Source organism: Klebsiella sp. K-3 (assembly GCF_051207495.1).
GTDB classification, from domain to species: Bacteria; Pseudomonadota; Gammaproteobacteria; order Enterobacterales; family Enterobacteriaceae; genus Klebsiella; species Klebsiella aerogenes.
Genome location: NZ_JBPNXF010000008.1, coordinates 1 through 57,671 on the forward strand (window position 1 = coordinate 1; position 57,671 = coordinate 57,671).

General features: G+C 55.6%; 51 protein-coding genes, 1 tRNA gene and 1 rRNA gene (1 of these 53 running past the window's edge). 30 read left to right on the forward strand and 23 right to left on the reverse strand.

Annotated elements, in window-relative coordinates:
* Positions 1-8: 8 nt before the first annotated feature.
* A tRNA-Thr gene (locus ACSEMK_RS14080) sits at positions 9-84 on the forward strand.
* A gap of 37 nt (positions 85-121) precedes the next feature.
* Positions 122-237, forward strand: a 5S ribosomal RNA gene (rrf, locus tag ACSEMK_RS14085).
* A 576-nt stretch (positions 238-813) separates the two neighbouring features.
* On the opposite strand, the gene ACSEMK_RS14090 is transcribed toward rrf, so the two are convergent.
* The 3 genes from ACSEMK_RS14090 to ACSEMK_RS14100 all read right to left on the reverse strand — a co-directional run bounded on the left by ACSEMK_RS14090 (position 814) and on the right by ACSEMK_RS14100 (position 5,576).
* On the reverse strand, positions 814-1,035 hold the full coding sequence (locus ACSEMK_RS14090; RefSeq protein ID WP_015369447.1) for a hypothetical protein: 222 nt from the start codon (positions 1,033-1,035) through the stop codon (positions 814-816).
* A 277-nt stretch (positions 1,036-1,312) separates the two neighbouring features.
* Positions 1,313-4,423 carry an efflux RND transporter permease subunit gene (locus tag ACSEMK_RS14095; protein ID WP_087859146.1) on the reverse strand — a complete coding sequence of 1,037 codons (3,111 nt, stop codon included), beginning with the start codon at positions 4,421-4,423 and terminating at the stop codon, positions 1,313-1,315.
* Between the two features lie 13 nt (positions 4,424-4,436).
* Entirely contained in the window at positions 4,437-5,576 is a 1,140-nt protein-coding gene (locus ACSEMK_RS14100) for an efflux RND transporter periplasmic adaptor subunit (protein WP_113375052.1), read from the reverse strand.
* Between the two features lie 356 nt (positions 5,577-5,932).
* Between ACSEMK_RS14100 and envR the strand changes: the two genes are divergently transcribed.
* The gene (envR, locus tag ACSEMK_RS14105; RefSeq protein WP_087859148.1) at positions 5,933-6,589 is read left to right on the forward strand and encodes an acrEF/envCD operon transcriptional regulator; all 657 of its coding nucleotides are present in this window, start codon (positions 5,933-5,935) and stop codon (positions 6,587-6,589) included.
* An 85-nt stretch (positions 6,590-6,674) separates the two neighbouring features.
* Here envR and fis read toward each other — a convergent pair whose 3' ends face one another.
* From fis to acuI, 11 genes are all read right to left on the reverse strand, one after another.
* Complete coding sequence (gene fis, locus ACSEMK_RS14110) at positions 6,675-6,971, reverse strand: DNA-binding transcriptional regulator Fis (protein WP_000462905.1); 297 nt, start codon at positions 6,969-6,971, stop codon at positions 6,675-6,677.
* A gap of 24 nt (positions 6,972-6,995) precedes the next feature.
* On the reverse strand, positions 6,996-7,961 hold the full coding sequence (dusB, locus tag ACSEMK_RS14115) for a tRNA dihydrouridine synthase DusB (protein ID WP_015369451.1): 966 nt from the start codon (positions 7,959-7,961) through the stop codon (positions 6,996-6,998).
* A 358-nt stretch (positions 7,962-8,319) separates the two neighbouring features.
* Complete coding sequence (gene prmA, locus ACSEMK_RS14120; RefSeq protein WP_087859164.1) at positions 8,320-9,201, reverse strand: 50S ribosomal protein L11 methyltransferase; 882 nt, start codon at positions 9,199-9,201, stop codon at positions 8,320-8,322.
* Between the two features lie 11 nt (positions 9,202-9,212).
* Positions 9,213-10,664, reverse strand: coding sequence for a sodium/pantothenate symporter (gene panF, locus ACSEMK_RS14125; RefSeq protein ID WP_087859165.1), 1,452 nt, complete (start codon positions 10,662-10,664; stop codon positions 9,213-9,215).
* On the reverse strand, positions 10,654-10,896 hold the full coding sequence (locus ACSEMK_RS14130) for a DUF997 family protein (protein ID WP_087859166.1): 243 nt from the start codon (positions 10,894-10,896) through the stop codon (positions 10,654-10,656). Before ACSEMK_RS14130 ends, panF begins: the two co-directional genes overlap by 11 nt.
* A gap of 110 nt (positions 10,897-11,006) precedes the next feature.
* Positions 11,007-12,356 carry an acetyl-CoA carboxylase biotin carboxylase subunit gene (accC, locus tag ACSEMK_RS14135; protein WP_015369455.1) on the reverse strand — a complete coding sequence of 450 codons (1,350 nt, stop codon included), beginning with the start codon at positions 12,354-12,356 and terminating at the stop codon, positions 11,007-11,009.
* A 10-nt stretch (positions 12,357-12,366) separates the two neighbouring features.
* Positions 12,367-12,828 (reverse strand): acetyl-CoA carboxylase biotin carboxyl carrier protein, encoded by a 462-nt coding sequence (accB, locus tag ACSEMK_RS14140; protein ID WP_015369456.1) that lies wholly within the window; start codon positions 12,826-12,828, stop codon positions 12,367-12,369.
* 22 nt (positions 12,829-12,850) lie between these two features.
* The gene (gene aroQ, locus ACSEMK_RS14145) at positions 12,851-13,303 is read right to left on the reverse strand and encodes a type II 3-dehydroquinate dehydratase (RefSeq protein ID WP_015369457.1); all 453 of its coding nucleotides are present in this window, start codon (positions 13,301-13,303) and stop codon (positions 12,851-12,853) included.
* A gap of 233 nt (positions 13,304-13,536) precedes the next feature.
* Positions 13,537-14,136, reverse strand: coding sequence for a protein-methionine-sulfoxide reductase heme-binding subunit MsrQ (gene msrQ / locus ACSEMK_RS14150; protein ID WP_430915018.1), 600 nt, complete (start codon positions 14,134-14,136; stop codon positions 13,537-13,539).
* Positions 14,136-15,137: a protein-methionine-sulfoxide reductase catalytic subunit MsrP gene (gene msrP / locus ACSEMK_RS14155; RefSeq protein ID WP_213795024.1), complete on the reverse strand. Its 1,002-nt coding sequence runs from the start codon at positions 15,135-15,137 to the stop codon at positions 14,136-14,138. The genes msrQ and msrP overlap by 1 nt, the downstream gene beginning before the upstream one ends.
* Positions 15,138-15,214: 77 nt before the next feature.
* Positions 15,215-16,189 carry an acrylyl-CoA reductase (NADPH) gene (gene acuI, locus ACSEMK_RS14160; RefSeq protein WP_430915019.1) on the reverse strand — a complete coding sequence of 325 codons (975 nt, stop codon included), beginning with the start codon at positions 16,187-16,189 and terminating at the stop codon, positions 15,215-15,217.
* A 214-nt stretch (positions 16,190-16,403) separates the two neighbouring features.
* On the opposite strand from acuI, the gene csrD reads away from it, so the two are divergent.
* From csrD to tldD, 8 genes are all read left to right on the forward strand, one after another.
* Positions 16,404-18,344, forward strand: a complete 1,941-nt coding sequence (gene csrD / locus ACSEMK_RS14165) for an RNase E specificity factor CsrD (RefSeq protein ID WP_015369461.1) — start codon at positions 16,404-16,406, stop codon at positions 18,342-18,344.
* Between the two features lie 300 nt (positions 18,345-18,644).
* Complete coding sequence (gene mreB, locus ACSEMK_RS14170; RefSeq protein ID WP_002918653.1) at positions 18,645-19,688, forward strand: rod shape-determining protein MreB; 1,044 nt, start codon at positions 18,645-18,647, stop codon at positions 19,686-19,688.
* Positions 19,689-19,758: 70 nt separating this feature from the next.
* Complete coding sequence (gene mreC / locus ACSEMK_RS14175) at positions 19,759-20,757, forward strand: rod shape-determining protein MreC (RefSeq protein ID WP_015369462.1); 999 nt, start codon at positions 19,759-19,761, stop codon at positions 20,755-20,757.
* The gene (gene mreD / locus ACSEMK_RS14180; RefSeq protein WP_087859170.1) at positions 20,757-21,245 is read left to right on the forward strand and encodes a rod shape-determining protein MreD; all 489 of its coding nucleotides are present in this window, start codon (positions 20,757-20,759) and stop codon (positions 21,243-21,245) included. The genes mreC and mreD overlap by 1 nt, the downstream gene beginning before the upstream one ends.
* A gap of 8 nt (positions 21,246-21,253) precedes the next feature.
* The gene (locus ACSEMK_RS14185; RefSeq protein WP_087859171.1) at positions 21,254-21,835 is read left to right on the forward strand and encodes a Maf family protein; all 582 of its coding nucleotides are present in this window, start codon (positions 21,254-21,256) and stop codon (positions 21,833-21,835) included.
* Between the two features lie 2 nt (positions 21,836-21,837).
* Positions 21,838-23,307: a ribonuclease G gene (rng, locus tag ACSEMK_RS14190; RefSeq protein WP_015369465.1), complete on the forward strand. Its 1,470-nt coding sequence runs from the start codon at positions 21,838-21,840 to the stop codon at positions 23,305-23,307.
* Between the two features lie 90 nt (positions 23,308-23,397).
* The gene (gene yhdP / locus ACSEMK_RS14195) at positions 23,398-27,195 is read left to right on the forward strand and encodes an AsmA2 domain-containing protein YhdP (protein ID WP_430915020.1); all 3,798 of its coding nucleotides are present in this window, start codon (positions 23,398-23,400) and stop codon (positions 27,193-27,195) included.
* A gap of 115 nt (positions 27,196-27,310) precedes the next feature.
* Positions 27,311-28,756, forward strand: a complete 1,446-nt coding sequence (gene tldD, locus ACSEMK_RS14200; RefSeq protein ID WP_015369467.1) for a metalloprotease TldD — start codon at positions 27,311-27,313, stop codon at positions 28,754-28,756.
* 44 nt (positions 28,757-28,800) lie between these two features.
* Here the strand turns inward: tldD and aaeR are convergent, their stop codons facing one another.
* On the reverse strand, positions 28,801-29,730 hold the full coding sequence (gene aaeR, locus ACSEMK_RS14205) for an HTH-type transcriptional activator AaeR (protein WP_015703623.1): 930 nt from the start codon (positions 29,728-29,730) through the stop codon (positions 28,801-28,803).
* Between the two features lie 130 nt (positions 29,731-29,860).
* On the opposite strand from aaeR, the gene aaeX reads away from it, so the two are divergent.
* From aaeX to ACSEMK_RS14225, 4 genes are all read left to right on the forward strand, one after another.
* Entirely contained in the window at positions 29,861-30,064 is a 204-nt protein-coding gene (gene aaeX, locus ACSEMK_RS14210) for a p-hydroxybenzoic acid efflux pump operon protein AaeX (RefSeq protein ID WP_002918640.1), read from the forward strand.
* A 7-nt stretch (positions 30,065-30,071) separates the two neighbouring features.
* Positions 30,072-31,004, forward strand: a complete 933-nt coding sequence (gene aaeA, locus ACSEMK_RS14215; protein WP_045397228.1) for a p-hydroxybenzoic acid efflux pump subunit AaeA — start codon at positions 30,072-30,074, stop codon at positions 31,002-31,004.
* A gap of 5 nt (positions 31,005-31,009) precedes the next feature.
* Positions 31,010-32,977, forward strand: a complete 1,968-nt coding sequence (aaeB, locus tag ACSEMK_RS14220) for a p-hydroxybenzoic acid efflux pump subunit AaeB (RefSeq protein WP_087859173.1) — start codon at positions 31,010-31,012, stop codon at positions 32,975-32,977.
* Between the two features lie 83 nt (positions 32,978-33,060).
* Entirely contained in the window at positions 33,061-33,336 is a 276-nt protein-coding gene (locus ACSEMK_RS14225) for a barstar family protein (RefSeq protein ID WP_087859174.1), read from the forward strand.
* 49 nt (positions 33,337-33,385) lie between these two features.
* On the opposite strand, the gene yhcN-B is transcribed toward ACSEMK_RS14225, so the two are convergent.
* The 3 genes from yhcN-B to argR form a co-directional block, all read right to left on the reverse strand.
* Positions 33,386-33,652: a DUF1471 family stress response protein YhcN-B gene (gene yhcN-B / locus ACSEMK_RS14230; protein ID WP_015369472.1), complete on the reverse strand. Its 267-nt coding sequence runs from the start codon at positions 33,650-33,652 to the stop codon at positions 33,386-33,388.
* A 100-nt stretch (positions 33,653-33,752) separates the two neighbouring features.
* Positions 33,753-34,016 (reverse strand): peroxide/acid stress response protein YhcN, encoded by a 264-nt coding sequence (yhcN, locus tag ACSEMK_RS14235; protein ID WP_015369473.1) that lies wholly within the window; start codon positions 34,014-34,016, stop codon positions 33,753-33,755.
* Between the two features lie 380 nt (positions 34,017-34,396).
* Entirely contained in the window at positions 34,397-34,867 is a 471-nt protein-coding gene (argR, locus tag ACSEMK_RS14240; RefSeq protein ID WP_015369474.1) for a transcriptional regulator ArgR, read from the reverse strand.
* A 540-nt stretch (positions 34,868-35,407) separates the two neighbouring features.
* Here argR and mdh point away from each other — a divergent pair.
* The 10 genes from mdh to ACSEMK_RS14290 all read left to right on the forward strand — a co-directional run bounded on the left by mdh (position 35,408) and on the right by ACSEMK_RS14290 (position 45,079).
* A complete protein-coding gene (gene mdh / locus ACSEMK_RS14245; protein ID WP_045397222.1) occupies positions 35,408-36,346 on the forward strand; it encodes a malate dehydrogenase in 939 nt (312 codons plus the stop codon).
* Between the two features lie 132 nt (positions 36,347-36,478).
* Positions 36,479-37,108, forward strand: a complete 630-nt coding sequence (locus ACSEMK_RS14250; protein WP_213317948.1) for a GntR family transcriptional regulator — start codon at positions 36,479-36,481, stop codon at positions 37,106-37,108.
* The gene (locus ACSEMK_RS14255) at positions 37,095-37,760 is read left to right on the forward strand and encodes a GntR family transcriptional regulator (protein ID WP_375156879.1); all 666 of its coding nucleotides are present in this window, start codon (positions 37,095-37,097) and stop codon (positions 37,758-37,760) included. Before ACSEMK_RS14250 ends, ACSEMK_RS14255 begins: the two co-directional genes overlap by 14 nt.
* A gap of 199 nt (positions 37,761-37,959) precedes the next feature.
* Positions 37,960-39,228: an SLC13 family permease gene (locus ACSEMK_RS14260; RefSeq protein ID WP_087859178.1), complete on the forward strand. Its 1,269-nt coding sequence runs from the start codon at positions 37,960-37,962 to the stop codon at positions 39,226-39,228.
* 32 nt (positions 39,229-39,260) lie between these two features.
* Positions 39,261-40,160, forward strand: a complete 900-nt coding sequence (gene ttdA / locus ACSEMK_RS14265; protein ID WP_087859179.1) for a L(+)-tartrate dehydratase subunit alpha — start codon at positions 39,261-39,263, stop codon at positions 40,158-40,160.
* On the forward strand, positions 40,160-40,777 hold the full coding sequence (gene ttdB, locus ACSEMK_RS14270; RefSeq protein ID WP_015703618.1) for a L(+)-tartrate dehydratase subunit beta: 618 nt from the start codon (positions 40,160-40,162) through the stop codon (positions 40,775-40,777). The genes ttdA and ttdB overlap by 1 nt, the downstream gene beginning before the upstream one ends.
* Before the next feature lie 142 nt (positions 40,778-40,919).
* Positions 40,920-41,168, forward strand: a complete 249-nt coding sequence (locus ACSEMK_RS14275) for an oxaloacetate decarboxylase subunit gamma (protein WP_087859670.1) — start codon at positions 40,920-40,922, stop codon at positions 41,166-41,168.
* A 15-nt stretch (positions 41,169-41,183) separates the two neighbouring features.
* Positions 41,184-42,950: a sodium-extruding oxaloacetate decarboxylase subunit alpha gene (oadA, locus tag ACSEMK_RS14280; protein WP_430915022.1), complete on the forward strand. Its 1,767-nt coding sequence runs from the start codon at positions 41,184-41,186 to the stop codon at positions 42,948-42,950.
* Positions 42,951-42,965: 15 nt separating this feature from the next.
* Positions 42,966-44,267, forward strand: a complete 1,302-nt coding sequence (locus ACSEMK_RS14285) for an oxaloacetate decarboxylase subunit beta (RefSeq protein ID WP_430915023.1) — start codon at positions 42,966-42,968, stop codon at positions 44,265-44,267.
* A gap of 113 nt (positions 44,268-44,380) precedes the next feature.
* Positions 44,381-45,079 carry a hypothetical protein gene (locus ACSEMK_RS14290; RefSeq protein WP_213316680.1) on the forward strand — a complete coding sequence of 233 codons (699 nt, stop codon included), beginning with the start codon at positions 44,381-44,383 and terminating at the stop codon, positions 45,077-45,079.
* 28 nt (positions 45,080-45,107) lie between these two features.
* Here the strand turns inward: ACSEMK_RS14290 and degS are convergent, their stop codons facing one another.
* The 3 genes from degS to zapG all read right to left on the reverse strand — a co-directional run bounded on the left by degS (position 45,108) and on the right by zapG (position 48,193).
* The gene (gene degS / locus ACSEMK_RS14295) at positions 45,108-46,166 is read right to left on the reverse strand and encodes an outer membrane-stress sensor serine endopeptidase DegS (RefSeq protein ID WP_015703614.1); all 1,059 of its coding nucleotides are present in this window, start codon (positions 46,164-46,166) and stop codon (positions 45,108-45,110) included.
* 87 nt (positions 46,167-46,253) lie between these two features.
* Positions 46,254-47,621: a serine endoprotease DegQ gene (degQ, locus tag ACSEMK_RS14300; RefSeq protein ID WP_430915024.1), complete on the reverse strand. Its 1,368-nt coding sequence runs from the start codon at positions 47,619-47,621 to the stop codon at positions 46,254-46,256.
* 173 nt (positions 47,622-47,794) lie between these two features.
* Positions 47,795-48,193 (reverse strand): Z-ring associated protein ZapG, encoded by a 399-nt coding sequence (gene zapG / locus ACSEMK_RS14305; RefSeq protein WP_015703613.1) that lies wholly within the window; start codon positions 48,191-48,193, stop codon positions 47,795-47,797.
* Between the two features lie 190 nt (positions 48,194-48,383).
* Between zapG and zapE the strand changes: the two genes are divergently transcribed.
* From zapE to sspB, 5 genes are all read left to right on the forward strand, one after another.
* Positions 48,384-49,514: a cell division protein ZapE gene (zapE, locus tag ACSEMK_RS14310; RefSeq protein ID WP_430915025.1), complete on the forward strand. Its 1,131-nt coding sequence runs from the start codon at positions 48,384-48,386 to the stop codon at positions 49,512-49,514.
* Between the two features lie 247 nt (positions 49,515-49,761).
* Positions 49,762-50,190, forward strand: a complete 429-nt coding sequence (gene rplM, locus ACSEMK_RS14315) for a 50S ribosomal protein L13 (RefSeq protein WP_002918559.1) — start codon at positions 49,762-49,764, stop codon at positions 50,188-50,190.
* Positions 50,191-50,205: 15 nt separating this feature from the next.
* Positions 50,206-50,598 (forward strand): 30S ribosomal protein S9, encoded by a 393-nt coding sequence (gene rpsI / locus ACSEMK_RS14320; RefSeq protein ID WP_000829818.1) that lies wholly within the window; start codon positions 50,206-50,208, stop codon positions 50,596-50,598.
* 309 nt (positions 50,599-50,907) lie between these two features.
* Positions 50,908-51,546 (forward strand): stringent starvation protein SspA, encoded by a 639-nt coding sequence (gene sspA, locus ACSEMK_RS14325; protein ID WP_015369483.1) that lies wholly within the window; start codon positions 50,908-50,910, stop codon positions 51,544-51,546.
* Positions 51,547-51,549: 3 nt separating this feature from the next.
* Positions 51,550-52,047 carry a ClpXP protease specificity-enhancing factor gene (gene sspB / locus ACSEMK_RS14330; protein WP_045394985.1) on the forward strand — a complete coding sequence of 166 codons (498 nt, stop codon included), beginning with the start codon at positions 51,550-51,552 and terminating at the stop codon, positions 52,045-52,047.
* A gap of 116 nt (positions 52,048-52,163) precedes the next feature.
* Here sspB and gltD read toward each other — a convergent pair whose 3' ends face one another.
* Together gltD and gltB are read right to left on the reverse strand one after the other, a co-directional pair.
* The gene (gene gltD, locus ACSEMK_RS14335) at positions 52,164-53,582 is read right to left on the reverse strand and encodes a glutamate synthase subunit GltD (protein WP_087859936.1); all 1,419 of its coding nucleotides are present in this window, start codon (positions 53,580-53,582) and stop codon (positions 52,164-52,166) included.
* Between the two features lie 9 nt (positions 53,583-53,591).
* A protein-coding gene (gltB, locus tag ACSEMK_RS14340; protein ID WP_087859935.1) for a glutamate synthase large subunit crosses the window boundary here: on the reverse strand, positions 53,592-57,671 show its 3' portion. 381 nt of this gene lie beyond the right edge of the window; the window shows 4,080 of its 4,461 coding nt (coding positions 382-4,461); its start codon lies off the right edge, out of view; it ends in the stop codon at positions 53,592-53,594.

The following is a 57,671-nucleotide window of genomic DNA, read 5'->3' on the forward strand; positions in this document are numbered from 1 at the left end:
TTTAGCGTGCTGATATGGCTCAGTTGGTAGAGCGCACCCTTGGTAAGGGTGAGGTCCCCAGTTCGACTCTGGGTATCAGCACCACTTTTTAGGTTAAAGTTCGGCACTTGTAAAGAATTTGCCTGGCGACGAGAGCGCGGTGGTCCCACCTGACCCCATGCCGAACTCAGAAGTGAAACGCCGTAGCGCCGATGGTAGTGTGGGGTCTCCCCATGTGAGAGTAGGGAATTGCCAGGCATCAAATAAAACAAAAGGCTCAGTCGAAAGACTGGGCCTTTTGTTTTATCTGTTGTTAGTCGATGAGCGCTCTCCGGAGTAGGGACAAATCCGCCGGGAGCGGATTTGAACGTTGCGCAGCAACGGCCCGGAGGGGGGGCGGGCAGGACGCCCGCCATAAACTGCCAGGCATCAAACAAGAAGAACCCCGTACCGGAAGGTGCAGGGTTTTTTGCTGTGTGGCGTCTATCTCCCCGGTGGCGCTGCGCTTACCGGGGCTACAAAAATCGTAGCCCGAGAAAGGCGCCTCGCGCCGCCCCCGGGGAAAGCGACCATATCAATATAAATGAAAGGCCCAGTCGTGTGACCGGGCCTTTCGTTTTTGTCTTTTGCGGCCAGACGCGCCGCCAGATCCCCGGTGGCGCTACGCTTACCGGGGCTACAAAAATCGTAGCCCGGGAAAGGCGCATCGCGCCGCCCCCGGGGAAAGCGACCATATCAATATAAATGAAAGGCCCAGTCGTGTGACTGGGCCTTTTGCCTTTCAGGGGAAGCCGACAGGGATACCTCCCGGCTGAGCATTATGGCGAGGAATCGTTAACGAGTAAGCGCCACGATACCTAACGTGAGACCGGCAACCGCTGCGGCACCACCGGCGATCGCGCCAGCTGTTTCCCAGTTATCCTGTGTTGTGCCTTTTACACAGGTGTTGGTATGCACCAGTCGGCCCTGCGAGTCATAGACAGGCACGCACGGGGAATCATGGGCACAGCCAGCAAGCAACGTTGCTAACAATGTCACTAATATTAATTTTTTCATGGTATTACCTCTAAATAACCGTTTGCTGTCAACGATGTCAACACATAACGGAATAGCTTATTTTACCATCGCAATGACCCAGGCCTGGAAGGGGAAATAATCTCAAATTATGAGCAGTGTAAATATCGTGAAGAGAAATGAGAAATAATGAAGAAAATATGCAGAGGGGGATATTTCAAGGCGTTAGTCGAAGATAAAAAATTAATATTTCTACTAACTTGTTGTTCTGATAGATATAAAAAAAGGCGCCGCGTGGCGCCTTGATAATTATAGTCGATTATTCTGCGTGGCGGGTAAAGCGACGCCTTACGACCACAAAGAACACCGGCACGAAGAAGATGGCCAGCAGCGTTGCGGTAAGCATACCGCCCATCACACCGGTACCTACAGCGTTTTGCGCGCCGCTACCAGCTCCATGGCTAATCACTAATGGCATGACCCCGAGAATAAAGGCTAATGAAGTCATTAATATAGGGCGCAGACGCATACGAGATGCTTCCAGGGTCGCCTCAATAATGCCTTTGCCTTCTTTATCCATAAGATCTTTAGCGAACTCGACAATAAGAATAGCGTTCTTCGCAGATAAACCAATAGTGGTTAACAGGCCGACCTGGAAATAAACGTCATTATTCAATCCTCTAAGCGAAGCTGCTAATAATGCGCCGATAACCCCTAATGGCACAACCAGCATAACTGAGAATGGAATAGACCAGCTTTCATAGAGTGCAGCCAGGCAGAGGAAGACGACTATCAGCGAAATTGCATATAGTGCTGGCGCCTGGTTGCCTGAGAGACGCTCCTGATAGGACATGCCGGTCCAGTCATAGCCAATACCCGTAGGTAGTTTACTGGCCAGTTGCTCCATCAGCGCCATCGCTTCCCCGGTACTCTTGCCCGGAGCAGCTTCGCCGAGGATCTCCATCGAAGGCAGGCCGTTGTAACGCTCAAGGCGCGGAGAACCATATACCCAACGTGAGGTGACGAATGCAGAGAACGGTACCATTTCACCGTTAGAACTGCGGACATACATATTATTGATATCACCCGGCAGCATACGGAAGCTGGCATCGGCTTGAACGTAGACCTTTTTCACGCGGCCGCGGTCGATAAAGTCATTCACATAGTAGCCGCCAAGCGCTGCCGAGATCGTTTCGTTAATGTCGGATAGTGAAACGCCCAGCGCCTGCGCTTTCTCTTGATCGACGTCGAGCTTAAACTGCGGCGTATCCTCAAGGCCATTAGGGCGAACACGTACCAGTTGAGCCGGATGTTGTTTTACCATCCCCAGAAGCTGGTTTCGGGCCTGGGTCAACTGTGTGTGTCCTAAACCGCCCTGGTCAATCAGTTCGAAGTCGAAACCAGTCGCGGTACCTAATTCGATGATGGCCGGCATGTTGAACGGGAAGACCATCGCATCTTTAATCTGGCCAAAGGCGGCAGTGGCGCGTTTGATAATGGCTTCGACACCGTTTTCCGTACCGCTGCGCGCTTCCCACGGTTTCAGGCTAACGAAGGCCATACCGGAGTTTTGGCCCTGTCCGCTGAAGCTAAAGCCGTTAACGGTGAACACGCTTTCAACGTTAGCTTTCTCTTTCTGCAGATAGTAGTCAGTGACGGAATCAAGCACCTTCTGCGTACGCTCCTGGGTGGCGCCTGCGGGCAGTTGGATCATGGTCAGGAACACGCCCTGGTCTTCATCAGGTAAGAATGATGTCGGCAGGCGGACAAACAGTACGGCCATGCCGATAACAATCAGCAGATAGATAACCAGATAGCGCCCGGTGCCGCGCAGGATCCCGCTTACGCTGTTGGTGTAGTGGTTAACGCTTTGGTCAAACCTGGCGTTAAACCAGCCGAAGAACCCCTTTTTGCCATGATGGTCTGCGGATGCTGGTTTTAACATGGTTGCGCACAGCGCCGGGGTCAGTACCAGCGCGACCAGTACAGACAGCGCCATCGCGGAAACGATAGTGATGGAGAACTGACGATAAATCGCCCCGGTCGAGCCGCCAAAGAAGGCCATCGGGACGAATACCGCCGAGAGCACCATGGCGATACCAACCAGCGCCCCCTGGATCTGCTCCATTGATTTCTCGGTGGCTTCAACGGGGGAAAGCTTCTCCTCGACCATCACGCGCTCGACGTTCTCCACCACCACGATGGCATCGTCGACCAGTAGCCCTATCGCCAGCACCATGCCGAACATGGTTAGCGTGTTGATGGAGTAGCCGAACATCGCCAGTACCGCAAAGGTGCCCAACAAAACCACCGGCACGGCAATCGTCGGGATAAGCGTTGCACGGATGTTCTGCAGGAATAGATACATCACGAGGAAGACGAGGATAATGGCTTCAAACAGCGTTTTAACCACTTCGTGAATGGAGATTTTAACGAACGGCGTGGTGTCGTAGGGATAAACAACTTTCATCCCTTGCGGGAAGAAAGGCTGCAGCTCGGCAAGTTTCGCTTTAATCGCCGTAGCGGTATCTAACGCATTGGCGCCGGTCGCCAGTTTAATCCCCAAGCCAGAGGCGGGTTTGCCGTTAATACGGGCGACAACGTTATAGTTCTCGCCGCCCAGTTCAATACGCGCGACATCCTTTAGGCGAACCACGGAACCATCGGCGTTAACCCGCAGGGTGACTTTACCGAACTCCTCCGGATCTTTCAGGCGAGTCTGGGCAATGATCGAGGCGTTGAGCTGTTGACCTTTAACCGACGGCGTACCGCCAAGCTGCCCGGCGGCAATCTGATCGTTTTGCACCTTCAGTTGGTTGATAACATCGACCGGCGTGAGGTTATATTTATTCAGCAAGTTGCCGTCAAGCCAGATACGCATGGCATATTGCGCGCCGAACAATTGCACATCGCCCACGCCGTTAAGGCGGCTAATAGGGTCCTTGATGTTAGAGGCAACGTAGTCGGAAATATCATCCTGGGTAGTGTTTGGGTTATCAGAGATAAAACCGGCAACCAGCAGGAAGCTGCTGCTGGATTTCTCAACGCTAATACCTTGCTGTTGTACTTCCTGCGGCAGTAGCGGCGTCGCCAGCTGCAGTTTGTTCTGTACCTGTACCTGCGCGATATCCGGATCGGTGCCGGATTCGAAAGTGAGAGTGATGGTCACGCTACCGGATGAATCACTGGTAGAGGACATGTACATCAGATTATCGATACCATTCATATTCTGTTCGATAACCTGGGTAACGGTATCCTGCACGGTTTGCGCATCCGCGCCAGGATAGGTTGCCGAGATGGCTACCGCGGGCGGCGCGATCGTGGGATATTGCGCGATAGGAAGCTGCATGATGGCAAGGCCACCGGCAATCATCATGATGATTGCCAGCACCCACGCAAACACCGGTCGATGAATAAAAAACTTAGACATAGCGATTCATACCTTATTGTGCGGCAGGGGCAGCGGTATCTTCCGTCGTCTTCACGGTGATGCCCGGGCGAACCTTCTGTAATCCACTGACGATGACTTTGTCGCCGTTTTGCAGACCGCCGGTGATTAACCATTTATCGCCGATCGCCTGCGCGGCGGTGACTTCACGGTTTTCTACCTGGTTCTGCGCATTGACGATCATCACCGTGGCATCGCCGCGCGGCGTGCGGGTAACACCCTGCTGCGGTACCAGAATCGCCTGCGGATTGACGCCTTCATCGATACGGGCGCGGACAAACATGCCCGGCAGTAGAGTGTGTTGCGGATTAGGGAATACCGCGCGTAGGGTGATGGACCCGGTGCTTTCATCGACGGTCACGTCAGAAAATTGCAGCGATCCCTTCAGGGAATAGGGTTGGCCATTTTCCATAATCAGCTGCACGCTTTTACTGTCATCACCGCGCTGCAGGCTTTCCTGTTTCAGGCGCATAAAATCGTTGCTGGACTCGGTTACGTCGACATAGATCGGATCGAGCTGCTGCACCGTCGCCATGGCGTCCGCCTGGCCGTTGGTCACCAGCGCGCCTTCGGTCACGGTGGATTTACCAATCCGCCCGTCGATGGGCGAAGTCACTTTGGTGTACGCCAGGTTGATACGGGCGCTTTCGACCGCGGCTTTAGCCGCCACGACGTCGGCATCGGCCTGACGCGCGGTCGCGACGGCCTGATCGTATTCCTGCTGACTGATATACTGTGTTCCAAGCAGAGGGACATAGCGTTTCACCGTCAGATGGGCGATAGCCGCCGCGGCTTCGGCTTTCGCCTCGTCGCCTTTGGCGCTATTCCAGGCCGCCTGATAGGTGGCTGGGTCGATTTGATAGAGCGATTCACCGGCCTTGATATCGCTGCCCTCGACAAAGTTGCGTTTCAGGATAATGCCGCTGACCTGGGGGCGAACTTCAGCGACGCGAAAAGCAGAAGTTCGCCCCGGTAGTTCGGTAGTCACAGAAAGCGGTTCGCTGTGCACCACATGCACGCTAACCTGAGGCGCTTGTGGCTGTGCCTGTTGATCGCCTGAATTATCACAACCGGTAAGCAACAAGGCGGAGATAATTAAGCTGGATAAAAGAGAAACTCTGGCATGACTCGTCATTGCTGTTCCTTATAGATTACGGGCCGGATAGGGCGGCGAATCTGCGAAGAAATAATGAATATTAAAGCGGTTCGTTATCCTACAAATAAACACCGGTGGATGTAAGAAATAGTTATTTTTGAGCAATGAACAAGGCACGCAAAAACAAAAAACAGGCAGTTGGTTTAGTTCGCTTCTCTTTAATATTGCTTTCGTGAATGTGTTTTGTATTTATATTTGCCGTGTGTATTATATTTCCTCGAAATTAAATATTCGTATCTGCATTTTTGCTAAATAATATTTTCTTTGGAATGCTAAATTGACAGATGTATCAGTCAATTCTGTATTCACCGTTAGGTTGCGAGTGGGAAAAGGTTATGGCCAGAAAAACCAAAGAGGACGCATTAAGAACGCGTCAACTCCTGATTGAGTCCGCTATTCAGCAGTTCGCACAGCGCGGCGTCACCAATACCACTCTCACTGATATCGCCGACGCCGCTGGCGTCACGCGTGGGGCGGTGTACTGGCATTTTTCCAGCAAGGCTGAATTGTTTAATGAGATGTGGCAACAGCAACCGCCGCTCAGAGAGTTACTGCCTCATCAGCAGTGGGAACTGGATAACCAAAATCCGTTAACCGGGTTACGTAAAAAATTTATTACCGGATTGCAATATATCGCTGAGAATCCCCGGCAGCAGGCACTATTACAGATTCTTTATCATAAATGTGAGTTCGCCAGCGATATGTTACCGGAAACGGAAATCCGCAAGCGAATTGGCTTTAATTACGCGATAGTCCGTGACGTACTACTATGCTGTGTCAGAAACAGACTATTACCAGCGGAAACAAATATCGAAATTACGTTGATTATATTACACGGGGCTTTTACAGGAATTATTAAAAACTGGTTAATGGATCCTGAACAATTCAATCTCTATCAGCAGGCTCCCGTGCTGGTAGACAATATTATGTCGGCGTTATCGTTGCAGCAACCTGACCATAGCGGGTGGCCGATGGCTGCCGTGGGGCAGTAATTCAGTATAAAAACTCAGGCCATAAAAAAAGGCGCTTCCCCATGCCGAAGAGCGCCTTTTTAATCCAGCAATTCACTGATTAATATCAGTTCATGCCGTATTTTTTCAGTTTCTTACGCAGAGTACCGCGGTTGATACCCATCATCAGGGCAGCGCGGGTCTGATTACCACGGGTGTATTGCATCACCATGTCCAACAGTGGCTGTTCAACTTCAGCCAATACCAGCTCATACAGATCATTAACATCCTGACCATTCAGTTGAGCAAAATAGTTCTTCAGTGCCTGTTTAACCGAGTCACGCAGGGGCTTTTGAGTTACCTGATCCTGAGAGTTAACGGTAGAAACGGTCAGTACGTCAGAATTTACGCGTTGTTCGAACATAGTTCTGTCAGCTCTTTATTTCTATTACGCAAAATTTTCGAAGTATGCCTCCAACGCCTCCAGCTGTTCGCTGGCATCCTCAATGGCGTTGAATGTGCGCCGAAACTGGTCATTTGGAGCATGCTCCTGGAGATACCAGGAGACGTGTTTACGCGCGATTCGGTACCCTTTTGCCTGACCGTAAAAGTCATGCAGTTCCCGAACGTGCGCGCAAAGCAAGCGCTTAACCTCTGCCAACGGCAGGGGGGGCAGCAACTCCCCAGTGTCCAGATAATGCTGGATTTCCCGAAAGATCCAGGGTCTTCCCTGAGCCGCACGGCCTATCATGAGAGCGTCAGCCCCCGTGTAGTCGAGCACGGCTCTGGCTTTAAGCGGGTCAGTAATGTCGCCATTCGCGATAATCGGAATGGAAACTTTCTGCTTAACTGCCCGAATACTGTCGTATTCAGCTTCTCCGTTAAACAAGCAGGCGCGAGTGCGTCCGTGAATAGTCAGAGCCTGAATGCCACATTCTTCAGCCAGTTGGGCAATCTCTACACAGTTACGGTGTTCCGGTTCCCAACCGGTGCGAATCTTGAGAGTCACCGGAACGTCCACTGCCTTGACGACCGCGGTCAGGATTGACTTCACCTGATCGGGATACTGCAAGAGGGCTGAACCAGCGAGCTTACGATTCACCTTTTTAGCCGGGCACCCCATATTGATATCAATAATCTGGGCGCCGCTTTCCACGTTAATACGGGCGGCCGCGGCCATCTCTTCCGGTACGCTACCGGCGATTTGCACGGTACGAATACCGGGCTCATCAATGTGCACCATCCGTAACCGGGACTTGTCGCTCTCCCATACCTGCGGGTTGGAGGACATCATCTCGGAGACGGTTAAACCTGCTCCCATCTCGTAACACAGCGTCCTGAATGGTCTGTCAGTGATGCCAGCCATAGGTGCTGCGATCAGGCGATTTCTGAGCTGGTGGTGTCCGATGCGCATGAGTTAAGAAATGACCATACTGTGACTGCAAGGCGGCGTATATTACGCATTTTTTGCGCGAGATGAAAGGCCAAACTTTGACCAATCCTCTGTTACAGATCAATGAATCCAGGAGTAACGTAATAGCCGTGAATAAATTATCATATTAATCATTACGTTATTAACAACGGGATAATTTGTGTCCAATTATAAAATCACAAAACTTCTCGATTTTTCTGAGATGAAGGCGATACGAGACGGGATAAAACGCTGTTTTTGTAGCCAAAAAAGGGCATCGTAATGCGATCCGGCTCTCATTTCCTGGCAATATTCGACGGTTACTGGAAACAAAAATGCGGCCCGTAGGCCGCAGTCTCACTTAATTTTTCCGGCCGGTAATCCGGCACCACTCCTCTTTCTCCACCACCGGGTCAAGGGTGAAGAGCGGAGCGTAGGCTTCGCAGACGCTTTCCGCCTGGCTTGCCAGGATTCCGGAAAGGCCCAGCAGGCCGCCTGTAACCGGCAGCACGCTGATTAACGGGGCCAGCTCACGCAATGGGCCCGCCAGGATGTTTGCGACCACCACATCGGCTTTCATGGCTTCTGGCTGATCCTGCGGCAGATAAAGTTCAAGACGTTCGGAGACGCCGTTGCGCTGGGCATTATCACGACTGGCCTGAATGGCCTGCGGATCGATATCAATACCGATAGCTTTGGCGGCGCCGAGCTTCAGCGCGGCGATGGCCAGGATGCCGGAACCGCAGCCAAAATCGATAACCGTTTTGCCCTGCAGATCGAGGCCGTCGAGCCACTGCAGACACATCGCGGTCGTCGGGTGAGTGCCGGTACCAAATGCCAGTCCAGGATCAAGCATCACGTTGACCGCATTCTCATCAGGAACATCGCGCCAGCTCGGGCAAATCCACAGTCGTTCGCCAAAACGCATCGGGTGGAAGTTATCCATCCACTCACGTTCCCAGTCTTTATCTTCCAGTTGTTCAATTTTATGCGCGAAGCCGGCGCCGAGCAGCGGATGCTGCTCAAGGATAGCAACCGCTTCGTTCATGTCGCTTTCCGCATCGAACAGGCCGATAACGTCGGTATCTCCCCATAAACGGGTTTCACCCGGCAGCGGCTCGAACACCGGCGTGTCGTGGGTGTCCTGGAAGGTAATCGAGACCGCGCCGGCCTCCATCAGCGCGTCGCTCAGTTCTTCCGCGTGAGCGCCGGTCGTATTCAGTTTTAGTTGGATCCAAGGCATGGCAAAACTCTTTATTTATCAGTAGTCATAATAGGGGCTGGTGGTACGGGTTGACCGAAGCGGTTCCCGACGACAAAAGCCAACAAACTTAGCAGCAGCGAGGGCACGATAGGGTGGAAGCCCAGGTACTGAATATTAAACGTCGCGAGCACGGCATACAGTACGCCGCCGACTAACATCGCGCTGAGCGCGCCGGCAGCATTTGCCCGCTCCCAGTAAAGGCCCAATACCAGCGGCCATAAGAACACCGCTTCCAGGCCGCCAAAGGCCAGCAGATTAAGCCAGATAATCATTTCCGGCGGCCGCCAGGCGGCCAGCATCATGAGTATGCCCAGCACTAAAGTGGCGATCGTTGAGATCCGCTTCAGCTTCTGCTCATTACGCTTTTTCGTCGGCTGAGCGCTGAGCCATAGATCTTTAATGATCGTAGCCGATGCCTGCAGTAAATGGGCGTTAACGTTAGACATAATCGCGGCCATCGGCGCCGCTAAAAACAGCCCAGCGGCCCACGGCGGCAGCACCTGAACCATTAACGTCGGGATCACCTGATCGGGCACGGTGAGGCCCGGCAGGACGGCGCGGCCAAGAGCGCCGGCGAGATGCATACCGAACATCAGTATCGCTACTACGATAGTGCCAATAACGATCCCGCGGTGTACGGCCTTACTGTCTTTATAAGAGATACAGCGTACGGCGGTATGCGGCAAGCCGATGACGCCGAAACAGACCAGCACCCAAAACGAGGTCATAAAGGTTGGCGTGAGGATATCATCCGCGCCGTGGGGCGATACCAGCTGCGGATCGATTTGCTGGAGCGTGTCTACCGCCTGATGCAGGCCGCCGGCGGCATGGACGACGCCAACCAGCAGGACGATCGTTCCGATCAACATCACCATCCCCTGCATCGTATCGTTGAGTACGCTGGCGCGGAAGCCGCCAAAAGCGGTGTAGAGCGCAATCGTGATGCCAAATATCAGTAGTCCGGTTTCGTACTTGATCCCGGCGGCGGTTTCCAGCAGGCGCGCGCCGCCGATAAACTGCACCGCGATGGCCCCAACAAAGGCCACCAGCAGACTGACGCTGGCAATCCATACCACCGCGCGGCTTTGGTAGCGCGCCTGCAACATATCGTTAAGGGTAATGGCGTTGTAGCGGCGCGCCAGGATCGCGAACTTCTTGCCGAGGATCCCGAGAGAAAGCCAGATAGTCGGTACCTGGATCATCGCCAGCAGTACCCAGCCCAGCCCATATTTGTACGCGGCGCCGGGGCCGCCGATAAACGAGCTGGCGCTAATATAGGTAGCGGTGAGGGTCATGGCTAATACAAAACCGCCCATCGATCGGCTGCCGAGGAAGTACTCGCTAAGGAAGTTCCCGGTACTGCGTTTACGCATCGCGTAAAGAGATAGCCCGAAGACCACAAACAGATAAGCGATCAGCACCACGATAATCTCAAGCTGCATCGTTATCCTCCAGAGAGATATCACGGAAGATAAAGCGCACCATCGCCCAGCACAGCAGGATGAACAGCAGCGGCACCAGCAGGCAGGCCAGTTCGAACCAGTGCGGCAGGCCGGTAAAGCCGATACCGACGCCCGGTAAATAGGCCGCAGCCAGCCAGGCGGCAAGATAGAGAAGGGTCAGCCACAGCGCCCAGCGCGCTTCTTTATGGGCCTGAACAAATCTTTTGTCCATTTTTTGTCCCTTGAGGATGAAGAAAGCGGGGATTGTACCGCATGGAAAAGTCGAGGGGAGAGAAAAAGAAAAAAGGCCGGATTATCCGGCCTTTTGCTGCGAGTACAGGATTATTTTTCCTGCAGTCCGAGTTTTTTCTCCAGATAGTGGATATTGGTGCCACCATGCTGGAAGTTCTCGTCGCTCATAATGCGCATCTGCAGCTCAACGTTGGTTTTGATGCCATCGATGATCAGTTCCTGCAGCGCATTCTTCATGCGGGCAATCGCCACATCACGGCTTTCGCCGTAGCAGATCAGTTTGCCGATCATTGAGTCATAGTACGGCGGTACGGTGTAACCGGCGTAGATATGAGACTCCCAGCGCACGCCAAAACCGCCCGGCGCGTGGAAGCGGGTAATTTTACCCGGGCTCGGCAGGAAGGTGTTCGGGTCTTCGGCGTTGATACGGCATTCTACCGCATGGCCGCGAACCTGCACTTCTTCTTGCTTGATAGACAGCGGCTGACCCGCCGCGATGCGCAGCTGTTCTTTGATCAGGTCAACGCCGGTGATCATTTCGGTAACCGGGTGTTCTACCTGGATACGGGTGTTCATCTCAATGAAGTAGAACTCGCCGTTTTCGAACAGGAACTCAAAAGTACCCGCTCCGCGGTAGCCGATATCCACACAGGCTTTCGCGCAACGTTCGCCGATGTAGCGACGCAGTTCCGGGGTAATGCCCGGCGCCGGCGCTTCTTCGACGACTTTCTGGTGACGACGCTGCATGGAGCAGTCGCGTTCCGCCAGATAGATAGCGTTGCCCTGGCCATCCGCCAGCACCTGAATCTCGATGTGACGAGGATTTTCCAGGTACTTCTCCATATAGACCATGTCGTTGTTGAAAGCCGCTTTCGCTTCCGCTTTGGTCATGGAGATGGATTGCGCCAGTTCAGCGTCGCTGCGCACGACGCGCATGCCGCGACCGCCGCCGCCGCCGGAGGCTTTGATGATAACCGGATAGCCGATACGTTTGGCATGCGCGCGGTTAGCGTCCATGTCGTCGCCCAGCGGGCCATCAGAACCTGGAACAGTCGGGACGCCAGCTTTCTTCATCGCGGTGATAGCGGACACTTTGTCGCCCATCAGGCGGATGGTGTCGGCTTTCGGGCCGATGAAGATGAAACCGGAACGTTCAACCTGCTCGGCAAAGTTAGCGTTCTCGGAGAGGAAACCGTAACCCGGGTGAATCGCTACCGCGCCGGTGATTTCCGCCGCACTGATGATAGCCGGGATGTTCAGATAGCTTTTTACGGACGGAGCCGGGCCGATGCAGACCGTCTCATCCGCTAATAATACGTGTTTTAAATCGCGATCCGCGGTGGAGTGCACAGCAACGGTCTTGATGCCCAGTTCTTTACAGGCACGCAGGATGCGCAGTGCGATCTCGCCACGGTTAGCGATGACAATTTTATCCAGCATGTTCGCCTCGTTACTCGATGACAACCAGCGGCTCGTCGAATTCTACAGGTTGGCCGCTTTCGATCAGAATGGCTTTAACCACGCCGGCTTTGTCGGCTTCGATCTGGTTCATCATTTTCATCGCTTCTACGATGCACAGGGTGTCGCCCACGTTAACTTTCTGACCGACTTCCACAAAGGCTTTCGCGTCCGGGCTCGGGGTGCGGTAGAAAGTACCGACCATCGGGGAACGTACGATGTGACCACTGATTTCCGCTTTCGCTTCAGCGGCAGGTGCTGCTGCCGGCGCTGCGGCGGCTGGCGCCTGAGGCTGGGCGATTGGCGCAGCATAGGCTTGCTGCATTACCGGATAGCTAGCAGCAGGCGCTGCACGGCTGATGCGTACAGACTCTTCGCCTTCAGAAATTTCCAGTTCGGAGATGCCTGATTCTTCAACCAGCTCGATCAGTTTTTTAATCTTACGAATATCCATGAGTGGGTTCCGTACTCTTTGTTTAGTGTGTTTGTGACAGGCGTTTGACCGCCGTCTGTAAAGCGTATGAATAGCCGTCCGCACCTAATCCGCAGATTACGCCCGAGGCGACATCAGACAGATACGAGTGGTGACGGAACGGCTCGCGCGCATGCACGTTGCTCAGGTGGATCTCGATAAACGGGATACTCACGGCAAGCAGCGCGTCGCGGATGGCCACGCTGGTATGCGTAAACGCGGCCGGATTGATCAGGATATAGTCCACAGAGTCTTTAGCCTGATGAATTCGGTCGATGAGCGCGAACTCCGCATTGGATTGCAGGTGGTCGAGCGTCACGTTTAGCGCTTCCGCTTCTGCGGTTAAACGGTTAACAATTTCTGCCAGCGTTAGCGAACCGTACTTCTCGGGTTCACGGCTGCCGAGCATATTAAGGTTTGGTCCGTTCAAAAGCAAAATGCGAAACTTGTCAGCCATTGTGCAGCTATCTCCTGCTAACCTCGGGTAAAAAACAAAATATACCTTCGATACGCGCTTGTCACCTTTTCAGGGTTCGAAAACCCCTTCAGGAAAACCAAAGTCGCACATTATAACGATTTCGTAGCAATTGGCAGCTAAATACTGGTCTTATCAGGGAAGATTATCAACCGCTATCGTAAAAAGAGTCGCGGTTGATAAACGTTCTGCGGGGAACTGCACATATCCGGAGATTAGCGCCACCACTGGCGAAACTTCTTGTAGCGGCTGGCTAAAAGTACTATTGCCAGTCCGGTATAAATCAGCGGCTGCGGCGATAAAATCTTCACCGACCACAGATAATGAATAGGGGCGAGGATCGCCACCAGATAGACGAAGTTGTGCAATGTTTGCCAACGTCGGCCTAATTTTCGTTGCATGTACTGGGTTGACGTCGCCGCCAGCGCCAGTAAAACCAGCCAACTGATTAAACCAAGCGTGAGATACGGACGGTTGATTATCTCGGAACCGAGCAGCGCCAGATTGTTAATGCCTAGCTCCAGCAACGTATAACTGGTGAGGTGCAACGTGGCCCAGGCAAAGCACCATAACCCTAATAACCGGCGGGTGCGTATCAATAATGGCTGTTTAGCGTAACGCGCCAGCGGCGTAATAAGCAAGGTGGCAAGCAAAAACTTCAGCGCCATCCGTCCGGTAAAATGCTGGATATCCTTTGCCGGATCGGCGCTGAAATAGCCCTGATGTCCGGCCCAGAACAGCCAGACCAGCGGTAAAAAACCGGCTAAATGCAGCACGACTTTCAGCCAGCCTATCTGTTTAACGCTCAGGTGCACTAGAAATTCTCCCGTAAGTTAAGCCCTCGATACAGCGACGCGACTTCCTCGGCATAGCCATTAAACAGCAACGTCGGCTGGCGTTTTACATCGAGTACGCCACCGGCGCCGATAAACCGCTCGCTGGCCTGCGACCAGCGCGGATGATCGACGTGCGGGTTCACATTGGCATAGAAACCGTATTCATCCGGCGCCGCCAGATTCCAGGTGGTCGGCGGCCGCTCGCGGGTTAATTCGATGCTTACGATAGATTTAATCCCTTTAAATCCATACTTCCACGGCACGGTCAGTCGGATGGGCGCGCCGTTTTGCGGCGGCAGCGCTTTCCCATAGACGCCAACGCTCATCAACGTGAGCGGGTGCATTGCTTCATCAAGGCGCAACCCTTCGACATAGGGATAGGCCAGGCCGCCGCCGATGAAGCGATCTTTTTGTCCCGGCATTTGTTCCGGCGCATACAGCGTTTTGAAAGCGACGTAGCGGGCGTTGCTGGTGGGCTCCACCAGCGCGAGCAGTTTATGCAGCGGGAAGCCGACCCACGGCACGACCATCGACCAGGCCTCTACGCAGCGCATACGATAAATACGCTCTTCCAGCGGGAAACGATGGGTCAGGTCGTCGTGATCGAGCGTCAGGGGTTTGGCGACTTCGCCGCCGATGGTAAGCGTCCAGGGGTCAGTGCGCAGGCTGCCTGCGTTAGCGGCCGGATCGGCTTTATCAAGGCCGAATTCATAAAAGTTATTGTAGCCGGCGACTTTATCTTCCGGGGTGAGGGCGAGCTTATTTTGCCATGCTGCGGGTTTATCGAAGGTCAGCGCCTTTCCGGCGGGCGCTGGCGGGCGGTCATGGCCTTTAAACCAATCGAGCAGGTCGGCGTGGGCCTTCGTTGAGAGCGACATCGCCGTCGCGCCGATACCGAGCATTTTCAGCACCTGGCGGCGCTGCAGGTTAAATACCGATTCCGCCGTTACGTCGGCTTCCGTCAGTTTTCTGGTTTTCATGGCGTCCTCCGTCATACTTTTTCCTAAGCATGACGGAGGCGCAGCGCGATCGCGAATATGTCACGAAAAATTGCAGATTAGCCGATTTTGACCAGCGTACGTCCCTGGATCTGGTTGTTCATGATTTTGTCGGCAAAGGCCGGGGCATCCGCCAGACTGATTTCGGTCGCGCTTTGCGCGTAAAAAGACTCAGGCAGATCGCGCACCAGCCGGCGCCATGCTTCTGCGCGGCGCGCAGGCGGAGTCATTACCGAATCGACGCCCTGCAGGCGTACATTGCGCAGGATAAATGGCATCACGGTGGTCGGCAGCGCGAAACCGCCCGCCAGGCCGCAGGCCGCGACGCAGCCGCCGTAATTCATCTGCGCCAGTACTTTAGCCAGCACTTTATCGCCGACGGTATCGATAGCACCCGCCCAGATTTGTTTTTCCAGCGGACGGCTCTCAGCGAACTCGTCGCGGCCTAAAATACGCTGCGCGCCGAGGCTTTTCAGATAGTCATGGGTGCTTTCGCGCCCGGACACCGCCGCCACCTGATAACCCAGATGATGCAGCAGAGCGACTGCCGTGCTGCCGACGCCGCCGCTGGCGCCTGTTACGACGATCTCGCCATCCTGCGGTCGCACCCCGGCGTCTTCCAGCGCCATCACGCATAGCATAGCGGTAAAACCTGCGGTACCGATGGCCATCGCTTTGCGTCCGTCGAGACCTTCAGGCATGGCCACCAGCCATTCGCCTTTGACACGGGCGCGCTCGGCCAGGCCGCCCCAATGGTTTTCTCCCACGCCCCAACCGGTGAGTAACACCTGTTGGCCAACGTGAAAACGCGGATCTTCGCTGGCATGGACGGTACCGGCAAAATCGATACCAGGAATCATCGGAAAGTTGCGGATAATTTTTCCTTTGCCGGTAATGGCCAGGGCATCTTTATAATTGAGGCTCGACCAGTGAATATCGACAGTCACATCGCCTGGCGGCAGCAGGTTGGCATCGATGTTTTGCACCGAGGAAAGGGTTTTGCCATCCTGCTGTTCTAAGATTAAAGCCTGCATATGTGGTTCCTCGCGGTTTGAAGATTGGAAAAATTATTCTGCAGACTATACTCGCTAACGGCATTATTACGTGGATGTAACGCAATAAATTGCCAGATACGCCAGCTTTGGTAGTATGCGTCGCTTCAGAAAGTTAGTACTTACTTAAGTAAAAGTCTTAAAAGGGGCCCGAATGCCCATCGGGTAGTTATTCACACGCGGAGTTAACACAGGGATGCGATTAACGACGAAATTCTCAGCATTTGTTACGCTGCTCACCAGCCTGACGATTTTTGTCACGCTTATCGGCGCGTCGCTGAGCTTTTACAACGGCATTCAGATTAAAGTTGAGAATCGCGTGCAGGCGGTGGCGACGATGTTGGATAGCCGCCTGGTGACCACCTCTTTTGAGAAGCTCGAACCGCAAATGGACGAGCTGCTCACGCCGGTAGAAGTCGAACATATTGATTTTCTGCTCAACGGCAAATCGCTTTACAGCCATACCCGCGGCGACAGTTACCGTCCGCTGGGCAGTAACAACCAGTATCGTGAAATGACGGTACCCTCGCTCAAACATCCCGGAATTTCGATTCGTCTGGTCTACATGGACCCGATGGTCAATTACTTCCGTTCGCTTCACGTCACCGCGCCGCTCTCCTTCGCCATCGGCTTCATGGTGTTGATTATCTTCTTTTCGATTCGCTGGATCCGCCGTCAGCTGGCGGGACAGGAGCTACTGGAGCTGCGCGCGCGGCGCATTCTCAGCGGCGAGCGCGGGCCGCAGGTGCGCGGTTCGGTTCATGAATGGCCGGCCAGTACCAGCAGCGCGCTGGATATGCTGCTCTCTGAGCTGCAGTTCGCCAGCGATCAGCGCAGCCGCATGGATACCCTGATTCGCTCCTACGCCGCCCAGGATTCCAAAACCGGCCTTAACAACCGCCTGTTCTTTGATAATCAACTGGCGACGCTGCTGGACGATCAGGAAAAGGTGGGGGCGCACGGTATTGTGATGATGATTCGCCTGCCGGAGTTTGATCTGCTGCGCGATAACTGGGGACGGGCGGCGGCGGAAGAACATTACTTCACGCTAATTAATTTGCTGTCTACTTTTATTATGCGCTATCCCGGCTCGCTACTGGCGCGCTATCACCGTAGCGACTTCGCCGTCTTATTGCCGCATCGCACTTTAAAAGAGGCTGATAGTATTGCCGGGCAGTTGCTGAAGGCGATGGATGCGCTGCCGTCAACGCGGGTGCTGGATAAAGACGACACGATGCATATCGGCATCTGTGCGTTCCGCAGCGGCCAGTCCACCTCTCAGGTGATGGAACATGCTGAAGCCGCCACCCGCAACGCCGTGCTGCAGGGGAGTAATAGCTGGGCGGTTTACGATGATTCGCTGCCGGAGAAGGGGCGTGGCAACGTGCGCTGGCGAACGCTTATCGAGCAGATGCTCAGCCGCGGCGGCCCGCGCTTGTATCAGAAACCGGCGGTCATGCGCGATGGGCGGGTACATCACCGCGAGCTCATGTGCCGCATCTATGACGGTAAAGAAGAGGTGATTGCCGCCGAGTATATGCCGATGGTGCAGCAGTTCGGTTTAGCGGAGGAGTACGATCGCCTACAGATTACGCGTTTGCTGCCGTTATTAAGTTATTGGCCGGATCAAACGCTGGCGCTACAGGTGACCGTGGAGTCGCTGATTCGCCCGCGTTTCCAGCGCTGGCTGCGCGATACCATGATGCAGTGCGAAAAATCGCAACGTCGGCGGATTATTTTTGAACTTGCAGAGGCGGATGTTTGTCAATATATCGGCCGTTTACACCCGGTTATGCGGTTGATAAACGCGCTGGGCATTCGCGTCGCTGTGGTTCAGGCCGGGTTGACGCTGGTTGGCACCAGTTGGATCAAGCAGCTGGACGTGGAAGTGATCAAGCTGCATCAAGGGCTATCGCGCAATATTGAAAAACGCAGCGAGAACCAGTTACTGGTTCAAAGTCTGGTGGAGGCCTGTAAAGGGATGCCGGTACAGGTTTTTGCGACGGGAGTCCGCAGTCGCAGCGAGTGGCAGGTGCTGTCGCAATGCGGCGTGACCGGCGGTCAGGGGGAATTTTTTGCCGCCTCACAGCCACTTGACACAAATGTGAAAAAATATTCGCAAAGATACTCTGTTTGATCTGCCGTTTGGCGTGATTTCACGTAGAATAACGCGCGCCATAGTAAAGGGGGTGTGCTTGTCTACCCGCCGGAATGTCGCAACTTACGCAAGACTGACCTTTGACAGGTACAAACAGAGCACGGAGCGCAGCTGATTTATTCAGCGCCGAAGGGACTTCGTAAATGTTTGTAACAAAGGAAATGAACTGCACTAATTTTCACCGTAGCAGATGATTTTTGCGCCTTGTCGCTGCTGCGTGTGGTTGGTAAAGTAAGCGGATTTTGTTTTCCGCCCCAGCTTTCAGGATTATCCCTTAGTATGTTAAAAAAATTTCGTGGCATGTTTTCCAATGACCTGTCCATTGACCTGGGTACCGCGAATACCCTTATTTATGTAAAAGGACAAGGCATCGTATTGAATGAGCCTTCCGTTGTGGCCATTCGTCAGGATCGTGCCGGTTCGCCGAAAAGCGTTGCCGCTGTAGGTCATGAAGCGAAGCAGATGCTGGGCCGTACGCCGGGCAATATCGCGGCGATTCGCCCGATGAAAGACGGCGTTATCGCCGACTTCTTCGTGACTGAAAAGATGCTGCAACACTTTATTAAACAGGTGCATAGCAACAGCTTTATGCGCCCGAGCCCGCGTGTGCTGGTGTGCGTGCCGGTTGGCGCGACTCAGGTTGAGCGTCGTGCTATCCGCGAATCCGCGCAGGGCGCTGGCGCCCGCGAAGTCTTCCTGATCGAAGAGCCGATGGCGGCCGCGATCGGCGCAGGCTTGCCGGTTTCTGAAGCGACCGGTTCTATGGTTGTTGATATCGGCGGCGGTACTACCGAAGTCGCGGTTATCTCCCTGAACGGCGTGGTCTACTCTTCTTCCGTACGTATCGGCGGCGACCGTTTCGATGAAGCCGTGATCAATTACGTGCGTCGTAACTACGGTTCCCTGATCGGCGAAGCGACCGCTGAGCGTATCAAACACGAAATCGGTTCCGCTTACCCGGGTGATGAAGTACGCGAAATCGAAGTGCGCGGCCGTAACCTGGCTGAAGGCGTTCCACGCGGCTTCACCCTGAATTCCAACGAAATCCTCGAAGCGCTGCAGGAGCCGCTGACCGGCATCGTCAGCGCCGTTATGGTCGCGCTGGAACAGTGCCCGCCGGAGCTGGCATCCGATATCTCCGAGCGCGGTATGGTCCTGACCGGCGGCGGCGCGCTGCTGCGTAACCTTGACCGTCTGTTAATGGAAGAGACAGGGATCCCTGTCGTAGTTGCAGAAGATCCACTGACCTGCGTCGCTCGTGGCGGCGGTAAGGCGCTGGAAATGATCGATATGCACGGCGGCGACTTGTTCAGCGAAGAGTAGTCAGCCTGAAGGTCTGGGGCAGCTTAAGGGCTGCCTCTGGTCTTTACTGACACGAGAATACGCATAGCCTATGAAGCCAATTTTTAGCCGTGGCCCGTCGCTACAGATTCGCCTTATTCTGGCGGTTTTGGTGGCGCTTGGCGTCATTATCGCCGACAGCCGCCTGGGTACGTTCAGCCAAATCCGAACGTACATGGATACAGCCGTCAGTCCTTTCTACTTTATCTCAAATGGTCCCCGGGAACTGCTCGACAGCGTATCGCAATCGCTGGCGACCCGCGATCAGCTCGAACTGGAAAACCGCGCGCTGCGTCAGGAACTGCTGCTGAAAAACAGCGATCTGCTGATGCTTGGTCAATACAAACAAGAAAATGCCCGTTTACGTGAGCTGTTAGGCTCGCCGCTGCGTCAGGACGAGCAGAAGATGGTGACTCAGGTTATCTCGACGGTTAACGACCCTTACAGCGATCAGGTCGTTATCGACAAAGGCAGCGTCAATGGCGTATATGAAGGCCAGCCGGTTATTAGCGACAAGGGCGTTGTCGGCCAGGTGGTGGCGGTTGCGAAAATGACCAGCCGCGTGCTGCTTATTTGCGATGCGACCCATGCCTTGCCGATCCAGGTGCTGCGTAACGATATCCGCGTGATTGCCGCCGGCAACGGCTGCACTGATGATTTACAGCTTGAACACCTGCCGGCGAATACCGATATTCGCGTCGGCGATGTGCTGGTGACCTCCGGGCTCGGCGGACGCTTCCCGGAAGGGTATCCGGTTGGGGTGGTCTCCTCGGTACGTCTGGATACTCAACGTGCTTATACGGTAATCCAGGCCCGTCCGACCGCCGGTCTGCAGCGTTTGCGCTATCTGCTGCTGCTGTGGGGCGCCGATCGCAACGGCGCCAACCCGATGACCCCGGAAGAGGTTCACCGCGTTGCCAATGAGCGCCTGATGCAAATGATGCCGCAGGTGCTGCCTGCGCCTGATGCTATGGGGCCGCAGATGCCGGCGCCGGCGACGGGCCTGACGCCGCCGCCGTCCGCGCAACCTCTGCCAGCAGGGGGGCAATAGTGGCAAGTTATCGTAGCCAGGGACGCTGGGTTATCTGGCTCTCGTTTCTTATCGCGCTATTGCTGCAGATTATGCCCTGGCCGCAGGACATCACCGTCTTCCGGCCAAACTGGGTGTTATTGATTCTGCTGTACTGGATCCTCGCGCTGCCGCATCGGGTTAACGTCGGTACCGGCTTTGTTATGGGGGCGGTTCTCGACCTCATCAGCGGTTCGACCCTCGGCGTACGCGCGCTGTCGTTAAGTATTGTTGCCTATCTGGTCGCTTTAAAATATCAGCTGTTCCGTAATCTGGCGCTCTGGCAACAGGCGCTGGTGGTCATGCTGTTGTCTCTTGCCGTTGATATCATTGTTTTCTGGGCAGAGTTTTTAGTGATCAACGTCTCTTTCCGTCCGGAAGTGTTCTGGAGTAGTGTAGTAAACGGTGTGCTCTGGCCGTGGCTATTCCTGCTAATGCGTAAAGTGCGTCAGCAATTTGCGGTTCAATAAAGGTTGATATGACAACTCTGTATCTGGCTTCTGGTTCCCCGCGTCGGCAGGAACTGTTAACTCAGCTTGGTCTCTCTTTCGAACGCCTGGTTCCGGGTATTGAGGAACGGCGCGACCCGCAGGAGAGCGCTGCGCATTACGTTGCGCGTCTGGCGCGTGAAAAAGCGCTGGCTGGCGTTGCTATGGCGCCGCGCGATCTGCCGGTGTTGGGGGCGGATACGATTGTCATTCTTAACGGCGAAGTGCTGGAAAAGCCGCGCGACGCCGGGCACGCCGCAGAAATGCTTCGCATGCTTTCCGGAAAAACCCACCAGGTGATGACCGCGGTGGCGTTGGCGGATAAGCAGCAAACGCTGGATTGCCTGGTGGTGACGGAAGTGACCTTCCGTCTGCTCTCCGAGCAGGATATCGCTACCTACGTAGCCAGCGGCGAACCTTTAGATAAAGCAGGCGCATACGGTATTCAAGGGTTGGGTGGTTGTTTTGTCAGGAAGATAAATGGCAGCTATCACGCCGTAGTCGGCTTACCGCTGGTGGAAACGTATGAGTTGCTGAGTAACTTTAACTCACTGCGTGAAGAAAAGGGATAAAGATGACGGCTGAATTATTAGTTAACGTAACGCCATCCGAGACGCGCGTCGCGTATATCGATGGCGGGATCCTGCAGGAAATTCATATTGAGAGAGAAGCGCGGCGCGGAATCGTAGGCAATATCTACAAAGGTCGTGTCAGTCGTGTGTTGCCTGGAATGCAGGCGGCTTTTGTAGATATTGGCCTGGATAAGGCCGCCTTCCTGCATGCTTCCGATATCATGCCGCACACCGAGTGCGTGGCGGGTGAAGAGCAAAAGCAGTTTACCGTTCGCGATATTTCCGAACTAGTGCGTCAGGGCCAGGACCTGATGGTGCAGGTGGTGAAAGACCCGCTGGGTACCAAAGGCGCGCGTCTAACCACCGACATCACCATACCTTCCCGCTATTTAGTGTTTATGCCGGGCGCTTCGCACGTCGGCGTATCGCAGAGAATTGAAAGCGAGGCCGAGCGCGAACGTCTGAAAAGCGTGGTCACCGAATATTGCGACGAGCAGGGCGGGTTTATTATTCGCACCGCGGCGGAAGGCGTGCATGAGCAAGAGATGGCGGCGGATGCGGCCTACCTCAAGCGCGTCTGGACCAAAGTGATGGAACGCAAAAAGCGTAACCAGACCCGCTATCAGATGTACGGCGAGCTGGCGCTGGCCCAGCGCGTGCTGCGCGATTTCGCCGATGCTCAGCTTGACCGCATTCGCGTGGATTCGCGCCTGACCTACGAGGCGCTGCTGGAGTTCACCGCGGAATACATCCCGGAAATGACCAGCAAGCTGGAACATTACAGCGGCCGCCAGCCGATTTTCGATCTCTTTGACGTTGAGAACGAAATCCAGCGCGCGCTGGAGCGTAAAGTCGAGCTGAAATCAGGCGGCTATCTGATCATCGATCAGACCGAAGCGATGACCACCATCGATATCAACACCGGGGCGTTTGTTGGCCACCGCAATCTCGACGACACTATCTTCAATACCAATATTGAAGCCACGCAGGCTATCGCGCGCCAGCTGCGTCTGCGTAATCTGGGCGGCATTATCATCATTGATTTTATCGATATGAATAATGAAGATCATCGTCGTCGGGTACTGCATTCCCTGGAGCAGGCGCTGAGTAAAGACCGGGTGAAAACCAGCATTAACGGCTTCTCGCAGCTGGGGCTGGTCGAGATGACCCGTAAACGCACCCGTGAAAGCGTGGAACATGTGCTGTGTAACGAGTGTCCTACCTGTCATGGGCGCGGTACGGTAAAGTCGGTCGAAACGGTCTGTTATGAGATCATGCGCGAAATAGTCCGCGTGCATCATGCGTATGACTCAGACCGCTTCCTGGTCTATGCTTCACCTGCCGTCGCGGAAGCTCTGAAAGGGGAAGAGTCCCACGCGCTGGCGGAAGTTGAAATCTTTGTCGGCAAGCAGGTCAAAGTACAAATTGAGCCGCTCTATAATCAAGAGCAGTTCGATGTGGTAATGATGTAATCATTCAGCCTGTCGCTCCCGATGGCGTCGGGGGTGGGTAAACAGGCGGGCTGAAGGATAAAGCGTAACAGGCTGACAAGGAGAGATGCGTTGAGGCGATGGCCCGGGATATTACTGCTCACCGTGGCAACCGTGGTGGTGATTGTTGCGCTGCTGGTGAGTGGCCTGCGTCTGGCATTGCCGCAGCTAAATAACTGGCGTCCCCAACTGCTGGAGAAAATTACCGCGGTATCCGGGGTCGCGGTTGATGCCTCGCAGATCAACGCCAACTGGGAAAACTTCGGCCCGACGCTGGACGTTCGCGATATTAAAGCCACCTTGAAAGACGGTGGCGAAATGACGATCAAACGGGTTACCCTTGCGCTCGACGTCTGGCAAAGCCTGCTACATATGCGCTGGCAGTTCCGCGACCTGACCTTTTGGCAGCTGCAAATTCACACCAATACGCCCATCCAGACTAACGACGACGGCGCAAGTCTGAAGACCGATCGCATCAGCGATCTGTTCCTGCGTCAGTTTGACCACTTTATTCTCCGTGATAGCCATTTGAGCTTCCTGACGATTTCCGGTCAGCGTGCTGAACTGGCGATCCCACAGTTGACCTGGCTTAACGGTAAAAACCGCCACCGCGCCGAGGGGCAACTGAGCCTTTCGAGTCTCACCGGCCAGCACGGCGTCATGCAGGTGCGGATGGATTTACGTGACGAGAACGGCCTGCTCAACAAGGGGCGCCTCTGGTTACAGGCCGATGACATCGACGTTAAACCCTGGCTCGGACGCTGGATGCAGGACAACATAGCCCTGCAGAGCGCGCGCTTTAGTCTCGAAGGCTGGATGACTATCGATAAAGGCGATGTCGCTAGCGGTGATGTATGGCTGAAAAAAGGCGGCGCCAGCTGGCAGGGTGATAAACATCTGCATAAGCTGTCGGTGGATAACCTGACGGCGCATATCACACGCGAAAATCAAAGCTGGGCATTTCATATCCCCGACACGCGGATCTCGATAGACGGCAAGGCCTGGCCGCGCGGCGCGCTGGCGATGGCGTGGATCCCGGCGCAGGAAGTGGGTGGTAATAACAATCAGCGCAGCGATGAACTGCGCATCCGCGCCAGCAATCTCGATCTTGGCGGCCTGACCGGTCTGCAACCGATGGCCGATAAGCTGGCGCCGAGCTTCGGCGAAGTCTGGCGAACCACCCAGCCGAGCGGAAAAATTAACCTGTTGGCGTTAGATATCCCGCTGCAGGCAACGGAGAAGACCCGTTTCCAGGCTGACTGGAGCGATCTGGCGTGGAAGCAGTGGAAGCTGTTGCCGGGGGCCGAGCACTTTTCCGGCAGCCTGAGCGGCAGCGTGGAAAACGGCGAACTGCGCGCGCATATGACCCAGGCGAAAATGCCTTATGAAACGGTCTTTCGCGCGCCGCTGGAGATAGCCCAGGGCGATGCGACCCTGAGCTGGGAGAAGAACAGCAAGGGCTTTATGCTGGATGGCCGCGATATCGACGTGCAGGCAACCGGCGTTCGCGCGCGCGGCGGCTTCCGCTATCTGCAGCCGGAAGGCGATGAGCCGTGGTTAGGCATCCTGGCGGGCATCAGCACTAACGACGGCGGCCAGGCGTGGCGTTATTTCCCGGAAAACCTGATGGGCAAAGCGCTGGTGGATTACCTGAGCGGCGCAATTAAGGGCGGGCAGGCCAGCAATGCTACCCTGGTTTACGGCGGCAACCCGCATCTGTTCCCTTATGAGCATAACGAAGGCCAATTCCAGGTCTCGGTACCGCTGAAGAACGCGACCTTCGCCTTCCAGCCGGACTGGCCGGCGCTGACCGGCCTGGATATCAACCTTAACTTCGTCAATAACGGCCTGTGGATGAAGGCGGATAAAGCGATGCTGGGCAACGTCACCGCCAGCAACCTTGACGCGGTGATCCCTGACTATTCCCATGAAAAACTGTTTATCGATGCCGATGTTAACGGTCCAGGCAAAGAGGTTGGCCCTTATTTCAAACAGACCCCGCTGAAGGACACGCTCGGCTCGGCGCTGGATGAACTACAGCTTGATGGTAATGTGAGCGCTCGCTTACATCTTGCTATCCCGCTCGATGGCGAGATGACCACCGCCAAAGGCGATGTGCGGCTGAAAAATAACGATCTGTTTATCAAGCCGATTGACGCGACGCTGAAGAATCTCAATGGTCAGTTCAGCTTTGAGAACGGAGATTTAAAAAGCGGGCCGCTAAGCGCGACCTGGTTTAATCAACCGCTGAACCTCAATTTCACCACTACTGAAGGGGCGAAAGCCTTCCTCGTTGACGTCGGTATGAACGCTAACTGGCAGCCGACGCGTACCGGCCTGCTGCCGAAAGCGGTCAATGATGAACTCAGCGGCAGCGTCCCCTGGGATGGCAAAGTGGCCATTGAGTTACCGTATCGCGGTAGCGCGAGCTACAAAGTCGATATCAACGGCGATCTGAGAAATGTGAGTAGTCACTTACCTGCGCCGGTGAATAAATCGGCGGGCGAACCGTTGCCGGTGAAAATCAACGTGACCGGCGGCTTAAACAGCTTCGATCTGACCGGCAATATCGGCAGCAAGAACCACGTCAATAGCCGCTGGCTGCTGAATAATAAGCTGACGCTCGACCGGGCGATTTTGACCTCCGACAGCAAAGCGATTCCTTCGCTGCCTGAAGCATCAGGCGTCGAGCTGAACATGCCGGCGATGGATGGCGCGCAATGGCTGGCGTTGTTCCAGCAAGGCGCCGTCAACGAAGTGAGCAGTAATATGGCCTTCCCGGAGCGCGTGACGCTTCGTACACCGTCGCTGGCCTTCGCCGGACAGAACTGGAATAACGTCAGTCTGGTTTCCCAGCCTGACGGTAGCGGCTCGAAGGTGGAGGCGCAGGGGCGTGAAATCAACGCCACGTTGACGATGCATAAGAACGCGCCCTGGCTGGCGGCCATTCGCTATCTCTATTACAACCCTTCCAGCGATAACAACGGCACGGTGAAAAAAGAGAGCGGCCCGCTGGCTGATACGCGTCTGGATTTCCGCGGCTGGCCTGATTTACAGCTGCGCTGTAAAGAGTGCTGGCTGTGGGGGCAAAAGTATGGGCGAATCGACGGTGACTTCAATATCAAGGGCGATACGCTAACCCTCAGCAATGGCCTGGTGGATACCGGCTTTGGCCGCCTCACTACCGATGGCGTCTGGGTGAATGCGCCCGGCGGCGTGCGTACCTCGCTGAAAGGCAAGCTGCACGGTAATAAAACGGACGACTTCGTGAACTTCTTCGGTGTTTCGACGCCGGTGAAAGGGTCGTCGTTTGATGTCGATTACGATCTGCACTGGCGCGCGCCGCCATGGCAGCCTGATGTCGCTTCGCTGAACGGGATCCTCAAAAGCCGCCTCGGCAAAGGCGAGTTTACTGACCTGAGCACTGGTCATGCCGGTCAGCTGTTAAGGCTATTGAGCGTTGATGCGCTGCTGCGTAAGCTACGCTTCGATTTCAGCGACACCTTCCAGGAAGGGTTCTGGTTCGATTCAATTCGCAGTACGGCGTGGATTAAAGACGGCGTGCTGAATACGGATGATACGCTGGTGGATGGGCTTGAAGCCGACATCGCGATGAAAGGTTCGGTCGATCTGGTGCGCCGTCGTTTAGATTTACAAGCGGTGGTGGCGCCGGAAATTTCGGCAACCGTGGGCGTAGCGGCGGCATTCGCCGTCAACCCGATTGTCGGCGCGGCGGTGTTTGCCGCCAGCAAGGTGCTTGGGCCGCTGTGGAACAAAGTATCGATTCTGCGCTATCGCATTACGGGTCCAATCGATCAGCCGGAAATCAATGAAGTGCTGCGCCAGGCGCGCAGCAACAAAAAGCAATGATTTGACGAGTACGGGGAATTATCGCACTCTCATATAGAGAGTATTTTCTCCCCGTCATCTTTTTCGCCGCATGGCATTTCCCTGTGTCAGGCGGCAACAAACGAGTAGCGTAACGATGAGTTTGAACCTGGTAAGTGAACAATTACTGTCGGCAAATGGCCTGAACCATCAGGACCTGTTTGCCATTCTTGGCCAACTGGCTGAGCGCCGTCTCGATTACGGCGATCTTTATTTTCAGTCGAGCTATCACGAATCCTGGGTTCTGGAAGACAGCATCATCAAAGATGGGTCGTACAATATTGACCAGGGCGTAGGCGTCCGGGCGGTAAGCGGCGAAAAAACCGGTTTTGCCTATGCGGACCAAATCAGCAAACTGGCGCTTGAGCAGAGTGCCCAGGCGGCGCGTACTATCGTCCGCGACCATGGCGACGGCAAAGTGCAGACGCTCGGCGCGGTGGAATACAGCTCTCTCTATACCAGCGTCGATCCGCTGCAGAGCATGAGCCGCGAAGAGAAACTGGATATCCTGCGCCGCGTTGATAAGGTGGCGCGTGCCGCCGATAAGCGCGTGCAGGAAGTTTCCGCCAGCCTGAGCGGCGTCTACGAGCTTATCCTGGTGGCGGCAACGGACGGAACGCTGGCCGCTGATGTTCGTCCTCTGGTTCGTCTCTCCGTGAGCGTGCTGGTGGAAGAAGACGGCAAACGCGAGCGCGGCGCCAGCGGCGGCGGCGGACGGTTTGGCTATGATTATTTCCTCGCGCCGCTGGATGGCGACGTACGGGCGGATGTCTGGGCGCGTGAAGCGGTACGTATGGCATTAGTCAATCTGTCCGCGGTTGCCGCGCCAGCCGGAATGCTGCCGGTGGTGCTTGGCGCGGGCTGGCCTGGCGTGCTGCTGCATGAAGCCGTCGGCCACGGCCTGGAAGGTGACTTTAACCGTCGCGGCACCTCGGTCTTCAGCGGTCACATGGGCGAATTAGTCGCCTCTGAACTGTGCACCGTCGTGGATGACGGCACCATGGCCGATCGCCGTGGTTCGGTCGCGATTGATGACGAAGGTACGCCGGGTCAATACAACGTGCTTATCGAAAACGGCGTCCTGAAAGGTTATATGCAGGATAAGCTCAACGCGCGTTTAATGGGCGTTGCGCCGACCGGTAATGGTCGCCGTGAATCCTATGCGCATCTGCCGATGCCGCGGATGACCAACACCTATATGCTGGCCGGTAAGTCGACGCCGCAGGAGATTATCGAATCGGTCGATTACGGTATCTATGCGCCGAACTTCGGCGGCGGCCAGGTGGATATTACCTCCGGTAAATTTGTCTTCTCGACCTCGGAAGCTTATCTGATTGAAAAAGGCAAAGTGACTAAAGCAGTCAAAGGCGCGACGCTAATCGGTTCCGGTATCGAAGCGATGCAGCAGATTTCTATGGTCGGTAACGACCTGAAGCTGGATAGCGGCGTTGGCGTGTGCGGTAAAGAAGGGCAGAGCGTACCGGTCGGCGTCGGCCAGCCGACGCTGAAAGTCGACAACCTTACCGTTGGCGGCACCGCCTGATAACGGCTGGTCCCGGCGGCGCGAAGCCGCTGCCGGGAAGTCAATTAACGGGTCATCCCGCGCCCGTGCATTCCCTGATAAATCTTCGCCACTTCGACGAAATAATCCGTCAGATAGTTAATACACACCTGCACCTTCAGCGGCAGTTTGTCTTTTTCGGTATACAGCGCATAGACCGGTCGCGGATCCGATTGATAGCTCGGCAGCAGGATCTCCAGTTCGCCGCGGTTGATCTCGTCGATCGCCCACATCAGCGGAACGTAGGCCACGCCAACGCCGGCAGTCAGCCAGCGGATCAGCGTCATCGGGTCGTTGGTGACAAAGCGTCCTTGTGGGATCAGGCGTGTTGAGATCCCCTCCGGGGCGATAATTTCGAACTCATTATCTGGCCGTACGCTATATTCCAGCCACGAATGGCTGGCAAGATCCGCCGGTTTTTCCGGGCATCCCGCGTGCTGGAGATAGCTTTTCGCCGCGCAGAGCACCATTGGCATCGAGCCCAGCCGCCGCGAGAAGAGGCTGGAATCCTGCAACGCGCCGACGCGTATCACCACGTCGAGGCCGTCGGCAATCAGGTCCGGGGCGGGGATGCCGGTCACCAGATTAATCGATAAACCCGGATATTCTTTGAGCATTTCGGCGGTTATGCGCGCCAGCACATTCTGTGCCATAGTTGAAGAGCTACCGATGCGCAGCGTGCCGATAGGGGTATTGTTGAAGGCATACAGCTGTTCATGGACGTCCTGCGCTTCAAAGAGCATTCTTCGGCAGCCCTGGTAATAAATTTTACCCGCTTCTGTTAAGCCCAGGCTGCGGGTGCTGCGGTTGAGCAGCTTTACCTGTAGCTCGTCTTCCAGTTTAGCAACGGTCTGGCTGATAGATGAAACGCTCATCTGGAGCTGGCGTGCGGCGGCGGTGAAAGAGCCCAGCTCAACCACTTTGGCGAACACCGACATACGTTTTAGTCGTTCCATTATTCACTCTGGCTTAAAAGTGATTTAGATCACATATTATAGATAAGGCTGCAATTGTTACGTTAATATATAGTTAGCTACATAATAAACGCATCACGCTACCACCTGTACGCTTCTTATCAAGGTCATCATGAGTCTGTTTCCTGTCATAGTGATTTTCGGCCTATCGTTTCCGCCGATCTTCTTTGAGCTGCTATTGTCGCTAGCCATCTTCTGGCTGGTGCACCGTTTGCTGGTTCCGACCGGTATTTATGATTTTGTCTGGCACCCTGCACTGTTTAATACTGCGCTGTATTGCTGTCTGTTTTATCTGATATCGCGCTTGTTCGTTTGAGGTCGATGTGAAAACACTAACAAGAAATATCCTGCGTACTGCCATCACTGTGATACTGGTTATTCTGGCGTTTATCGCTATTTTTCGCGCATGGGTGTACTACACCGCGTCGCCGTGGACGCGCGATGCGCGCTTTAGCGCCGATATCGTCGCCATCGCGCCGGACGTGTCGGGGCTTATTTCGCAGGTGAATGTCAAGGATAACCAACTGGTTAAGAAAGACCAGGTATTGTTCGTTATTGACCAACCTCGTTACCAAAAAGCGCTGGCGGAGGCGGAAGCCGACGTCTCCTATTACCAGACGCTGGCTCAGGAAAAACGCGTGGAAGCCGGGCGCCGTAACAGGCTCGGCGTGCAGGCCATGTCGCGCGAAGAGATTGACCAGGCCAACAACGTGCTGCAAACCGTTGAGCATCAGCTGGCGAAAGCGGTGGCCAGCCGCGATTTAGCCAAACTGGATCTTGAACGTACGGTGATTCGTGCGCCAGCCGATGGCTGGGTGACCAACCTGAACGTCTACTCCGGCGAATTCATTACCCGCGGTTCGACCGCGGTCGCTTTGGTTAAACAAAATACCTTCTACGTGATGGCCTATCTGGAAGAGACCAAACTGGAAGGCGTGCGTCCGGGCTATCGTGCCGAAATCACTCCGCTCGGCAGTAGTAAGGTGATAAAAGGTACCGTTGACAGCGTTGCCGCGGGCGTGACTAACGCCAGCAGCAGCAGCGATGCGAAAGGCATGGCTTCCGTTGACTCCAACCTTGAGTGGGTACGTCTGGCGCAGCGCGTGCCGGTACGTATCCGTCTTGACCAGCAGCAGGGCAACCTCTGGCCGTCGGGCACCACCGCGACCGTTGTCATTACCGGTAAAGAAGATCGCGACGCCAGCCAGGCCAACTTCTTCCAGAAAGTCGCCATGCGCTTGCGTGAGTTTGGTTAATCGCCATGGGGACCTATACCATTGCTCCCCGGCATCTCCGCTTTGCCATTAAGCTTGCATGCGCGGTGGTGCTGGCGCTGTTCGTCGGCTTTCATTTTCAGCTTGAGACGCCGCGCTGGGCCGTACTGACCGCGGCTATCGTGACCGCCGGTCCGGCATTTGCCGCCGGCGGAGAGCCCTATTCCGGGGCGATTCGCTACCGCGGGATGCTGCGTATTGCCGGGACGTTTATCGGCTGTATTGCCGCACTGGCGATCATTATCCTCATGATCCGCGCGCCGCTATTGATGATGCTGGTTTGCTGTCTCTGGGCTGGTTTCTGCACCTGGATCTCCTCGCTGGTGAAGGTGGAAAACTCCTACGCCTGGGGGCTGGCGGGTTACACGGCGCTGATTATCATCATCACCATTCATACTGACCCGATGCTGGCGCCGCAGTTTGCCGTCGAGCGCTGCAGCGAAATCGTCATCGGGATCGTCAGCGCCATCGTCGCTGACCTGCTATTTTCCCCGCGCTCCATCAAAAAAGAGATCGACCTCGAACTGGATAACCTGCTGCTGGATCAGTATCGCCTGATGCAGCTTTGTGTCGCCCATGGCGATAGCGAGGTGGTGGACAAAGCCTGGGGAGCGCTGGTGCGCCGTACTGCCGCACTGGAAGGAATGCGCGGCAATCTGATCATGGAATCTTCGCGCTGGTCGAAGGTAAACCAGCGGCTAAAGGCGATCAACACGCTATCGCTGACGCTGATTACTCAGGCCTGCGAAACCTATCTGATCCAGAACTCACGCCCGGAGATGGTGACTGACGACTACCGCGAGCTGTTCGCTGAGCCAGTGGAAACGGTACAGGATGTGCATCAACAGCTTAAGCGTATGCGCCGCTTCCTGACCTGGAAAGGTGAACACAATACGCCGGTCACTATTTATAGCTGGGTCGGCGCGGCGACGCGTTACCTGCTGCTCAAGCGCGGCGTGGTTGGCAACACCAAAATCAGCCGTATTGAAGATGAAGTTCTACGCGGCGAGACGGTGGTGAAGGTTGAGTCCGCCGAGCGTCACCACGCGATGGTTAACTTCTGGCGAACCTCCATTTCCTGTATTCTCGGCACCCTGTTCTGGCTATGGACCGGCTGGACATCCGGTAGCGGGGCGATGGTTATGATTGCCGTGGTGACCGCGCTGGCGATGCGCCTGCCTAACCCGCGAATGGTGGCCTTAGACTTCCTCTATGGCACCCTTGCCGCTTTACCGCTCGGCGCGCTGTTCTTCCTTGTCGTCATGCCTGCGACGCAGCAGAGTATGCTGCTATTGTGTATCAGCCTTGCCGCGATGGCGTTCTTTATCGGTATTGAGGTACAAAAGCGGCGGCTCGGATCGCTGGGAGCCCTGGCGAGCACCATCAATATTCTGGTGCTGGATAACCCGATGCAGTTCCAGTTTAGCCAGTTCCTCGATAGCGCTCTGGGGCAGATTGTCGGCTGTTTCCTCGCGCTGATGGTGATTCTGTTAGTGCGTGATAACTCGCAGGCCCGCACCGGACGGGTGTTATTGAACCAGTTCGTCTCGGCGGCGGTCTCTTCGCTCACCACGAATAGCGCCCGGCGTAAAGAGAACCATTTGCCGGCGCTGTATCAACAGCTGTTTTTACTGCTGAATAAGTTTCCCGGCGATATCGCCCGCTTCCGGCTGGCGCTGACGCTGATTATCGCGCACCAGCGTCTACGCGATGCCCCGGTGCCGGTAAACGAGGATCTGTCGGCCTTCCACCGCCAGCTGCGGCGAACCGCCGATCACGTTATCTCCGCCGGTAGCGACGATAAGCGCCGTCGTTACTTTACCCGCTTGCTGGAAGAGCTTGATGTTTATCAGGAAAAACTCCTTCACTGGCAGGCGTCGCCCCAGGTCACTGAGCCGGTACGACGACTGGTCGATATGCTGAAAAAATATCAGCACGTATTTACCAATAGCTAACCTGCAAACCGACGCCCGGCGTCGGTTTTTTTATCGCTATACTTATTTGGTGTAGAGGGACAGAGCTTAAGGGGCGCCGGGCAATGACTGTTTATACCTTTGATTTTGATGAAATAGCTGAGCAACAGGATTTCTATCGTGAGTTTTCCCGCGCCTTCGCGTTACCGGATAAGCAGGTGGATAACCTTGACGCGCTGTGGAGCGCGGTGACGGGAGGGCGCTTACCGTTCCCGCTGGAGATTGAATTTGTCCATCTGGATGAAAAACAGCGTCGTCGCTTTGGTGCGTTAATTTTGCTGTTCGATGAAGCGGAAGAGGAGCTGGAAGGGCTACTACGTTTTAATGCCCGTTGGGCATAAAAAAGCCCCCGGCAGGCGGGGGCAAGTCGTCGGATAAGACGACGAGGGTTTATTTGTACAACTCAGCAGTCGCGTGCCAGCTGTCGCCGGTACGAGCTTCAATAATGCGGTAGCTGCTGGCGCCTTCTTTCTCGGCTTTAGCCGCCAGTTCCTGGCGCATATCCATTGGCGCGCTACCTACTTGCGATACAGAGATAGTGCCCATTGGTTGCAGGTTTTGTGCTTGATCGGCGTTCACTTGCTGTACGGCTGCGCTTGCGCCGAAAGAGAGAACAGATGCCAGACCCAGGGATGCGATGATAATTGCGCTTTTCATAATCTTGACTCCAACCTTATGTGCAGCGGCGGGAGATTTCGTATGAACCCAGGCCGCTGAAGAGATACTGTTTCAGTTAATGACCGACAATCGTTAAAGCTTATTTATAAAGTTCAGCAGTGGCGTGCCAATGGTCGCCGGTGCGAGCTTCGATAATGCGATAAGAAGAAGCACCTTCTTCTTGTGCTTTTTTGTTCAGCATTTCATGCATATCCATCGGGGAAGAACCTACCGCGCCGATAGATACGGTGCCCAGTGACTGGCGGCTTTCCGCTTGAGTGCTGTTGATTGAATCAGCGGCGAAAGCGCCAAAGGACAGTACGGATAGCATGCTGAGTGCGGCTACAGTGGTTTTGATTTTCATGATGTTCACCTCGTCGAATTTTATTATTAGGGGGCTTTGTTTCGTGACCCTCATCACAAAATCAAGTATACACTAATCACCAAAAATATTAATACCATGCTAATTGTTTTCAGTGTAAATAATTTCCAAGAAATGTCGTTTTTATAACGTATAAGAATTAGAAATGTTATTCATGGGGTGAATGTCATGATTATTTATATTTAAATCAAATAGATATTGCGCTTTGATCTTTTGTGCGCTTTAGCCGTTATCATTCGGTAAAGGAATGTATAGAGGTGGAAAACCACACTAAATGTTAAAAAAATGCTGCTTTATTTGAAGGTTTGGGGAATAGCATTTTGCGGGGAAGAACCCTCTGGCAGGAACCAGAGGGGGAGCGCTTAGAGTTCCTGTTCGAACAGGACCAGAATCGCGTCGTAGAGATCTTTAACGGAAAAACCGCGGGCAGGGGTGGTAAAGATAGTGTCATCACCCGCGATACTACCCAGAATACCTTCGGCTTTGCCTAAGGAATCCAGCAGGCGTGCGATCAGCTGCGCCGCGCCGGGGCTGGTGTGGATCACTACCACTGCATCGTTATAATCGATGTCCAGCACCAGGTTTTTCAGCGGGCTGGAGGTCGTCGGCACGCCGAGTTCGGCAGGCAAACAGTAGACCATTTCCATTTTGGCGTTACGCGTGCGAACGGCGCCAAACTTTGTCAGCATGCGGGAAACTTTCGATTGGTTGATGTTCTCGAAACCTTCTTCCTGCAGCGCCTGAACGATTTCGCCTTGCGAGCTGAATTTTTCTTCTTTAAGCAGCGATTTAAACGCTTTAACCAGTTCTTCTTGTTTTGCCGAACTACGCATAAGTCACCCAGATTATGGTGGTAAAAACAACATCATTATGCATACAAGTGCATTTTTATGCAAATAATCCGCAAAGGAATAGCGTAAATAATGTTATGAAAGGCGCATATTTTAGCAAATAACCCTGATGAGGAACATGCCTGCATCACAGCGGGTAAATTGCTGTAAAAGTGAAATAAATGTTATGAAATTGATATTGTTTTGCCGAGCGAGCTGGGTGTATTGTAACCAATAGTCGATCCGGTACTACGGCTTTGCTGGATGGCCAGTCTCAGGAAGAAAAATGCGAATTTGCTGCATCATTGCGCGTACCCCGCATTCTTCAGCCATAATTATTGTAATTGTTCATCTTGTGAATTAAGGTCCAGGCGACGGAATAACGAAAGACTATACCCGTCATACTTCGAGCTGCATGGGCGTTGGCTGCAATCGTTCACCCCAGTCACTTACTTCAGTAAGCTCCTGGGGATTCACTCTCTTGCCGCCTTCCTGCAACTCGAATTATTTAGGGTGTAAATTAACCATAATAAGGAGTTTAGGATGAAAGTTGCAGTCCTCGGCGCCGCTGGTGGAATCGGCCAGGCGCTTGCCCTACTACTTAAGACCCAACTGCCTTCAGGTTCAGAGCTCTCGTTGTACGACATCGCTCCGGTTACGCCGGGCGTGGCGGTAGATCTAAGTCATATTCCCACAGATGTAAAAATCAAAGGTTTCTCCGGTGAAGATGCCACCCCGGCGCTGGAAGGCGCTGATGTGGTGCTGATTTCCGCCGGCGTCGCGCGTAAGCCCGGCATGGATCGCTCCGACTTATTTAATGTTAATGCCGGTATCGTTAAAAACCTGGTGCAGCAGATTGCGAAAACCTGTCCGCAGGCCTGCATCGGTATTATCACCAACCCGGTAAATACCACCGTCGCTATCGCCGCCGAAGTGCTGAAAAAAGCCGGCGTGTACGATAAAAACAAACTGTTTGGCGTTACCACCCTCGATATCATTCGTTCTAATACTTTTGTCGCCGAGCTTAAAGGCAAGTCGGCCACCGAGGTTGAAGTTCCGGTCATTGGCGGCCACTCTGGCGTCACTATCCTGCCTTTATTGTCGCAGATTTCTGGCGTCAGCTTTAGCGAGCAGGAAGTCGCGGATCTCACTAAACGTATTCAAAACGCCGGGACGGAAGTCGTGGAAGCGAAAGCGGGCGGCGGGTCGGCAACGCTCTCGATGGGCCAGGCCGCTGCGCGTTTCGGGCTCTCACTGGTGCGTGCCATGCAGGGTGAAAAAGGCGTGGTTGAATGTGCCTACGTCGAAGGCGACGGCCAGTATGCCCGTTTCTTCTCGCAGCCGCTGCTGTTGGGCAAAAATGGCGTGGAAGAGCGCCAGTCCATCGGCAAACTCAGCGCTTTTGAACAACAGGCGCTGGAAGGCATGCTGGATACGCTGAAGAAAGATATCGCCCTCGGCGAAGATTTCGTCAACAAGTAACGTCTCGTTAGCAGAAAAGCCGGAACCGTCGTTCCGGCTTTTTTATCACCTCATCTCCCTGGCGAATGCGCCGCCTGGCGGCTAAATCTGCTAAAATCCCCCGCGTCTTAAGCCCCAAGCAATGAGGACGTTGTGAAAAAGATCGACAGAAAGCAGACCAGGGACCACATTACGCAAATTATTCGCTATCAAATTCTTTCCGGAGCGATGAAAGCGGGAGATGAGCTGGCGCAGGAGAGTATTGCCGAGCAGCTAGGGCTTTCACGTATGCCGGTTAGAGAAGCGTTGCAGTCTCTTGAACAAGAGGGGTTTCTGGTGCGCTTGCCTAACCGTCATATGCAGGTATCAAAGCTGGTGCCCGATGATGTTAGCCATATTTTTCGCGTGATAGCGGTGATGGCTGCCGAATTGTTCACTCTCGTGCCGACAAACCAGGGGGAATTGCTGCTCGGGCGCGCGCAGGCCCTGGCGCAGCCTGGCGACAAAACTCGCGAACTGGATTTTCATCAGTTACTGATTTCCTATCTTGATAACCGTTATCTGGCGAAGGCATATCAGCAATTTTTGGATGGATATATTTCTTATGTCATTCTGTATCTGAAAGACGATAGCCAGGAATCGGCACTGATACTACATGAACTGGCTGGAGCCATTAGCCGCGGCGATGCGGGCAATATTGCTCAGGCAACACAGCGTTATTTCCTCATGCTTGCGGAAATTATGCGTCAACATATGAAGGATTGGGAAAGTGCAGAAGCCTAAATTAGGGAAAATTAAGCTTCTTTCGGCGAAAGAGCAGGTCGCGGCGGTATTACGCAAAGCGATTCTTTCGCGGGATTTAGTGGAAGGGCAGGAGATAACTCTCGAAGGCATTGCCCGCATGGTTGGGGTTTCCAGCATGCCGGTGCGCGAAGCGTTTCAGATTTTAGCCGCCGATGGCCTGATTAAAGTCCGCCCCAATAAAGGGGCGGTGGTGTTAGGGATCAACGAGCAGACGATTCGCGAGCATTATGAAATTCGCGCGCTGCTGGAAAGTGAGGCGGTGGCGAAGGCATCTCGTCCCGGCACGGATATTTCGCGCATTGCCCAGGTACACTACTCAGCAGAAAAAGCGCTGGCCGATAATAACTTCACTGAATATTCCGACCTGAATCAGGCTTTCCATATGGAGATCTGGAACGCCGCGGGCAACGAAAAAATGAAGATGCTGCTCTGCAACATGTGGAACGGACTGTCGATGGGGCACAAGGTCACCGAAGCGGAGTATGCGGCTATCTCGATACAGGAACATAAAGAGATTTTACAGGCACTTGAACAGCATAATGAAGAGCTGGCGCGTCAGCGCATGCGCGAGCATATTATTCGCTCAATGGAAAATATGCTCACGCGATACCTTCCCGAAACCTCTATATAACGCTAAAGCCTGCTGTTTTAGTCGCATTCATCAACGCTATTAATCATCTCTTGTGACGATCTGCAGAGGATCTTGATGCAGATCGCACTGCGCGATCTTTGTTTAAAAACGCATTGACTTACTTTTTGCATGGGCATAATTTCTCCCTCGTCAATATTGGATACAATATCATATATCATTGATAGGGATAATTATAAATATGGAACCGATTACCATCACCTTATGTTTGCTGGTGTTCGCTATCGTCATGTTCGTCTGGGAGAAGGTGCCTTTGGCAGTGACTTCCATGGTGGTCTGCGTGGCGTTAGTGCTCACCGGCGTGTTGGATCTAAAACAAGCTTTTGCCGGTTTTATCGACTCCAACGTCATTCTTTTTGTCGCCATGTTCATCGTCGGCGGGGCGTTATTTGAAACCGGGATGGCCAATAAAGTTGGTGGGGTGATCACTCACTTCGCCAAAACCGAAAAACAGCTGATTTTCACCATCATGGTGGTCGTCGGCGTGATGTCGGGTTTTCTTTCCAACACCGGTACGGCGGCGGTGCTGATCCCGGTAGTGATTGGCGTGGCGGCGAAATCGGGTTTTGCCCGCTCTCGTTTACTGATGCCGCTGGTATTTGCCGCCGCGCTCGGCGGTAACCTGTCGCTGATTGGCGCGCCCGGCAACCTGATCGCGCAATCGGCGTTGCAGAATATCGGTAGCGGGTTTGGCTTCTTTGAGTATGCGAAGGTGGGTTTACCGATGCTGCTCTGCGGCATCCTCTATTTCCTGACGATTGGCTATAAATTCCTGCCTGCTACCGCGAATGGCGGTGAAGTCGGTAGCGTCGGCGAACAGCGAGATTACAGCCACGTTCCGCGCTGGAAACAGATCCTGTCTCTGGTGGTGCTGATCGCCACGATCCTCGGCATGATTTTTGAGAAACAGACCGGCATTAGCCTGACGGTGGCAGGCTGTATCGGTGCGTTAGTTCTGGTGTTTACCGGCGTGCTGACGGAAAAGCAGGCCTATAAAGCGATTGATTCACAGACTATTTTCATTTTTGGCGGCACGCTGGCGCTGGCAAAAGCGCTGGAAATGACCGGTGCTGGGAAGCTGGTTGCCGATCATGTCATCGGCATGCTGGGCCAGAACTCTTCCCCATTCATGTTGATGGCGGTGGTCTTTGCGCTGTCCGTCATCATGACCAACTTTATGTCCAATACCGCCACCGTCGCGCTACTGGTACCGGTGAGTTTGTCGATCGCGGCCGGTATGGGCGCCGATCCGAAAGCGGTTTTGATGGCGACCGTTATCGGCAGCTCCTGCGCCTACGCGACGCCGATCGGCATGCCCGCCAACATGATGGTGCTATCGGCCGGCGGCTATAAGTTTGTCGATTACGCCAAATCCGGCCTTCCTCTGATTCTCGTTTCTACCATTGTCAGCCTCGTACTGCTGCCAATTCTTTTCCCTTTTCACCCGTAATTTACGGACGCTGTTCTGACTAAGGAGCCTTTATGAGCAAAAGCGAACAGATATCCCGAATGACCGATATTATGGCCAAATTCGTGGGATATACCGGCAAAGTATTGCCTGATGACGTCACTGCAAAACTGAAAGAGTTGCATAAAAAAGAGACCAGCCATCTGGCGGACGTCATCTTTACCACCATGATTGAAAACCAGCGTCTGGCGAAAGAGCTGGATCGTCCGTCTTGCCAGGACACCGGCGTGATTCAGTTTTTGGTTGAGTGCGGCGCCAACTTCCCGCTGATTGGCGAGCTGGAAGCGCTGCTGCGCGAATCGGTGATTAAAGCCACCGTGGATTCTCCGCTGCGCCACAACAGCGTAGAGACCTTTGACGAATACAACACCGGTAAAAACGTGGGTAAAGGTACGCCGACGGTATTCTGGGAGATTGTCCCTGATTCTGACCAGTGCAGTATTTACACCTATATGGCCGGCGGCGGCTGCTCGCTGCCGGGTAAAGCGATGGTGCTAATGCCGGGCGCTGGATACGAAGGCGTAACTCGTTTCGTGCTGGATGTCATGACCAGTTATGGCCTGAACGCCTGTCCGCCGCTGCTGGTTGGCGTTGGCGTCGCGACTTCCGTTGAAACCGCGGCGCTACTGTCGAAGAAAGCGCTGATGCGCCCGGTGGGGTCGCACAATGAGAATGAACGTGCCGCATCGCTGGAGAAAATGCTCGAAGACGGCATTAATAAAATCGGCCTTGGCCCGCAGGGAATGTCCGGTAACACCTCGGTGATGGGCGTCAATATCGAAAATACCGCGCGCCATCCTTCCACCATCGGCGTGGCGGTCAACGTTGGCTGCTGGTCGCACCGCAAAGGACATATCGTTTTCGATAAAGATTTGAATTACACCATTACTTCTCACACAGGAGTGGCTTTCTGATGACTAAAAAAATACTCACTACGCCAATTAAAGATGAAGATTTAGCTGATATTAAAGCGGGCGATATTATTTATCTCAATGGTCATATTGTTACCTGTCGTGATGTTGCCCATCGTCGTTTGATTGAAGGCGGACGTGAATTACCGGTCAACGTTGCCGGCGGCGCGATATTACATGCCGGGCCCATTGTGCGGCCGATTAAAGGTACAGAAGATAAATTTGAAATGGTTTCTGTTGGACCAACCACCAGTATGCGCATGGAGAAATTTGAAAAAGAATTTATTGCTAAGACCGGTGTGAAATTAATTGTCGGCAAAGGCGGCATGGGTAAGGGGACCGAAGAGGGCTGCGCCGAACATAAAGCGCTGCACTGCGTCTTCCCGGCCGGATGCGCGGTGGTCGCCGCGGTCTGTGTAGAAGAAATTGAAGATGCCCAGTGGCGTGATTTGGGGATGCCGGAAACCTTATGGGTTTGCCGGGTGAAAGAGTTCGGTCCACTGATTGTGTCGATCGATACCCACGGGAATAACCTGTTTGAGCAGAATAAAGTGATATTTAATCAGCGCAAAGAGATTGTCGCTGATGAAATCTGTCAGCACGTAAGTTTTATTAAATAACTCCCGGTTAAATATATTGCGCAGTAGTGGCGAAAATTAATTTCCGCGATAAAGAGGCTTCTGACTATGTGGTCTGGGGAAATCCACTCGGCTATCGCGGCTGTTTATTACGCCATTATTGCGCCCCTCCAAAGGCTATTTTATGACTGATGCTGCGCTGTTAGGCGAAGGCTTCACCCTGATGTTTCTTGGCATGGGCTTCGTGCTGCTGTTTCTGCTGCTGCTCATTTTCGCCATCCGGGGGATGTCCGTCGCCGTTACCCGTCTGTTTCCTGAGCCGCCTGCCGCGCCCAAAGCGGCGCCCGCGGCCGTCGCGCCCGCTGACGACTTCGCCCGTTTAAAGCCGGCGATTGTCGCCGCCATTCACCACCATCGCCGCCTTAATCCTTAATTCACGGAGGAATTCATGACCGTTGCCATTACCGATGTCGTCCTGCGCGACGCCCACCAGTCCCTGTTCGCCACCCGTCTGCGTCTCGACGATATGCTGCCCGTTGCGGCCGCGCTCGACGACGTCGGCTACCGCTCGCTGGAATGCTGGGGCGGCGCCACCTTTGACGCCTGCATCCGCTTCCTCGGCGAGGACCCGTGGCTCCGCCTGCGCGAGCTGAAAAAGGCGATGCCGAAAACCCCGCTGCAGATGCTGCTGCGCGGCCAGAACCTGCTCGGCTACCGCCACTACGCCGACGACGTGGTGGAGCGCTTCGTGGAGCGCGCCGTCAAAAACGGCATGGACGTGTTCCGCGTCTTTGATGCCATGAACGACCCGCGCAACATGCAGGCCGCCCTGCAGGCGGTCCGCCGCCACGGCGCCCACGCCCAGGGCACCCTCAGCTACACCACCAGCCCGGCGCACACCCTGCAGACCTGGCTCGACCTCACCGAACAGCTGCTGGAGACCGGCGTCGACTCCATCGCCATCAAGGACATGTCCGGCATCCTCACCCCGCATGCCGCCTTTGAGCTGGTCAGCGAAATCAAAAAACGCTTTGCCGTCACCCTGCATCTGCACTGCCACGCCACCACCGGCATGGCGGAAATGGCGCTGCTGAAGGCCATTGAAGCCGGTGTCGACGGCGTTGATACCGCCATCTCCTCGATGAGCGCCACCTACGGCCACCCGGCTACCGAAGCGCTGGTGGCCACCCTCGCCGGCACGCCGTACGACACCGGCCTCGATATCCGCAAGCTGGAGAGCATCGCCGCGTACTTCCGCGAGGTACGCAAAAAATACCACGCCTTCGAAGGCCAGCTGAAAGGCACCGACAGCCGCATCCTGGTCGCCCAGGTGCCGGGCGGGATGCTCACCAACCTCGAAGGCCAGCTGAAACAGCAGAGCGCCGCCCACCGGCTGGATGAAGTGCTGGCGGAAATTCCCCGCGTGCGCGAGGACCTCGGCTTCATCCCGCTGGTGACCCCGACCTCGCAGATTGTCGGCACCCAGGCGGTGCTCAACGTGCTGGGCGGCGAACGCTACAAAACCATTGCGAAGGAGACCGCCGGTATCCTGAAAGGCGAATACGGCCACACCCCGGCGCCGGTTAACGCCGCCCTGCAGGCGCGGGTGCTCAACGGCGCCGACGCCGTCACCTGCCGCCCGGCGGATTTACTCAAGCCGGAGCTGGCGGAGCTTGAAGCCGACGTGAAACGCCAGGCGCAGGAGAAGGGCATCACGCTTGCCGATAACGCCATCGACGACGTGCTCACCGTGGCGCTGTTCCCGCAAATCGGCCTGAAGTTCCTCGAAAACCGCTACAACCCGGCGGCCTTTGAGCCCGTGCCGCAGGTGGAAGAAGCAAAATCTGCCGCGCCGGCAAAAGCCGCCGCCTCCGGCGTCTACACCGTCGAAGTGGAAGGCAAAGCCTTCGTGGTCAAGGTCAGCGACGGCGGCGACGTCAGCCAGCTGACGGCGGCCACCCCGTCTTCCGCACCGGTTCAGGCAGCCGCCCCGGCAGGCGCCGGCACCCCGGTAACCGCGCCGCTGGCGGGCACTATCTGGAAGGTGCTGGCCAGCGAAGGCCAGGCGGTGGCGGAGGGCGAGGTACTGCTGATTCTGGAAGCCATGAAGATGGAAACCGAAATCCGCGCCGCACAGGCCGGTACCGTACGCGGTATCGCAGTGAAATCCGGCGATGCGGTGGCGGTCGGCGACACCCTGCTGCAGCTGGCGTAAGGACGAGGAGCGCAAATGGAAAGTCTGAACGCCCTGATTCAGGGCATGGGGCTGATGCACCTGGGGGCCGGCCAGGCGGTGATGCTGCTGGTCAGCCTGCTGCTGCTGTGGCTGGCGATTGCGAAAAAGTTCGAGCCGTTACTGCTGCTGCCGATTGGCTTCGGCGGCCTGCTCTCCAATATTCCGGAGGCCGGGCTGGCGCTGAGCGCGCTGGAAAACCTGCTGGCCCATCACGACCCGGTCCAGCTCGCGGTGATTGCCGCGAAGCTCAACTGCGCGCCGGATGTCCACGCCATCAAGGAGGCGCTGGCCCTCGCCCTGCCGTCGGTGCAGGGGCAGATGGAGACGCTGGCGGTGGACATGGGCTACTCCTCCGGGGTGCTGGCCATCTTCTATAAGGTGGCGATTGGCTCGGATATCGCGCCGCTGGTGATCTTTATGGGCGTCGGGGCGATGACCGATTTCGGCCCGCTGCTGGCCAACCCGCGCACCCTGCTGCTGGGGGCGGCGGCGCAGTTCGGGATCTTCGCCACCGTGCTCGGGGCGCTGGCGCTGAACTACTTCGGCTTCATCCACTTCACCCTGCCGCAGGCGGCGGCCATCGGCATCATCGGCGGCGCCGACGGCCCGACGGCCATCTACCTGTCGAGCAAGCTGGCGCCGGAGCTGCTGGGGGCCATCGCGGTGGCCGCCTACTCCTACATGGCGCTGGTGCCGCTGATCCAGCCGCCGATCATGAAGGTGCTGACCAGCGACAAAGAGCGGAAGATCCGCATGGTGCAGCTGCGTACGGTGAGCAAACGCGAGAAGATCCTCTTCCCGGCGGTGCTGTTGCTGCTGGTGGCGCTGCTGCTGCCGGACGCCGCGCCGCTGCTGGGGATGTTCTGCTTCGGCAACCTGATGCGCGAAAGCGGCGTGGTGGACCGGCTGAGCGATACGGTGCAGAACGCGCTGATCAATATCGTCACCATCTTCCTCGGACTGTCGGTGGGGGCCAAGCTGGTGGCGGACAAGTTCCTGCAGCCGCAGACGCTGGGGATCCTGCTGCTGGGGGTGATCGCCTTCTGCGTGGGCACCGCGGCCGGGGTGATCATGGCGAAGCTGATGAATGTCTTCAGTAAACACAAGATCAACCCGCTGATCGGTTCCGCCGGGGTGTCGGCGGTGCCGATGGCGGCGAGGGTGTCCAACAAGGTGGGTCTGGAAGCGGACGGGCAGAACTTCCTGCTGATGCACGCGATGGGCCCGAACGTGGCCGGGGTGATCGGCTCGGCGATCGCCGCCGGGGTGATGCTCAAGTACGTGCTGGCGATGTAAGCCGGCATCCTTCCCGGATGGCGGCTGGCGCCTTATCCGGGCGACCGGTCCGCTCCGGTTTGTAGCCCCGGTAAGCGCAGCGCGAGCCGGGAATTTTCCCTGAGGAGGCTTTGATGAATGAAACGGTAGCATTACGTCCTGGCAGCAGGTCATCGGCAAAAGAGGGAGTCGTTGATGACACCCTGGCGTCGCTGGAGGAGCTTGAACAACTGCACCCGGCGCTGAATCTGTTGGCGCACCCGTCAATCGACCATGGCAGCCATGATTTCTTTGTCTGTTGTTATGACGCGGGTGTACAGCATGCGCAGACCGGGGAGGATGAAACGGTAGCGGCGTTGCTGGGTTCGCGGACGCATGAGCAGCAAAGGAGCGGCCTGCTTTGCGCCGCCGCCGGGCATCTGGATGCGCTGCGCCAGCCGCTGACGCATAACCGTTTATGCGATCTGGCCGGGCAGATGTGCGCCAGCGTGGCGCAGGCTGATAGTGAATCGCGCAGCGGTTTCTACAGCGTACGCAGTATCTCGCTGCCGGTGTATCGACGATTGCTGCGGGACAGTCATTCGCACAGCGTTTGTTTACAGCAGTCGCTGCTGCATTTGCTGGCCTGGAAGAGTGAATCGCCGTGGGCGCGGCAGCAGGCGCAACGGCTGCTGTGGCAGGGCGGGGTTCTCGGCGAGAGAGGGGAGTTCGCGTTACTGACGCTGGATGATGAACTGCGGGAGCGGCAGGTCCGCTGGCCATCGTTGTGGTCGCTGCTGGCGGTGACCGGGTTTCTGGCCAGATTCCCGGCCGGGCCGCTGTTTGTTGATTAATCGCGCTCCGATAACGGAGCGCTAATCGTTAATTTGTCGCCGGATATTCCTGTACCGCCACGTGCAGGGTGATTTTCTTATCATCGCGCATGATGACCACCGGGATTTCTGAACCCGGGCGAATTTCCGCAACCTGGTCCATGGTTTCCAGCGCCGAAACTGCTGGTTTATCGTTCACAGAGATGATCACGTCATTGGCGCGGATCCCAGCCTGCGCCGCCGGGCCATCCGGGGCGACGTCATTCACGACGATCCCCTGGATCTGATCCATGCCGCCGCTCTGCGCATGCATTGGCGCGATCTCGCGGCCGCTGATCCCGATGTAACCGCGGATCACCCGACCGTCACGGATCAGTTTATCCATGATCTTGGTCGCCAGCTGGAACGGGATGGCAAAGCCGATCCCTTCCGGCGTTTCGCCGTCATTGCTCTTATCGAATGACAGGGTGTTAATACCCATCAATTCACCCAGCGAGTTGACCAGCGCGCCGCCGGAGTTGCCGTGGTTGATAGAAGCATCGGTTTGCAGGAAATTCTGCCGCCCGGTAGGGTTCAGGCCGATACGGCCGGTCGCGCTGATGATGCCCTGGGTGATGGTTTGCCCGAGGTTATACGGGTTGCCTATCGCCAGTACTACATCGCCGATGTGTGGAACGCGTTTCGGGTTAATCGGGATGACCGGCAGGCCGCCGCTGGCGTTGATTTTGAGCACCGCCAGGTCGGTCAGGGTATCAGAACCGACCAACAGGGCTTCAAATACCCGTCCATCCTGCAAAGCGATGATTATCTGATCGGCATCGTTGATGACGTGCTTGTTGGTGAGGATATATCCGCGTTGGTCCATGATAACGCCGGAGCCAAGCGTCAGCTGGTTATGGCTGGTGCTGTTCAGCGCGCGGTTATAGACGTTGACCACCGCAGGCGCGGCGCGTCTTACCGCTGCATTATAGCTGGCGGGCGATTCATCAGCGGTATCGCTCGGCGTCGCCGACGAGAGCTGCCACTGGCGCAGCGAAGGCATCGCCGCCAGCAGGATGCCGCCGACGATTAAACCGATAAGGACTGAACGTAAAAGCTTTCCTGGCATGATGCGAATATCGTTAATTAATGGGCAGGCGCAGCATAGCATGACTTATCCGGACATCGCACGACGCACGATGTCCGGAAGCAGCCGTCAGCGTAGCAGCAGATAAATGCTTTCGTTACCGCGCAGCACATTCAGCGCGATGACGGCCGGTTTGGTTTCCAGCACTTTACGTAGCTCGGCGATGGAACGCACGCGCTGGCGGTTGAGGCCGATAATCAGATCGTCTTTATGCAAGCCAACCTGCGCCGCCGCGCTGCCTTTATCGACGTTATCGATGGTCACGCCCTTAGTGCCGTCTTTCAACTGGCCATCGCTTAGCGCCGCTCCCTGCAGGGCCGGGATAATCAGATCGGCGCTGGCGGTGGAAGAGGTGCTCTTATCCAGCGTCACTTCTACATCCAATGGTTTGCCGTCGCGCAGTAGCCCCAGTTTTACTTTAGTGCCAGGGGCGGTAGTGGCGATACGCGAACGCAGCTCGGCGAAGCTGCTTAGCGGCTTGCCGTTCATGCTGACGATAACGTCACCGGATTTAATCCCCGCTTTTGCGGAGCCGGAATTGGCCAGGACTTCGCTTACGAAGGCGCCGCGCTGAGCGTTGATGTTCATCGCTTTGGCGATATCCGCGCTCATTTCCATGCCTTTAATGCCCAGCAGGCCGCGTTTGATTTCGCCGTATTGAATAAGCTGATCGGCGAGGGTCTTCGCCATGTTGCTCGGAATGGCGAAGCCGATGCCGATGCTGCCGCCGCCCGGCGCCAGAATGGCGGTATTAATGCCGATAAGCTCGCCGTTGAGATTCAGCAGCGCGCCGCCGGAGTTGCCGCGGTTAATTGAGGCATCGGTCTGAATAAAGTTTTCCAGCCCTTCGAGATTAAGGCCGCTTCGGCCCAGCGCGGAGATGATGCCGGAAGTGGCGGTTTGGCCGAGGCCGAAGGGGTTGCCGACGGCAACGGCGAAATCGCCGACGCGCAGCTTGTCGGAATCCGCGATGGCGATTTGCGTTAAATTGCTGGGTTTTAAAACCTGCAGCAGGGCGATATCGCTCTGCTCGTCGCTGCCGACCAGTTTGGCATCGAACTCGCGGCCATCGTTCAACTGAATGCTGATTTTCTGCGCCAGGCTTATTACGTGGTTGTTGGTCAGCACGTAGCCTTTGGCGGCGTCGATAATCACCCCTGAACCGAGGCCTTCAAACGGCTGCGCCTGCTCTTGCGGCGCGTTGTCGCCGAAGTATTTTTTCAGCTCTTCCGGCATATTCTGCACCGGCGAGGCGGTGCCTTCTACCTGCACGCTGACCACCGCAGGCAATACTTTTTCCAGCATCGGCGCGAGGCTCGGTAGCGCGCCCTGGCCAGGAACCTGGGTCGGCAGTGATGCCGCCGCCGGAGGCAGGACCGACAACGATAATCCAATGCTTAACGCTAACGCACTCAACAGCAAAGTCTGTTTCTTCATTAGATGCTGGCTCTCGTAACCTGAGGTGTATGGAAAAAACGTCCGAATGATTTGATGTTATTGAATTTTCGACCGGCTAACAATGCGGTCCGTGCTTAAATTGTAGCTGGGATGCAGGGGGAAGACGGGCGCGGAAGGCGCGCCCGGTAAATATTTTTACGCAGACAGCGGGATCAGTCGCGTTTCGCGCCACCGCGCAGCAGGCCGGATGCGCCTTCAGAATAATCGCGCGGCATCTGGACAGGCGCCTGATCGTTGCTGGCTTCGGACTCCGCCAGGCGATTGCGGAACGGATTAGCTTCCGCCATCGCGTCCGGCAGCAGGCTGCTGGAGCTTTTTGCCATGTGCTGATACAGCTGACGGTAGTCATCCGCCATGTTGTCCAGCAGTTCTGCGCTGCGCGCAAAATGGCTGACCAGCTCTTCGCGATACTCTTCAAGCTCTGCTTTATTCTTTTCCAGTTCGAACTGCAGCGCTTGTTGCTGACGCAATTTGCGGTTACCAAAACGCATGGCGACGGCACCGATGATGATACCGACGACTAATCCAATTAGCGCGTATTCCCAGGTCATGAACATCTCCCGTTGTTTTGTGGTTCCGTAGGGTGGCTGTTAGGCTCTCCGCCTGCGCCCGATAGTGCCACTATAACCGCTAATTCCACAGAAGTGGAATCCTGGCGTATCATCGCGTACTGTAGAACCGCCTTTTTTTCGTCAATCGTGCGTCACGGCGCCACGGTTTTCAAGGAATAACAATAAGATCATGCAAAGCCTGTCCCCAACATCGCGTTACCTTTTAGCTCTCAAAGAGGGCAGCCATCAACCTGACGACGTGCAACAAGAAGCGGTCAGCCGCCTCGATACCGTCTATCGTGAACTGCAGGAAAAACCTGTAGCCGCAGCGCCCGCGGGCGGCGGTCTGCGGGCGAAATTCAGCAAACTACTCGGCAAGCGCGAACCGACGGCGGAAGCAACCGCCGTGCGTGGCCTGTATATGTGGGGCGGCGTGGGGCGCGGTAAAACCTGGCTGATGGATATGTTTTATCAAAGCCTGCCGGGCGAACGTAAACAGCGCCTGCATTTCCATCGCTTTATGTTGCGCGTGCACGAAGAGTTAACCACCCTGCAGGGGCATAGCGACCCGCTGGAGATCGTTGCCGATCGCTTTAAAGCGCAAACCGATGTGTTGTGCTTCGACGAGTTTTTTGTCTCCGACATCACCGATGCCATGCTGCTCGGCGGCTTAATGAAAGCGCTGTTCTCGCGTGGGATTACGCTGGTCGCTACCTCGAACATCCCGCCGGACGAACTCTACCGCAATGGTCTGCAACGCGCGCGTTTCCTGCCGGCGATAGACGCCATCAAACAGCACTGCGACATTATGAACGTGGATGCAGGGATTGATTACCGCCTGCGCACGTTGACCCAGGCGCATCTGTGGCTGTCGCCGCTCAATGGCGAGACCAGCCAGCAAATGGATAAGCTCTGGTTGGCGCTGGCGGGGGCCAAACGCGAGCAGATGCCGACGCTGGAAATTAACCACCGGCCGCTGCCGACGTTGGGCGTGGAAAACCAGACCCTGGCGGCGTCGTTTGATACTCTGTGCGTGGATGCGCGCAGCCAGCATGATTACATCGCGCTGTCACGCCTGTTCCACACCGTGATGTTGTTCGATGTGCCGGTGATGACGACGCAGCTCGAGAGCGAAGCGCGGCGCTTTATCGCGCTGGTGGATGAATTCTACGAACGCCACGTGAAGCTGGTGGTCAGCGCGGCGGTACCGCTGTATGAGATCTATCAGGGCGAACGCCTGAAATTTGAGTTCCAGCGCTGTTTATCGCGCCTGCAGGAAATGCAAAGCGAAGAGTATCTGAAGCAGCCGCACATGCCCTGAATCCAGCCTTCTTCTCACGCTGAGAAAAACCTGCTGCAAATCACATAAAGGGGTCGATCTTTGGCCCCTACTTCTCTATAATCTTGCGACCCCACGTTACGAGAAGGTTTTTTTTCCCGAAATCTTCTATGTGCTGGCATAGGCTATTCGAAGGGGTAGGTTTGCCGGACTTTGTCGTGTGAACCTCAACTGACTAAACGTTTGGGTGTTCACCAACGTGTAACTTATTTATTTGGGTAAGCTTTTAATGAAAACTTTTACAGCTAAACCAGAAACCGTAAAACGCGACTGGTATGTTGTTGACGCGACCGGTAAAACTCTGGGCCGTCTGGCTACTGAACTGGCTCGTCGCCTGCGCGGTAAGCACAAAGCGGAATACACTCCGCACGTTGATACTGGTGATTACATCATCGTTCTGAACGCAGAAAAAGTTGCTGTAACCGGCAACAAGCGCGAAGACAAAATGTACTACCACCACACCGGCCACATCGGTGGTATCAAAGAAGCGACCTTTGAAGAGATGATTGCCCGCCGTCCTGAGCGTGTGATTGAAATCGCGGTTAAAGGCATGCTGCCAAAAGGCCCGCTGGGTCGTGCTATGTACCGTAAACTGAAAGTTTACGCTGGTAACGAGCACAACCACGCGGCACAGCAACCGCAAGTTCTTGACATCTAATCGGGATTATAGGCAATGGCTGAAAATCAATACTACGGCACTGGTCGCCGCAAAAGTTCCGCAGCTCGCGTTTTCATCAAACCGGGCAACGGCAAAATCGTAATCAACCAGCGTTCGCTGGAACAGTACTTCGGTCGTGAAACTGCCCGCATGGTAGTTCGTCAGCCGCTGGAACTGGTCGACATGGTTGAGAAACTGGATCTGTACATCACTGTTAAAGGTGGTGGTATCTCTGGTCAGGCTGGTGCGATCCGTCACGGTATCACCCGCGCTCTGATGGAGTACGACGAGTCCCTGCGTTCTGAACTGCGTAAAGCTGGCTTCGTTACTCGTGACGCTCGTCAGGTTGAACGTAAGAAAGTCGGTCTGCGTAAAGCACGTCGTCGTCCGCAGTTCTCCAAACGTTAATTGTTTTCTGCTCACGCAGAACAATTTGCGAAAAAACCCGCTTCGGCGGGTTTTTTTATGGATAAAACGGCTGTTATCCACAAAGAAATGGTCTGTTCTTACCACTTTTTCAGCATTTCCAGAATACCCTCACCACAACGTCCGCAAAATCTGGTAAACTATCATCCAATTTTCTGCCCAAATGCTGGTGGTTGTTCATTTTTTAGTTAATCAATGAACATATCGTCGCCGTGCGAATGGGGTTTATACATCTGGCTGGCCATGCGTGGTCGGCAGCAGTAAAAATTCTGAATATACCTGGAGGTTTTCATGGCTGTCGCTGCCAACAAACGTTCGGTAATGACGCTGTTTTCTGGTCCTACTGACATCTATAGCCATCAGGTCCGCATCGTGCTGGCCGAAAAAGGTGTCAGTTTTGAGATAGAGCACGTGGAGAAGGATAACCCGCCTCAGGATCTGATTGACCTCAACCCGAATCAAAGCGTCCCGACGCTGGTGGATCGTGAGCTCACTCTGTGGGAATCCCGCATCATTATGGAATACCTGGATGAGCGTTTCCCGCATCCGCCGCTAATGCCGGTTTACCCGGTGGCGCGTGGTGAAAGCCGTCTGTACATGCAACGTATCGAGAAAGACTGGTATTCGCTGATGAATACCATCCAGACCGGTACCGCGGCCCAGGCTGATGCCGCTCGTAAGCAGCTGCGTGAAGAACTGCAGGCGATTGCGCCGGTCTTTACTCAGAAGCCTTACTTCCTGAGCGACGAATTCAGCCTGGTCGATTGCTACCTGGCTCCGCTGCTGTGGCGTTTGCCGGTTCTCGGCGTAGAACTGGTGGGTGCTGGCGCGAAAGAGCTTAAGGGCTATATGACTCGCGTCTTCGAACGTGATTCTTTCCTCGCTTCTTTAACTGAAGCCGAGCGTGAAATGCGCCTCGGCCGGGGCTAAATAATGGATGTATCACAGCTGACGCCGCGTCGCCCGTACCTGCTGCGGGCGTTCTATGAGTGGCTGCTGGATAACCAGCTGACTCCGCACCTGGTCGTCGATGTGACGCTGCCAGGCGTTCTCGTGCCGATGGAGTACGCTCGCGACGGCCAAATCGTTCTGAACATTGCGCCGCGTGCGGTGGGCAATCTGGAACTGGCGAATGACGAAGTGCGCTTTAACGCTCGCTTCGGCGGCGTACCGCGCAACGTTTCCGTGCCGCTGGCTGCGGTACTCGCTATCTATGCCCGTGAGAACGGCGCAGGAACGATGTTTGAACCTGAAGCGGCCTATGACGAAGATGTCAGCAGCCTCAACGATGATGACGTTGCGCCTGAGAGCGAAAACGAAACGGTGATGTCGGTGATTGATGGCGATAAGCCGGATAATCACGATGACGATCCTGACGATACGCCACCGCCGCCGCGCGGTGGTCGTCCGGCGCTGCGCGTTGTGAAGTAATTCCTGACAGGCCCTCCGGGGCCTGTTTTTTTTGCCCACGCTTAACCACGATCAAGCATAAAAAAGCCCGGTGGCGTTAACCATCGGGCTTTTATGCGCTGAGACTCAGGCTTTAATCAGACTTCAAGGTAATTGAGGATACCGTCCGCCGCTTTGCGGCCTTCGGCAATCGCCGTTACCACCAGGTCTGAACCGCGAACGATATCGCCGCCGGCAAAGATTTTCGGGTTGCTGGTCTGGAACGCGTTGTCGCTGCCTTCCGGGGCGATGATGCGGCCCTGAGAATCCAGCTCGACGCTATGCTTCGCCAGCCATTCCATGCTGTGTGGACGGAAACCAAACGCCATCACCACCGCGTCTGCGGGCACCACGTGCTCGGAACCGGCGACGATTTCCGCGCGGCGGCGGCCTTTCGCATCCGGCTGGCCCATTTCGGTGCGCGCCATTTTCACGCCGCACACTTTGCCGTTGGCGTTCACTTCCACGCCCAGCGGCTGGACGTTGAACTGGAATTCGACACCCTCTTCACGCGCGTTTTTCACTTCACGTTTGGAGCCTGGCATGTTTTCTTCGTCACGGCGATAGGCGCAGATAACGTGCGCCGCCCCCTGACGAACAGAGGTCCGCACGCAGTCCATCGCGGTGTCGCCGCCGCCGAGAACTACCACGCGTTTGCCTTCCATACTGACGAAGGGTTCGTGCGCCGTTTCGCCAAAGCCCATGATCTGTTTGGTGTTGGCGATAAGGAACGGCAGCGCGTCATACACGCCGTTGGCATCTTCGTTTTCCAGCCCGCCGCGCATGGACTGGTAGGTGCCCACGCCCAGAAATACCGCGTCGTATTCTTTCAGCAGCTCGTCGAGCTGGACGTCACGACCCACTTCGGTATTGAGCCGGAATTCAATCCCCATGCCGGTGAAGATCTCGCGGCGGCGGGTCATCACCTCTTTTTCCAGCTTAAACGCCGGGATGCCGAAGGTCAGTAGACCGCCGATTTCCGGATGACGATCGAAGACGATAGCCTTCACGCCGTTGCGGGTCAGCACATCCGCGCAGGCCAGGCCTGCCGGACCGGCGCCGATAATGGCGACGGTTTTTCCGGTTTGCTTCACGCCGGACAAGTCCGGGCGCCAGCCCATCTCAAACGCTTTATCGTTGATATAGCGTTCAATGTTGCCGATGGTCACCGCGCCGAACTCATCGTTCAGGGTGCAGGAACCTTCGCACAGGCGGTCCTGCGGGCAGACACGTCCGCAGACTTCCGGCAGGGTGTTGGTCTGATGCGACAGCTCCGCCGCTTCAAAAATACGCCCCTCGTTGGCCAGTTTCAGCCAGTTAGGGATGTAGTTGTGCACCGGACATTTCCATTCGCAGTACGGGTTGCCGCAGGAGAGGCAGCGATCCGCCTGCGCCTTGGCCTGGCCTTCTGAAAACGGCTCGTAAATTTCTACAAATTCAATTTTACGGATCTTCAGCGGTTTCTTTGGCGGATCAACGCGCTGCAGGTCGATAAATTGGTATACGTTCTGACTCATCTTAACCCCTTACTGCGCCTGCACCCGCAGCTCAGCTGCGGAACGACTACGGTGACCCAACAGTGCTTTAACATCGCTGGACTTCGGTTTAACCAGCGCAAACTTCGCCGCGAAGGCCGGCCAGTTGGCGAGAATCTCTTCGCCGCGCTGCGAACCGGTAAGCTGGACGTGCTCGGTAATTAAGCCGCGCAGGTGCTCCTCATGGATAGCCAGCGTGTCCACGTCCAGAACTTCCACCAGTTCGGGGTTAACGCGTTTACGGAAGTCGCCATCTTCATCCAGGACGTAAGCAAAGCCGCCGGTCATACCTGCGCCGAAGTTCACGCCGGTTTTCCCCAGGATACAGACAATACCGCCGGTCATGTATTCACAGCCGTTGTCGCCGATGCCTTCCACCACGGTGATGGCGCCGGAGTTACGAACCGCAAAGCGTTCGCCCGCGCGTCCTGCTGCGTACAGACGACCGCCGGTCGCGCCATACAGACAGGTGTTGCCAATGATGCTTGCTTCATGGCTACGGAAGGCGGAGCCGACCGGAGGACGAATCGACAGCAGACCGCCCGCCATGCCTTTACCCACGTAGTCGTTGGCGTCGCCGGTCAGGTGCAGCTCAACGCCGCCGGCGTTCCAGACGCCGAAGCTCTGGCCCGCGGTACCGCTAAAGTGGGCGGTAATCGGGTCGGCGGCCAGCCCCTGGTCGCCGTGAGTCTGGGCGATATAACCGGACAGCGACGCCCCAACGGAACGGTCAGTGTTGCGAATATCGAACCAGAACGTTTTGCTCTGTTTGTTATCCACATACGGCTTCGCTTGCTGCAGCAGCTGCGCGTTGAGCACGCCGTTATCGAACGGCGGGTTGCTCTCGGTGCAGTACAGCGCCTTGCCTGGCAGCGGCTCAGCGGTTTCCAGCAGTTTGCCGAGCTCCAGTTTCTGCTGTTTCGCCGTAAAGCCTTCCAGTTCTTTCAGCAGGTCGGTGCGGCCGATCAGGTCCACCAGACGCTTCACGCCCAGCTGCGCCATCAGCTCGCGGGTTTCGCGGGCGATGAATTCAAAGTAGTTGGTCACTTTGAACGGTAGGCCGTGGTAGTGGTTCTTACGCAGTTTGTCGTCCTGGGTCGCCACGCCGGTGGCGCAGTTGTTCAGATGACAGATACGCAGGTATTTACAGCCCAGCGCGACCATCGGGCCGGTGCCGAAGCCGAAGCTTTCCGCGCCAAGGATCGCCGCTTTGATGATATCGAGGCCGGTTTTCAGGCCGCCGTCTACCTGCAGGCGAATTTTATGACGCAGACCGTTGGCGACCAGCGCCTGCTGGGTTTCCACCAGGCCAAGTTCCCACGGACAGCCGGCATATTTCACCGATGAGAGCGGGCTCGCCCCGGTGCCGCCATCGTAGCCGGCGATAGTGATAAGGTCTGCGTAGGCTTTCGCCACGCCGGTGGCGATAGTGCCGACACCCGGTTCGGAAACCAGTTTGACGGAAATCATCGCCTTCGGATTGACCTGCTTGAGGTCGAAAATCAGCTGCGCCAGATCCTCGATAGAGTAAATATCGTGGTGCGGCGGCGGGGAGATCAGCGTCACGCCCGGTACCGAATAACGCAGTTTGGCGATATAAGGCGTCACTTTGTCACCCGGCAACTGTCCGCCTTCACCAGGTTTCGCGCCCTGGGCGACTTTAATCTGGATCACGTCGGCATTCACCAGGTAGGCTGGAGTAACACCGAAACGACCGGAAGCCACCTGCTTAATACGCGAGACTTTGTTGGTGCCGTAGCGCGCCGGGTCTTCACCGCCTTCACCGGAGTTGGAGAAGCCGCCGATGCTGTTCATCGCTTCCGCCAGTGATTCGTGCGCTTCCGGGCTCAGTGCGCCGATCGACATGGCCGCGGTATCGAAGCGTTTAAACAGCTCTTTCGCTGATTCCACCTCATTGATGCTAACGGCTTCATCGCCTGGGTTGAGCGCCAGCAGATCGCGCAGCGTGGCCGCCGGGCGTTCATTAACCAGCTTCGAGTATTCCTGATAATCACGGTATTCGCCGCTCTGAACCGCCTGCTGCAGGGTGCGAACGACGTCCGGGTTATAGGCGTGATATTCGCCGCCGTGGACATATTTCAGCAAGCCGCCCTGAGCCAGCGGTTTACGCGCCAGCCATGCGCGTTTCGACAGATTCAGCAGGTCCTGCTGGAAGTCGTCGAAACCGGCGCCGCCGATGCGGCTCACTACGCCCTGGAAGCAGAGGTCGGCCACGTCGCGATGCAGACCGACCGCTTCGAACAGCTTCGAGCAGCGGTAGGAGGCGATGGTCGAGATCCCCATCTTCGACATGATTTTGTACAGGCCTTTGTTGATGCCGTTACGGTAGTTCAGCATCACCGTACGGTATTCTTTATCGATAGCTTTGCTATCTACCAGCTTCGCCAGGGTTTCATAAGCTAGATACGGATAGATAGCCGTCGCGCCAAAGCCCAGCAGCACCGCAAAGTGGTGCGGGTCTCGGGCGCTGGCGGTTTCGACGATGATGTTAGCGTCGCAGCGCAGGCTCTTATCGACGAGACGCGTCTGGATGGCGCCAACGGCCATCGGCGCCGGTACCGGCAGACGATCTTTCGCGATGTTGCGGTCGGACAGCACCAGCAGTACGGTGCCGTTACGCACCATCTGTTCCGCTTTATCGCACAGCGCTTTTACCGTCTCGGCCAGCGTGGTTTCGTTGGCATCAAAGGTAATATCCAGGGTGTCGGCGCGATAGTGCTCCTCTTCCATGGTGGTCAGCTGTTTAAAGTCTGAGTACAGCAGGATCGGCGATTTGAAGCTCAGGCGGTGCGCCTGGCCTTCCGCTTCGCAGAAGACGTTCATTTCACGGCCGATACTGGTAGCCAGCGACATCACGTGCGCTTCACGCAGCGGATCGATAGGCGGGTTTGTCACCTGGGCGAACTGCTGGCGGAAATAATCGTAAATGATACGCGGCTGGCTGGAGAGCACGGCGAATGGGGTATCATCGCCCATCGAACCGACCGCTTCCTGGCCATTTTCCCCAAGGACGCGCAGGACGGAGTCCAGCTCTTCGGCGCTGTAGTTAAACTGTTTCTGGTAGCTGGCGAGCGTGTCATCATCCAACTGACGGCTGCCGACTTCTTCTTCCGGCAGGTCTTCGAACGGCACCAGACGGCGGACGTTTTTCTCCATCCACTCTTTGTACGGATGGCGGCTTTTCAGATCGTTATCGGTTTCCGCCGAGTGCAGAATACGCCCGCTGCGGGTATCGATGACCATCAGCTCGCCAGGCCCAACGCGGCCTTTTTCCATCACCTCATCCGGCTGGTAGTCCCAGATACCGACTTCAGACGCACAGGTGATGAGTTTGTCTTTAGTGATGACGTAGCGCGCCGGACGCAGACCGTTACGGTCGAGGTTACAGGCGGCGTAGCGGCCGTCGGACATGACGATGCCCGCCGGGCCGTCCCACGGCTCCATATGCATGGAGTTAAAGTCGAAGAACGCGCGCAGCTCCGGATCCATGTCCGGGTTATTCTGCCAGGCTGGCGGTACCAGCAGGCGCATCGCGCGGACGATATCCATCCCGCCTGCCAGCAGCAGTTCCAGCATATTATCCATCGAGCTTGAATCAGAGCCGGTTTCATTGACGAACGGCGCGGCGTCATGCAGATCGGGGATCAGCGGGGTCTGGAATTTATAGGTACGTGCGCGGGCCCACTGGCGGTTACCGGTGATGGTATTGATTTCACCATTGTGCGCCAGATAGCGGAACGGCTGCGCCAGCGGCCAGCGCGGCACGGTATTGGTGGAGAAGCGCTGGTGGAACAGGCAGATGGCGGATTCCAGGCGCAGGTCCGCGAGGTCCAGGTAGAAGCGCGGCAGATCCGCCGGCATACACAGACCTTTATAGATATTAACCAGGTTCGACAGGCTACAAACGTAGAAATCTTTGTCTTCCTGCAGGCGCTTTTCAATGCGACGGCGGGCGATGAACAAACGGCGTTCCATATCGCGCGGACGCCAGCCTGCCGGGGCGTTAACAAAAATTTGTTCAATACGAGGCAGCGAGGAGAGGGCGATTTC

Bases quoted from the DNA above. Each gene is read 5' to 3' on its own strand.
- ACSEMK_RS14090 (WP_015369447.1), bottom strand. From the start codon at position 1,035: ATGAAAAAATTAATATTAGTGACATTGTTAGCAACGTTGCTTGCTGGC.
- ACSEMK_RS14095 (WP_087859146.1), bottom strand. From the start codon at position 4,423: ATGTCTAAGTTTTTTATTCATCGACCGGTGTTTGCGTGGGTGCTGGCA.
- ACSEMK_RS14100 (WP_113375052.1), bottom strand. From the start codon at position 5,576: ATGACGAGTCATGCCAGAGTTTCTCTTTTATCCAGCTTAATTATCTCC.
- envR (WP_087859148.1), top strand. From the start codon at position 5,933: ATGGCCAGAAAAACCAAAGAGGACGCATTAAGAACGCGTCAACTCCTG.
- fis (WP_000462905.1), bottom strand. From the start codon at position 6,971: ATGTTCGAACAACGCGTAAATTCTGACGTACTGACCGTTTCTACCGTT.
- dusB (WP_015369451.1), bottom strand. From the start codon at position 7,961: ATGCGCATCGGACACCACCAGCTCAGAAATCGCCTGATCGCAGCACCT.
- prmA (WP_087859164.1), bottom strand. From the start codon at position 9,201: ATGCCTTGGATCCAACTAAAACTGAATACGACCGGCGCTCACGCGGAA.
- panF (WP_087859165.1), bottom strand. From the start codon at position 10,664: ATGCAGCTTGAGATTATCGTGGTGCTGATCGCTTATCTGTTTGTGGTC.
- ACSEMK_RS14130 (WP_087859166.1), bottom strand. From the start codon at position 10,896: ATGGACAAAAGATTTGTTCAGGCCCATAAAGAAGCGCGCTGGGCGCTG.
- accC (WP_015369455.1), bottom strand. From the start codon at position 12,356: ATGCTGGATAAAATTGTCATCGCTAACCGTGGCGAGATCGCACTGCGC.
- accB (WP_015369456.1), bottom strand. From the start codon at position 12,828: ATGGATATTCGTAAGATTAAAAAACTGATCGAGCTGGTTGAAGAATCA.
- aroQ (WP_015369457.1), bottom strand. From the start codon at position 13,303: ATGGCTGACAAGTTTCGCATTTTGCTTTTGAACGGACCAAACCTTAAT.
- msrP (WP_213795024.1), bottom strand. From the start codon at position 15,137: ATGAAAACCAGAAAACTGACGGAAGCCGACGTAACGGCGGAATCGGTA.
- acuI (WP_430915019.1), bottom strand. From the start codon at position 16,189: ATGCAGGCTTTAATCTTAGAACAGCAGGATGGCAAAACCCTTTCCTCG.
- csrD (WP_015369461.1), top strand. From the start codon at position 16,404: ATGCGATTAACGACGAAATTCTCAGCATTTGTTACGCTGCTCACCAGC.
- mreB (WP_002918653.1), top strand. From the start codon at position 18,645: ATGTTAAAAAAATTTCGTGGCATGTTTTCCAATGACCTGTCCATTGAC.
- mreC (WP_015369462.1), top strand. From the start codon at position 19,759: ATGAAGCCAATTTTTAGCCGTGGCCCGTCGCTACAGATTCGCCTTATT.
- ACSEMK_RS14185 (WP_087859171.1), top strand. From the start codon at position 21,254: ATGACAACTCTGTATCTGGCTTCTGGTTCCCCGCGTCGGCAGGAACTG.
- rng (WP_015369465.1), top strand. From the start codon at position 21,838: ATGACGGCTGAATTATTAGTTAACGTAACGCCATCCGAGACGCGCGTC.
- tldD (WP_015369467.1), top strand. From the start codon at position 27,311: ATGAGTTTGAACCTGGTAAGTGAACAATTACTGTCGGCAAATGGCCTG.
- aaeR (WP_015703623.1), bottom strand. From the start codon at position 29,730: ATGGAACGACTAAAACGTATGTCGGTGTTCGCCAAAGTGGTTGAGCTG.
- aaeX (WP_002918640.1), top strand. From the start codon at position 29,861: ATGAGTCTGTTTCCTGTCATAGTGATTTTCGGCCTATCGTTTCCGCCG.
- aaeB (WP_087859173.1), top strand. From the start codon at position 31,010: ATGGGGACCTATACCATTGCTCCCCGGCATCTCCGCTTTGCCATTAAG.
- ACSEMK_RS14225 (WP_087859174.1), top strand. From the start codon at position 33,061: ATGACTGTTTATACCTTTGATTTTGATGAAATAGCTGAGCAACAGGAT.
- yhcN-B (WP_015369472.1), bottom strand. From the start codon at position 33,652: ATGAAAAGCGCAATTATCATCGCATCCCTGGGTCTGGCATCTGTTCTC.
- yhcN (WP_015369473.1), bottom strand. From the start codon at position 34,016: ATGAAAATCAAAACCACTGTAGCCGCACTCAGCATGCTATCCGTACTG.
- argR (WP_015369474.1), bottom strand. From the start codon at position 34,867: ATGCGTAGTTCGGCAAAACAAGAAGAACTGGTTAAAGCGTTTAAATCG.
- mdh (WP_045397222.1), top strand. From the start codon at position 35,408: ATGAAAGTTGCAGTCCTCGGCGCCGCTGGTGGAATCGGCCAGGCGCTT.
- ACSEMK_RS14260 (WP_087859178.1), top strand. From the start codon at position 37,960: ATGGAACCGATTACCATCACCTTATGTTTGCTGGTGTTCGCTATCGTC.
- ttdA (WP_087859179.1), top strand. From the start codon at position 39,261: ATGAGCAAAAGCGAACAGATATCCCGAATGACCGATATTATGGCCAAA.
- ttdB (WP_015703618.1), top strand. From the start codon at position 40,160: ATGACTAAAAAAATACTCACTACGCCAATTAAAGATGAAGATTTAGCT.
- ACSEMK_RS14275 (WP_087859670.1), top strand. From the start codon at position 40,920: ATGACTGATGCTGCGCTGTTAGGCGAAGGCTTCACCCTGATGTTTCTT.
- oadA (WP_430915022.1), top strand. From the start codon at position 41,184: ATGACCGTTGCCATTACCGATGTCGTCCTGCGCGACGCCCACCAGTCC.
- ACSEMK_RS14285 (WP_430915023.1), top strand. From the start codon at position 42,966: ATGGAAAGTCTGAACGCCCTGATTCAGGGCATGGGGCTGATGCACCTG.
- ACSEMK_RS14290 (WP_213316680.1), top strand. From the start codon at position 44,381: ATGAATGAAACGGTAGCATTACGTCCTGGCAGCAGGTCATCGGCAAAA.
- degS (WP_015703614.1), bottom strand. From the start codon at position 46,166: ATGCCAGGAAAGCTTTTACGTTCAGTCCTTATCGGTTTAATCGTCGGC.
- degQ (WP_430915024.1), bottom strand. From the start codon at position 47,621: ATGAAGAAACAGACTTTGCTGTTGAGTGCGTTAGCGTTAAGCATTGGA.
- zapG (WP_015703613.1), bottom strand. From the start codon at position 48,193: ATGACCTGGGAATACGCGCTAATTGGATTAGTCGTCGGTATCATCATC.
- zapE (WP_430915025.1), top strand. From the start codon at position 48,384: ATGCAAAGCCTGTCCCCAACATCGCGTTACCTTTTAGCTCTCAAAGAG.
- rplM (WP_002918559.1), top strand. From the start codon at position 49,762: ATGAAAACTTTTACAGCTAAACCAGAAACCGTAAAACGCGACTGGTAT.
- rpsI (WP_000829818.1), top strand. From the start codon at position 50,206: ATGGCTGAAAATCAATACTACGGCACTGGTCGCCGCAAAAGTTCCGCA.
- sspA (WP_015369483.1), top strand. From the start codon at position 50,908: ATGGCTGTCGCTGCCAACAAACGTTCGGTAATGACGCTGTTTTCTGGT.
- sspB (WP_045394985.1), top strand. From the start codon at position 51,550: ATGGATGTATCACAGCTGACGCCGCGTCGCCCGTACCTGCTGCGGGCG.
- gltD (WP_087859936.1), bottom strand. From the start codon at position 53,582: ATGAGTCAGAACGTATACCAATTTATCGACCTGCAGCGCGTTGATCCG.